We start from the raw sequence: 57,479 nt of genomic DNA, 5'->3' as shown, positions 1-57,479 counted from the left end.
ATAAAGAGCTCTTGATATGGTTGTACCTGCGACTTTTGGAACATGAACAAAGACAACTGACGACTGATATATTTCTCTGGGCACAAGATTAATTAGATATTTATTGATAACTTTCAAAACAGGACTGGGAAGAATTCGCACAAGCCATCGTTTCATATCAGCAGATCGACGATATCCAATATACTTCGCTACTAGTTTTTTCAATATCATTAAATTCTATCTCCTTGTGGCACCAATGGTCCAACCAAAAGGCATAAAAACCGGACTGAATATGTGCGTATTTTTTTTCTATTAAATTTGACAATTCCAATACTAATGTAAACTAGACAACGTATTAATTCATAACAATAGATACGATAATAACCATTCTTGACTAAAGCTAATGCATTTCCCATAGAATAGAAAAACACTCTGTGAAGCAATGCTTTTTGATCAGTATCGGCTTTTATTGGAGGATGGTTTAATTTGAAGTCATGAGTAACCTGGCCCTTATAGCCTAGTTTAATTAATCTCGCTCCAAGATCGAACCCTTCGCTAGAGCCATGAATACAACCAATTCCCAATCCTTCATCAAATTTTGTTGCCATAAAACAGTCACGTTTAAAAAGTAAACCGGGTTCCGAGAAAGCCCCACGTAGAACCTTTGGTGTTATTTCAAAATCATGATCATGGGATTGAAGTGCTTTCAGCTCGCCTTCACATATCACATTAGCAACAATATAATCCAGAGATTTTTCTGAAATTACAGACAATCCGTATTCTAATCGTCGATTATCCGCAATTGTTGTATCATCATCAACAAACCAAACATAATCTCCCTTAGCTTGTTTTGCTCCCTCATTTCGGCAACGGCAAACATTACGAACAGGAAATAAAATAAATTTCACATTAGGGTATTCTTCAAAAAAATCTTCTTCTGCTTGTCCTTGCCACACTACGAGAACTTCAATATTTTTATGAGTTTGGCTTTGAAGGCTTTGCAGTACATCGATAAAACGTTGCCGCCGCTCCTCAGAGCCTGCAGTAGAGATAATGATAGATACTTTAGCTGTATTCATAAGAATTTCTTTCCTGGCATCGTTTCAGAATGATTCCGGTAAAAAAAGCATATGCAGCAGCCGCCTTAATAGATAAGATCAACACACCAAAGAGAGTGGCTACAACAAAAAATAAAGAAAACATCAGTGTGTATATTTTATTAACTTTTAAACCACTCGCCAATCCTAATACCAGGTAATAGAAAAAGGCGGCTCCTAAAATACCAGCACTATTAATAATTAAAACCAGCCCACTATCGCCTCCCGACATCCCTGGAGGCACTACCAGCCGCCCACTAATCAATTCAACCCAGCCCGAGCTAATAATAGGTAAAAAGCTGGTACTGATTCGATATTCCAATTCTCGTGTTAACATATCTCCAAAAACCAAGTAGATTAACAAAAGTGTAATAAATATCAGCATAGGCAAAATAACAATCAACGCGGAAGATATTAAACCAGAGAGTCTAGAAACCACTATAGAAAAAAATATAAAAAATACTGCTATGCGAGTATCAGAAAAAGCTGACAAACATACACACACCAAAAACTCAATATAAATCCCTTTAACTCTATAATTATTTTTAGCATAAAAGAATAAAAAAGCAAAAAAACCAAAATATCCCAACGTTAATGGTTCAATAAAAATAGAACTAACTCTATGAGATATGCCGGTAAAAGTTCCACCTGGTCGATACACTCCACTATATAAATCCCCGGTATCCAAGTCTGTTTGATCCAAGCCTTTTCTATCAACAACTCCTGCCGCCCATTCACGAGTAGATACATAATAATCCAATGGGTTAAAAATTTTCACATAATATTCAGTAAAAAATATTTCAAATAATGCCAACCCAAAAACCACAAAAAGTAAAATTCGAACAAATTGATAATCTTCTGATTTATAATTCAACCCAAGCATTACAAATAAAGGAACGATCAGAAGCCCATACACCCCTTGTATAGATACTCCTAATTTGATAGGTATTACTACAATTATCAGCATCAGTAATACAACAACACGCCCAAAATAGCGCATTGATAATTGATTCATTGTTTTATAGACAACATAAACACTCATTGCTGTCACCAACAACTGAACCAAAATCACTACTTTACTGTTTAAACCAAACATATTTGCATTTATAAATGCTAGAACTGCATTCATAAATATCGCAGCTAGTACACATATAGCTATATTACGATCAGATTTATCAACAGGTAAAAATCCTAACATTTAATGCCTCGAACTACATGAGCAACTTGATTGGCAATAGCAGACCATGAAAAGTTTTCTACTACATGCTCATGTTGTTCTTGTAATTTATCCACCCTCATTTGATCATCTCGCAGGTTTTTAATTTTCGCCCTTAACGAGTCAATATCTCCAGCCTCAAACGTATTCTGCTCTCCTATTACCATAGGAATCCCCCCTACATTTGAGCCAATAGCCGGTGTTCCACAGTATATAGCTTCAGCACATACCCGTCCAAACTGTTCTCGCCAATATGGAGTATTAAGACTTGGTAAAATAAAAATATCTAGACTGGAATAAAAACAATTCAACTCATTTTTCTTCAATTCTCCAATATAAAGTACCCCTGATTTTTTTAACTTATCCAGCAGCCAGTCATCAAGCACCCCACCACAAACGATGACTTTATAATTATTCTCTTGCGCTAAAGGAATTAATATCTCCAGCCCTTTTGGTTGCCAAATACGACCAGCAAAACCAAGTACTAATTTCCCTTCAAAAGAATCTCCAAACATTTTTTTACGGGCTTTAATTTTATCTACAACATCAAATGTTTCTTTGGATACACCATTACCAATAGGGCTATATATTTTATTTTTATCTGCTCCACGAGCAACCAACACCTGCGCTACTTCTTTATTTTTTGGAAGAATAGCATCAATTTTTTTATAAACTATTTTCTCAAGAAAATTAAACCCTTTAAAGTTTCCTTTCATATTAATAACTGATGTCTCTAGCACCCTAACTTTTGCTGGACAAAATATCACTATAAAAAAAGCCAACAAAGAATGAGGTTCTTCATGTATATAAATAATATCAAACCTCTCCTTTCTGACAGATCTAATCATTTTATATGAAAAATAAGTTAGCCAATGCATAACCAAAAAACAGTCAAAAAGAGCTGATGACCATTCTTTCTTTGAGATCTCTTGAAAAGTTTTCCCCATAAACTTTCGTGGTCCATACACTTTCAAATCAAAAAGCTTAGATAGAGCAGAAAACCGATCCTGATACAAATCATTTCCAGCCTCATGCCATATTAGGCACATTTTTTTCTTATTCATTATGCACCTCGGACAAAAGTATAATAAAAAATCATCAGGTTTTTGAAATAACGAGGAATCATACGTCGTGGCTCCACTATCATTCGATAAAACCATTCGATACCTATAGTGGACATCCACTTTGGCGAACGAGACACATTACCTATAGCGAAATTTATAGCATTACCACAACATAGTATTGTACGTTGCTGACAATCCATATTTTCCAACACATCAAATGCTAATATTTCTTGTTGTGGAGACCCAACAGCAAAAAAAGCGACATCCCATTCAATAGAAGAAATCTCGTCAACCAGTGCATTAAATTCATCTGGATCATTAATAAAACCAAAAGAAGGAACCACAAGGTTTACTTCACTTACACCATATATTCTTTTCACCTTTACTGCTTGATTCTCATCCGACCCTACTATCAATACCTTCCTCCCCTTACATTCTTTTAATATATCAATGGTTAAATCTGATCCTCGCACGACATTATTAATGCGCCTTCTCTTTAATATAGAGATATATTGTAGTATTTTACTATCGCACACACACAAATTTGCTTGACGATATAAATCACGAAAAGTATTACTAGAATATATTCGACACATATGATCAACATTTGGAGTAACAATAACTCCATTCAAACGACCATCAATAATACCAGAAGTTACATCTTTAAGAGGTATATCATCGATTTCTACCGGGAAAACTTTATTTTTCATTTATAAACTCTCTCTCCAAAGTCTTCACTGTAGATTCCCAAGTAAAAACCTGGCTTCTTGTAACTGATAAAGAAGAGTATTTCTCATAAACATCTGGGTCATCCAATAGCTTATTGACAGTATCAGTCCATTCTCTTATATCTTTACTTTCAAGCAAAAACCCTGAGTCAGCAACAACCTCCGTTACTGCTGATCCACTACTTGCAACCACTGGTATACCTTTTGCCATTGCCTCAACCAACGGAATGCCAAACCCTTCTTCTAACGAAGAGTATAAAAAAATACTTGCTTGCTTATATTCTTGTGCCAATTCAATATCGCTAATATCAACACGAATTTTAATATTTTTTTGATAAGATTTACTCTTCACATAGGATAACAAATCATCATAACCCCAGCCCTTTCGACCACAGATAACAAGCATCGCCTGTGGCTTATATAATAATATCTCCCCTAACAAATCCACTAGGAATTTATAATTTTTTCGAGGCTCAATAGTACCAACAGACAATAAATTTAATTTTCTATCCCCCTCTGAAAATTCTTGATCCTGAAAAATTGAAGCCACACCATTATAAAGAATATTATCAACTTTAACGCCGAGTATGTTTTTAATCTTTTCAGCGGAATAATGAGAAACCGTAAAAACTTTTTTATATCGCGTCAAACCATACTCTTCCATTGGCTTAAAATAATATTTAGCCTTCCATGGTATTGTCTCGGTCCGTATCCAGGGTACTACATCGTGCAACACCCGATAAACAGAAAAATTCTTCCGAAACAATGCTGCAATCCAAACAAAGGGAGATGCAGGAAATGCTGGCAAATATAATCCATCGGCAGCTATGCCTAGCATATATACAGGATACAAAAAATGACAAACAAATTTATTTGAAAATGGCAAATGGATATTTTCCACATTGCTATTCAAATCATTATAACCAGCAGGTAGTAGGCACACATATTCTATATTTAATCCATTAGACAGACGTTTATAGATTTCTATGGCAAACCGTTCTATACCAGTAATTCTTCCGTCACCGAGAAATGTCAGGTCAACAAGAATCTTCATATGTGTACCAGAACTCCTAAATCAGTTTATGCAAAGTATTGACGAGCAAGAAAATCAACTTTTTTGTTGAATTCTGCCAATCGCTCTTCATAACTCATATCCGCAATCGACTTGGTAGCTCCACCATCAACCAGCTCTCGAACCATGCCAGCTGCAATCGTGATATTGGAAATACGATCAATAATAACCAATGATCCAGTACCGGGAACTTGTCTGTATTGGTCCAGGGCAGCCGGTGCATTCAAAGAGATAGTAACCAAACCAACCTCATTGAGATTCAGTTCAGTTGCATCCAAATGTTCCATCGTATTGACATCAACACGGTGTTGGATACTTTCAACAATACCATAAACGTTTTTAGTACCTACTTTAAACAGGTATTCCTTGCCTGTTTTCATCGGGGTTTCGTGCATCCATACCACTTCAGCCTGGTAGCTATCGCCAAATAACGGGGCTTTACCTGTGTAAATCAAGTCACCACGGGAGATGTCGATTTCATCTTCCAGTGTCAGGGTTATGGCTTCGCTTGCAATGGCCAAATCAAGGTCACCATCCGCAGTAACAATGCGATCTACTTTACTGGTCTTACCCGATGGCAAAGTAGTGATTGTGTCACCTGGATGAATTTCACCTGCTGCAATGGTGCCGCAAAAACCACGAAAATCGAGATTCGGGCGGTTAACGTATTGTACAGGCAAGCGAAAACCTTCAAATTCGTCCGCTTTATTGGTTTCAATGGTTTCTAATAGCTCAACCATGGTTGGGCCAGTATACCAATCGGTGTTAATACTGCGATCGACTACGTTGTCACCTTTTAATGCAGACAATGGGATTGGATGAATATTATTAAAACCCAACGATTGTGCAAATTCGGTGTAGTCTTTACTGATTTGTTCATAAATGGTTTGATCAAAATTGACCAAATCCATTTTATTAATGGCTACAATGACGTTTTTAATACCCAACAAGCTGACGATATAACTATGACGGCGTGTTTGTGTCTGAATACCTTTTCGGGCATCGATCAGAATAACGGCAACATCGCAACTGGAAGCACCGGTTGCCATATTGCGCGTATATTGTTCGTGTCCAGGGCAGTCGGCGATGATGAACTTACGCTTTTCAGTAGAGAAATAACGATAGGCAACATCGATGGTGATGCCTTGTTCTCGCTCAGACTGCAGTCCATCGACCAGCAATGCCAAGTCAAATTCTTCATCAGTGGTGTTAAATTTCTGTGAATCATTTTTGATAGCAGCAAGTTGATCTTCAAAAATCAGCTTGGAATCATGCAGCATCCGTCCGATCAGAGTGGATTTGCCATCATCAACGTTCCCACAAGTCAGGAAGCGTAGAATATCTTTTTCTTCATGTTGCTTCAGGTAGCCGAGGATGTCATCGGCGATCATATCGGATGCGTGAGCCATTTTATTACCTTTTTACATTCCAGCATTGCTGGAGTATCCATATATTAAATTTATTTCGATCAGGTCACTCTGTGGCCGAATCGTTAATTTATTTTTCTGCTGGCCTGTTGTGTGACGTGTCAGTATAAAAGGCCTGCGTTTTACCGTTCAGGTAAATTCTTATAACGTCGGGAAAGTGACTACCCTACGTTTTACTTACAACTCTCCCTCTTCCCTCTTGCAACCCTCACCACTCACTTTCCGACTGGTGTTGTTGTAGTGGTCAATACCCTGCCTGCAAGTAGGAAGAAGTAGGTTCTTTCATCTGAACAGTATGGAGAGTCAGAAATATCCTTCCATTTTTTTCTTTTCCATCGAGCCGGATGAATCGTGGTCGATAGCACGACCCTGACGCTCGGACGTAGTAGTCAGTAGCATTTCCTGAATAATTTCTGGCAGAGTGGCAGCCTCAGATTCAACGGCTCCTGTCAACGGATAACAACCCAAGGTCCGGAAGCGCACCATTTTTTCTTGGACTTCTTCGTCATCCTGGATCGGCATACGCTCGTCATCGACCATAATCAGCATGCCATCACGTTCCACAACCGGACGCATAGCAGCGTAGTACAAAGGTACAATCTCGATACTTTCAAGATAGATATATTGCCAGATGTCCAACTCAGTCCAATTAGAGAGCGGAAAGACACGAATGCTTTCGCCTTTGTTGATACGGCCGTTGTAGATATTCCACAGCTCAGGACGCTGGTTTTTCGGATCCCAGCGATGGTTTTTATCCCGGAAGGAATACACTCGTTCTTTGGCACGTGACTTTTCTTCATCTCGACGCGCACCACCAAAGGCGGCATCAAAGCCGTATTTATCCAAGGCCTGTTTCAGCCCTTGGGTTTTCATTACATCGGTATGTACCGAGGAACCATGAGTAAACGGGCCAATACCTTGATCTACGCCATCTTGGTTAACGTGCACAATCAGATCCATACCGACTTTGGCAGCCATGGTGTCGCGGAAGCTGATCATTTCTTTGAACTTCCAGGTGGTATCCACATGCATCAAAGGGAATGGTGGTTTGCCAGGGAAAAAGGCCTTGGTGGCCAAATGCAGCATCACAGCGGAATCTTTACCAACGGAATATAGCATCACCGGGTTATCGAACTCGGCCGCGACTTCTCGGATGATATGGATACTTTCAGCCTCAAGTTGCTTGAGGTGGGTAAGGCGTTTTTTACTGATAGTCATAATCGTCACTTTTTCGAATGTGGGCTGACACTAGGCTTATGCTTATGCTTGTTCAGGTTGAGCCAGTTCGGTAAACACTGCGCTCCAGCGCTCACCGGCCTCAGCACAAACAATAAAATACGGGTTAAGTAAGTCTTCTTTTTGACCGTACTGTAATTTTTTCAATGTCGGAGTTAAGACCTGCCCCCCAGCATGTTCCACAATAGCTTGCGCGGCGGCGGTATCCCACTCGCACGTTGGAGCCAGTCGCGGATAAAGATGTGCAGCACCTTCAGCCACCAGGCACAACTTCAGAGAGCTACCCATCGATACCAAATTAACTTCTCCCAGTTGCTGAGAAAAGGCGGCCAATGCTTCAGCGCCGTGGCTACGGGAACCAACTACATTCCAAGATTGGCCAGCATCTGGTTCAGATGCCACACTCAGCTTAACAGCTTCTGCTGTACCATCCTGACGATAAGCGCCTAACTCGTCAGCAGCGAAGTACATCCGATCCAGAGGTGGGCAATACACCACCCCCAGAACAGCTCGCCCACCTTGGATCAAGGCAATATTGACGGTAAATTCATCATTTTTCTTGATAAATTCTTTGGTGCCGTCCAGCGGGTCGACCAGCCAATACGTGTTCCATTGACTGCGTTTTTCCCAAGTAATATCTTCTTTATTGGACTCTTCTGATAGCACAGGATAGTCACTAATACTGGCCAAGCGATCGCAAATAATATGGTGCGCGGCAAGGTCGGCCTCTGTGAGCGGGCTGGAATCACTCTTTTCGTACTGTGCAAAATCAGTATTGTAAATTTCCAGAATTGCCGCTCCAGCGGTGCGGGCAATATCGATAATCTGATTAACCAATAATGGCATCGGAACCTTCCTTAACGGGTTTGAGATAACCGTGCTGATCCAAATAGTCAATTACTTGTTGCGCGGCGTCTTGAATACTGATGTTGTCATTCTTGATACAAATTTCTGCAGCATCCGGAGCTTCATAAGGAGAATCGATACCTGTAAAATCCTTGATCTCTCCGGCACGGGCTTTTTTGTACAAGCCTTTGGGATCACGGGTTTCACATACATCAATGGGAGTATCGATATGCACCTCGATAAATTCACCACCTGACAACATCTGACGGACCATTTCCCGGTTACTTTTAAACGGAGAAATAAATGCCGTCAGCACAATAAGCCCGGCATCAACCATAAGGTGCGCAACTTCTCCAACCCGTCGGATATTCTCGATACGGTCTTCTTCGCTAAAACCCAAATCACCACATAAACGGTGGCGGACGTTATCACCATCCATCAGATACGTGTGCTGCAAACGTTCGGCCAGCATGCTTTCTACGGCCCCTGCAATCGTCGACTTACCCGACCCACTCAGGCCAGTAAACCAGAGTAGGCAAGGTCGTTGCTTTTTCATATAGGCACGAATGGATTTATCCACCGCATGGTTATGCCACACTATATTTTCGTTTTTCACCCTGGCTCCTTGTAAAAACAGCTCATCTCTAAAATGACCAGACTACCGGTATAACACTGATAGACGTAACCGCAACAATAATGCTGAGCGGTGTTCCGAATTTAACATAATCCATAAAACGATAGCCTCCTGGCCCCATCACCATCAAGTTGGTCTGGTAACCAGTGGGTGTCATAAAGCTGGCAGAAGCTGCAACCATCACGGCAATTGCAAATGGCTCATAATTGACACCCAACACTTCGGCAGTCTTTAAACATATTGGCAGCATAATGATGGCGGCTGCGTTGTTGGTCATCATTTCGGTAAGTAATACCGTTGCCAGATACACGGCAATCAAGGCACTGAGTGGCGAGTCGGCAACAGCCAACAAACCATTGGCTATGTCTTTGGCCAAACCAACTTTCTCAACCGCAGCACCCAACCCGAAAGCACATGCAACGACCAACAAGATTGAGTAGTCAATTGACTTGCCAGCATCTTCATAGGCTATACATTTCATCGCCAACATAGCGCCTGCTGCCGCTATCGAGCTAACAAGAATACTCGTCATTCCAGTTCCAGAAGCGACCAGCATGACTGTAAAGATCGCCAATGCGGGCAAAGCCTTGGTTTCATCGGCCAAAGGAGGTGTGCCTAACTTGCTGACCAACAAAAAATCCCGGCTATTACGATGTCTCATCAGGAAGCCTTTCTGTGCTTCTAACAGTAAAGTATCCCCTTCGCACAGGACAAGTTCGCCCAACTTACCACGTAACCGCTGACCATGACGCGATACACTTAGCACAACAGCGCTGTATCGATGACGGAAACGCGCTTCGCGGATAGTTTGGCCAATCATGGGATTGGAAGGCGATAACACGGCTTCAAACAGGCGCCGGTCCGAGCTGGCGCCATTCAATTTGAAGCGCTGATCATTAGCGAGGACCAAACCGTGAATATTGCGTAATTCAAGTACGGATTCCGGGCTACCGGCAAACACCAACCGGTCTCCGGCTTCGAGCACAGTGCGTGGCCGAACAGCCGATATAATTTGTTCTTCTCTTTCTATTTCGACCAAAAAAAGCCCCGGCAAGTTACGCAAACCCGCTTCCTGAATGTTTTTACGCACCAACTCACTGCCCGGTTGAATCATCATTTCAACCAGATATTCACGCACCTGATCAAATTGCTCGACGGAGCTTTCTCTGTCTGGTAACAGGTAACGACCAGCCAGAAAGATATAAATCAACCCCAAAATAGCAATTGGAACCCCCACCCAGGCAATTTCAAATAAGCCAAAGCCTGTATATCCCCCTTGTTGCAGCATGCCATCAACCACCAGGTTCGTGCTGGTACCGATCAGAGTACAGGTTCCTCCCAGAATCGAAGCGTAACTAACCGGAATAAGGATACTGGATAACTGGATGGAAAAACGTTTACTTTGACTTTGCAGCAACGTAGTGAACATGGCAACCACTGGGGTGTTATTAACCACCGCGCTCAACAGTGTTGTCACAGGCAGGACACGAAAGCTCGCAGATGCCTGGTTCTTGGGACTGCCAACCAGGTAACGCCGCAACACCTGGGTTGCACCGGATTCCTTTAACCCACCCACTACCACATATAATGCAGCGATGGTAAAAATGCCGGTATTGGAAAAACCGACAAATGCTTCTGCTGGCGCCAACACTCCAGCCAACAGCAAAAGCATCAGTGCGGCGGTAAACAGCTTTTCCGCTGAAGCGACATTCAGTGCAAGGCCAACCAGCACGACAACCAACAAACCGGCCACAAAGACAGTATCCACCAGACTGTTGCTGTTCCCCAGATCCATAGTAATTCCAGTCCGTTAATTCAGGGCTTTAAAGCCTTTTGCCTCATCCAGCACGGAGTACAAGTGCTGTAGGGAATAACCTTACCGAGCGAAGGCGCATTCTGCACGATCACAGAATAAATCGCCATGCCTTGTAAAAATTTGTAACCACGATAGCTCGAACAAACTTCACCACTGTTACCTTTTCATGACTTGCTCTATTTGTAAGGTGAGACAATGAGTAAGGTCACTGCGTGGGATGCAACACTGAGTGATAACCAGTCCACCAGTTCGCTTTCAGTACTCTCTATATAAAACATGTGACCCAATTATCCCAAACGCAAAATCAACAAAATAAAAGGGACGATGCCTCAAAATAAGCCAAATTTAGTAGGCCGTGTCATTGCGGCAACGGCAGCAACGAGAGACTCTCTTTACGCACAACTCCAACAACCACTGAACAATTCCCAACAACCACGACGCAAAGCGTTGATTGTGTAAAATATAACCATTTTTGGCCAACCAGGCTTTGCAGCCACTTTGCCCTCGGGGTACAATTAATCAGATTTTCTAAATTCACAGGGATTACGACCATGCGCAAAATTTTACTGGGTGCCATTATCGGCCTGAGCAGCATGTCTGCTTCTGCCGCTATCACCGACTACCTGTCTGTCATGTCTTTGGGAGATGCCTACTTGCAGGCCTCTGCAGATTGTGGTGGATCTTGCGATGCCCAGCTGGCTGCCGACTTGGCCGCTGCTGGTTACAGTGCCAGCGATATCATTGCTGCCGTTATCGCTTCTGGTGTTTCTCCAGTGTCTGTTATCCAGTCAGCAGCCTCTGCAGCACTTGAAGCTGGCATCAGTGTTAAAGATATTATGGCAGCAGTGATACAAATTGACGGCGTTAGCGCCATCGATGCGATTGCTGGTGTTACCCAGGCTGCTGTTGCCAACAACGTACCGGTGTCCTCCGTAATGCAGGCAGGCATTGCTGCAGGTATTCCTGCAGAAGTGATCGTTGCCGGAGTGGTCAGCAGTGGCCAGTCCAGCACGGTAGTAACAGCAGCAGCGGCTTCTGTTGGTTTTTCTTCAGCCGATATTGCCAAAGGCATCGCACTGGCATCAGGTACGACGACATCTGTAATCTCAGTGGCACTTGACGAAGACAGCAACACTACGCCTCCAGCGACAAGTCCATTCTAATCCTGTAGATTAGAAACCGGCTAGATATGGCGGGTTTATACTGATCAGTTAAAAAGCCCGGTTTTCCGGGCTTTTTTTGTTTGTTGTTCCCACCGGTGATTTCTATTTCAAGGACTGGCAGTACCATGACTCGTTGGCGTGCTTATCTGCTTTTGCTATTTGTATTACCTTTGCCATTTGGTGGCTATACCGATTGGGCCTGGCCGTTATACACAGCCATTACCAGCAGTCTGCTATTGCTGGAACTTCGGTTACATACTCAGAATCTCACAACACTCCCGGTTGCATTTGTACGCAGTCGTTGGCTCTGGGTCGGTTTATTGCTTATCCAGCTTTGGGTTGCCGCTCAAGCGCTATGGATCAGCTCTGCTCATTATGATACCTGGATGTACCTGTTCAAAGGCTTCGGTTATGCCGGCTTCTTTATGCTGACCTTGCTGCTTGTTCATTCGCAAAATCGTATCCAGCAAGCAATCTGGACGATTGTATTGGCCGCTGCTTTCCAGGCTTCGTACGGTTCACTCATGGTACTGACAGGTTGGGAGTACGGCTTTTTTGAAGCCAAATGGGCATACACAGGCACCGCAACCGGTACTTTTGTCAATCGTAACCATATCGCCGGATACCTTGAAATGGCACTGGCACTGGGAATCGGCTTTTTACTGGCACAGTCAACGGTTTATCGGGGATCGCTAAGACAACGACTGCGGCAGGCCATACAGGTATTACTGAGCAGCAAGGTTATCTTGCGACTGTTGCTGGCCATTATGGTAATTGCCCTGGTGATGACTCGCTCGCGCATGGGTAATACGGCGTTTTTTGCCAGTATGATGATTGCCGGTGCCTTGGCTCTGGTGCTGATGCGCCATAAATCAAAATCGACCACAATCCTGTTAGCCAGCCTGCTGGTTATTGATATCGCTATTGTGGGTACATTTTTTGGCGTCGACAAGGTTGCCGAACGCTTGCAAAACTCATCCGTTGATACGGAAAGCCGCGATGAAGTAACTCGGGACAGCTTCCTTATGTGGCAGCAACAACCATTTAGAGGTATTGGTGCCGGCAGCTTTCAGACCACCTTTCCCAAGTACAAGTCCCCTGACGTTGTAGACTCCAACGTCTATAACCATACCCACAACGACTATGTTCAGTTCCTGGCGGAATTTGGTGCTCCAGCGTTTATTGTCATGCTGGGCGTAGTGTTGGTCTCTTTATGGCGAGCAATCCGCGCGATGAGTGTCCGGCGTAATGAATTACTTAAAGGTGCCGGGTTTGGCGCTACCATGGGAATCATTGCCATAGGGATACATTCTGCGGTCGACTTCAACCTGCAAATACCCGCCAATGTCTATATGTTTATGTTTTTACTGGCACTGGCTAATATTGCGCGCTGGGCAGAGCATGGCCCTCGAGCGCACTCCAGCGCTCAAAGAACACCCAAACGCGCCAAACACCATGTCACACACGCCACAACAGAGACGCCCAATCCATGAAAGTACAAGCCAGACTCTTGCGCCTTGAGACCAACCAGCAAGGACGTGATTTTGTTGTTGGTGATATCCATGGTCATGTCTCAAAACTGATGGGCCAACTTGATCAGTTGCAGTTCAACCCGGACTCAGATCGGGTGATCTGTGTTGGCGACCTGATTGATCGTGGCCCGGAATCACCTCAGGCACTGGCTTTGCTGGATCAACCCTGGTTTTATTCTGTATTGGGCAACCATGAATACCTGATGGTCTGTGCGATGAAATACAAGCACAGCGAACACCGCATGACCTGGCTGACTCACGGTGGCGACTGGATCGCCCAGACCTCCCCAAATGACTGGCCAGCCTGGTTTGAGACGATCGAACAGCTGCCTCTGGCAATCGAGGTCTCAGGAAAGTCTGGCACTCGTTACGGCATTATTCATGCTGAATATCCCTTCACCCACTGGGATGATCTGGAACAGCTGGATGACGATGAAGCATTACGGACTATCTGGTCACGCACACAATTCCAGCAGCGTTCTGAGCATGTCATTGACGGCATTGATGTGGTTATTCATGGCCATAACATCAGTGATGGCGAGCTGCACCTGGGCAACCGGATATACATTGAACCAGGGGTTTATCAAGGTAAGGATTTTATTATCAAGGAGCTGTAAGTCCGAAGCGCCCGAAGCCACAGACCCACAAACCCTGTACCCAGCACTCAGCCTGGAAGTGATTTGTTACGCGCTTCCGGCTGCTGTTTCATCAATACCAGCACCAGCAAAACCGCAGGAATCCCCAATGCAGCGGCGATAATAAAAAAGTCACTGTAACCCCAGCCATCAACAACCCAACCCGAAAAGCCACTGATAAACTTGCCCGGCAAGGTCATCAGCGAACTGAACAAGGCATATTGCGTTGCGGTATAACTCTTGTTTGCCAGGCTGGAGAGGTAAGCCACGAAGGCGGTGCTGGCAATCCCTCCGCTGAGATTATCAGCACTGATGACTACTGCCAGCCAACTGAGTGGCGGGCGACTGCCATCCCAGGTCATGGCCATCACAGCAAACAACAGGTTAGTACTCGCTACCAGGATTGCACCTAGCAGCAAAGGCCGGTACATGCCCCATTTGACAACCATAACACCACAGACACCCGACCCGACCACCGTCATCACAAAACCAAAAATTTTGGCGATGCGGGCAATGTCTGATTTGCTGTACCCCATATCCAGATAAAACGGATTGGCCATCACCCCCATGGTGATATCACTCAAACGAAAAACGGCGATAAACGACAGAATCAGCAACGCAAACCAGCCATTACGCTGGAAGAACTCCAGCAACGGGCAAATCACCGCCCCCAGCAGCCAACGCTGCCAGGCCGGACGTTGCATCAGATGCATAGGACGCCCGATCAAACGATCGATCAACTCAGCGTCCATGCGGCCACGTTGCTCTGCATCCAGGTGGTTGGGTTCGTCGCACCAGAACGTGGCGGCAATCCCCACCAGCATCAACGCTGCCATACCGATATAAGACCAGCTCCAGCTGTACCAGTCCGCCAAATACAAGGCTCCGGCTCCGGAAAACAGCAAGGCCACCCGATAACCAAAAATATAACTGGCCGACATGGCACCCTGATACTCATCGTCAACCGCTTCAATCCGGTACGCATCCAGCGCCACATCCTGGGTCGAAGAGGCAAACGCCACCAGGAAAGCAGAGGCCGCAATCCACCATAAATCCGTATGCGGGTCGAGCAGGCTCATCCACAACAAACCGCTGGCAATCCCTGCCTGCCCAACCAGAATCCAGCTGCGTCGCTGCCCAAGCCAACGGCTCAGCAAGGGGATACTGACTCGATCCACGACCGGTGCCCAGAATACCTTGATCGAGTAGGTCATACCGATCCAGGCAAAAAAGCCGATGGTCGTGCGCTCCACTTCCGCATCCCGCAACCAGGCTGTCAGGGTCGAAAACACCAACAAAAATGGCAGCCCGGCACCAAAACCCAACAAGGCAATCGCCAGTACCGGCTTACGGGTGTAAATTTTCCGGGCATCACGCCACCAGCCGAAAAAAGACGTCGAAGTCGTGGCAGAATCCAGGCTGGATTGAACAGAAGAGCGATCCGTTACCTTACGGTCAGACATCAGTCTTTGAAATTCTTGAACGCCAGCGGCATCTCGATGGAATCGTCATTACGAAACAGCGCCATCACCGCTTGCAAATCATCTCGCGCCTTACCTTGTACCCGCACCATCTCTCCCTGAATCGATGCCTGCACTTTTAATTTGCTGTCTTTGACAATCTTGACCATTTTACGAGCCAGGTCCTTGTCGATACCCTGACGCAAGGTCGCGATCATTTTGACCTGCTTGCCTGCACCGGCCAGATCGCCATATTCCAGACAGCTGACCTTGATCTTGCGCTTGATCAAAGAGCTTTCCAGCATGGGTTTCATCTGCTCGATCTGGAATTCCTCATTAGCCGTCAAGGTGACAGCAAAATCTTTTAACTCAAAGCTGGCATTAACCCCTTTAAAATCAAACCGAGTGGACAATTCCCGATTGGCCTGATCAACGGCATTCTGGGCTTCGTGTTTATCCACTTCGGAAACGACATCAAACGATGGCATTGGGCTTCTCCTGTCAATAACCTGTCAATAAATATATACAGTCATAAGCATGGCAATAAGCCGGACTGTATACCTCTGTCAGCACTGAAAAGCAAAAGTCATCCTCCCGCTCTGGCTCCAGCTCATCAAGCGACTTATAATCCTGCCATGACATTATCCATCGGCCTGCTTGGCCTGGGTGCCATTGGCACCGTCATGGCCAGCTACTGGCGTCAGCACCGTCTTTATGTGCTTGGCCGCTCACCACAATCCCCGACAATGGCCACCCCGCCGTTGGAACGTACCCTGCAATACGGGCCAGATATTCGTGCGAGTCATCCTGAATGGCCAGAGACCCTGACTCTGTCACTGCCACCATGGAACCATCAGCGGCTGGACTGGCTGGTGATCACCACCAAAGCCAGTGACACCCTGAATGCCCTGTTACCTTATGCCAGCAAACTGCATCAGGTTGACCGCATTTTGCTGCTACAAAACGGTATGGGCCAGCATGAACAAGTCGCTCACTGGCTCAAAGAACAAGGGCAGAGCTGCGAGCTCTGGCACGGCATCTCCACCGACGGCGCTTACCGCCTGGAAAACAACAGCGTCATATATGCCGGACTGGGTGATGTCTGGATTGGTCTGCCTTCGGCACAGGCAAATGGATTACCGCGACAGATCACCAGCCACTTGCCTCATACCCAGGTTGTCTCGGATATTCTTACACGGCAACGACAAAAGCTGGCAATTAACGCAGTGATCAATCCCCTGACCGCCTGCTACCGCTGCCTCAATGGCGCATTAATCAGCAACCCTGAATACCGTGCGCCGTTACACTCGTTGGCCATCGAAATAGAACAGCTGTATCAACATCAAGGCTGGCCATTACCAGATCAACTGCCAGAGCGGGTAACACAGATTGCCCTGTCGACGGCGGATAACCGCTCATCCAGCCTGCAAGACGTACTGGCCAACCGCCCAACCGAGCTGGATCATATTTGTGGCTATCTCTTGACCCAGGCCAGCGCGGCAAAAATCGATTTGCCCTTAACCCGGGCATTAATGGATCAGCTTAATATCCGCAGCGGCCTCCCCACCTAGGGACGCCCTTCCCTGCTTACAGGCAAACCACAGCCACAGACGGCGCCGGACTCGACGATTTTACTTTGCAATTCTTGACGCCTGCTATTACCACCGCTACTCTGCGCCCAGAATCAGGTGCCCATGGGCTGAATCATTCAGCCTCGGGTTAAACGGGAAGACCGGTGATGTAAAAACATAAACCGGCGCTGCCCCCGCAACGGTGATCGACCCATTCAATAACAGGTTCCTGCCCATACAGGACACTAGCCACTGCCGAGCCAGCCAACAGGCACCGGTGGGAAGGCGTTATGAACGAGCAGCATCTGCTCAGGTCGTCAGCCCGGATACCGGCCTGTTTTTATCAACCGACGTTGCGGAGGGCAGCGGGAGGGATTTGTGCCAATCGCCAATCGCCGCCCCGGCGATGTCTTCCGCCATCTTCGGAAGCAATGATTGCTTGCCTGGTCTGCTCCCCCTGCTCTTGCCGTTATATTCTGACCCGGTACTCAGGACTTCCATGACATTACGTTTGCCCTTCTGGTGTTATGCCTTTCGCAAGCCGTTGTCTTGCCACCTCCAACAGGCAAGGACACCATCGTTGTTGTCGAGCCTGATGTTGAGCCTGTTATTGTCTGCGCCTGCCAGTTTTGCCGATTCGGTAACCCCGACACACAACGATGATACAGACGATACGCCGGTCGCCGATGATGAGCTGGTTGTCTATGGCCATCAAGAACCCGCCGCAGACACCAGCTACCGACTCTACGATCAGCAAGCCCTGGCGGCTGGTTATCAGAACCTGGGGGAATTTCTAAGCCGTATCAACGGCCTGCAGGTGCAATCCCTGGGGGGGCTGGGCGACCCGGTACTGATTTCCATGCAAGGGGCTGATGCCAAACAAACCCGCCTACTGATCGATGGCGTTGACGTAACCACAGGTCAATACGGCCAGTACGATCTTAATGCCATCCCGCTGGCTTCCATTGAGCGAGTCGATGTCCTGACCAGCGGCAGCGATGCCGACGACAATGGCCTGATCAGTGATGAAGCGATCGGCGGTACCATCAACATCGTGACCCGTCGCAGCCCATCCAATACCAGCAGCAGGCCCACCCAACTATCCGCCGCGGCTGGCAGCTACGGTACGGCGACCCTGAATCTGCAACAACCGTTACGGACTCAGCCTCACAGCACTACAGATTTATTGATCGACCACCAACAAAGCGACAACAATTACCGCTACCCGGTGAGCAGCCCGGAAGACACCAGCCAACCAGCCGGACAACAACAAGCACTCAACAATGCCGCCTATCGTCGCGACCGCCTGACACTGAAACATCAGCAACCCGGCCTGTTTGCCAGCCTGTACTGGCAAGATGAATCCAAACAACTGCCACAGTATTATCGCAACTCCTCGAGTAACCGCTCCCGGCTGGACAGCAAGCAACTGGGCGTACAACTGTCGGGCAACTGGGGACAAGATTTTCGTCAGCACTGGCAACTCTGGCACTCGCTGAACCGCCAGGCATTTTACGATCCAACCGCAGTATTCGGTTATGTCGACAGCAACAACCGTTATCGCTACCAACACAGCGAAGCCAAACTTGGCAGCCAGGTACAATGGCACGCCTGGGATTTGGGCAGCAGTATCAAGATAAGCCAGCAGAGCTATCGCAGCCGCTACCTGATTGACAGCGACAGCGGTGATTGTGACTCCCTCAGCAGCCGCTGCGACCAATATTCCTGGCTGCGGCAAGTACAACTGAGTGGTCGGGCACAATGGCAAAACAGCGACAGTACACGCCAGTTCAGTATCAGTAGCAGCCACCACCAGCAAAACAGCCTGTTGCAAACCAGCGCTACCGATAGCAGCGACAGCGACAACACCCATCAGCAGCAGTCCTGGACCTCCGGGTTGGTCAGCCTGAAACAATACTGGCTCAGCGATACCGGCAACGGCCAGCTGCAACTAAGCTGGAAACAGGCACTCAGAATACCCAGTTTGTATGAACGCTTCGGCAACCGCGGCCTGACCCGGGGCAACGACGACCTTCAACCAGAGCAAAGCCAAACACTGTCGTTAAACATCAGCTGGAGCGGAGACTGGCAACAACGCCCCCAGCAGCTCAGCCTCAACCTGTTCCACCGCCAACTGGAAAACGCCATCGTCGCCGTGTATGACCCCTCAACCGGGGCTGGTCGCTATGAAAATACCAGTGATGCCACCATGGCCGGGCTGGAATGGCAGCTGCACAGTCAGCTCAACCGCCCTGTGACCGCAGCACCCGCAACAGAGAGCCTGGGGATGTGGCAATTGCAGCTGGCAGGCAGCCATTACCAAAGCCAGAGCAGCAGCGATATCGTTGGCTTTGATAACAAATACTTGCCCGGCATCTATCACCTGCGGCTGATTGCCGGATTACTCTGGCAATCCTCCATGACCACCCGGCACCACAGTATCGATCTCCATGCCGAGCTGGCTGACGACCTCTACCTCGACCGCTACAACAGCGTACCCGGGGATCAACGTCGCCTCTGGAACATCCATTACGGCTACCAATGGCCAGTGCCATCCAGACCGTCACTACTGCCGACCCACGCCGGTTTGCGGATTAACAACCTGTTTAATCACAGTTTTAACGACTTCAGTGGGCGCCCGGCTCGTGGCCGGGAATGGACACTGTACCTGAGCTACTCGCTTTGAATATTCATATCACCAGCAACCAACAAGTTTGCCAAACGACACCCAAGGAATTTTGTTATGCCTAACCGTCTGCCTGATCACCCAACAACATTATCCCGCACCTGTTTGTCCCCGTTCAGCACCGCCGGACTGCTTCTCTCTGCGACCCTGATGCTGAGTGGCTGTGCCGGTGACGACGACGACGCCCAACCCATTGCAGAAGGAGCCTATGCGGTACAAACCACCGCTGCCGACTACAGCAGTGGCCATGTTGCCATCGGCAATATCACCGGCGACCGCAGCGTCCAGCAACAATTATTCAGCGACACCAACACCAACTACACCATCACCAGCGAAGCCAACTGGCTATACCGGATTGGCCAATATTACGTCGATACCATCAGCCGCTACGACGCCACCGCCAGCCTCAGCAGCCCGGAATGGACCTACACCACCAACGATGATGGCGACAGCAGCGCCAACGTCTATACCCTGGTACATCAGGACGACCAATACGGCTGGCTGATGCGTTACGGCGCGGAAACAGCCTGGAAAGTCGACACCACCGCCAGCAGCGAAGACGACTTCAAGGTCGATACCATCGACTTGTCCGATTACAGCGTCAGCGGTTACAGCACCACACCGGGGATGGTCGATGCCGCCATCGACAACAACCAACTGTTTGTTCTGACCCAGCGTTACGGCTATGACGGCAACAACACCGCCTACGTCGTGGTGTACGACCTCGACACCCTTATTGAAATTGATACCGACACCAGCACCGATGGCCTGAAAGGCATTCCTCTGACCGTGACCAATCCCACCAGCATGGAACTGCTTAATGGCCAGCTGTATATCGCTGCCCGTGGTGACTACGACGACAATAGCGGCGGCGTCGATGTCATCGATACCACCACCTATGCGATCAGCAATATCATCGATGGCACCACCTTCGCCGATTTGAACGACACCAGCGTCTCACCGGCACAGTACTACCATGTCAAAGACATCACTGTTGTCAGCGAAGACAAGGCCTACGTCAATATCAATGTTGAAGCCGGATGGAGCACTGTTGCCAGCTACCTGTATGAAATCAGCCCCAACAGCAGCAGCGACCCGGTTGCCATTGATATCAACAGCCTGATGGCCAGCAACGTCAGCGACCCGGAAGACAGCTATACCCTCGGCGATATCACCCTGGATGAAAACCAGCGCCTGTGGGTCGGTATCACCAACGCTACCCAGCCTGGCCTGCTGGTGCTGGATACCGACACCAACAGTGTCAACGGTGACTTTATCAACCTCGATCTGGTGCCTGCCTCAATCACTTTCCTGACGGATGAAGTGTCCGAGTAATACCTTTTGTCTGAGCCGTGGGGGCCGGCGCTGCCCGTACCCCACATCCCTCACTCTCCAAAACCCCCAAAACCCCAGCCATATCCATCCGTGCCCGCTACCTGCACCCTTTTCTCCCTGGTGACCTGCCCCGTCCGTGCCCAAACCGGCCCTGTCCGTATCCTTTGACGGTATCCATCAGGCCCACACATCAAGACCACAAAAGTCACTACCGCCAATATGGCCAGATATATCTGACAACCACATACCCGAGTGACAATATTTGTCACATTGTACTCAACTGGATACCCCGTTTTTCTGCAAGGCAGGCGATTCAATCAACGCCCACCGATGGTTTAGCGAACCAGGTCACATAAACCTGTTTATTTCAGCCAAAATATACTTGGCACGATATTAGCTTGATATTCTATGTATGCGTATCCAGTGATAGACGCACAGAAGCCAGTGGCTTGAGTCCGGGAAGACCCCCTCTTCAATTTCCCGAACTCACCAAGTGCTTCGACAACGAAGTGTTGGGATGTTTTGGGATGTTTCCCATGGCAAAACCCCTCATAATAGTCATCGCATAACACGTGTAATATTGCACAACCCTAAAATTTTGAGAGTGGAGACTTCCATGAAAACGATGCAAAAAGGTTTTACCCTGATTGAATTGATGATCGTAATTGCGATCATCGGTATTTTGGCCGCTGTGGCGATTCCTCAGTATCAGGATTATATCCTGCGTACTGAAGCCACCAACTCCCTGTCGGCTGCACGCCCACTGCAGTTGTCAGTTAGTGAATACGCCGCACGTTACTCTGCACTGCCTACTGACTGCGCTGCACTGACTGCTTACACTGGTGTGTCTTGTACTGCTACCGAGCACGCAGCTGGTAATGTTGCCTCAATTGCAGTGGGTAGCAAAGGCGTACTGACCATTACTTTTGGCGCAACAACTGCCGGTGTTCCAGCCGATATCGCTGGGGACGCCTATACTCTGACACCTACCCGTGCTTCTGCTAACGGTTCTGTTACCTGGGCTTCTGCTGTTGACTCTCTCGACGCCAAATACCTGCCACGTGTGAACTAAAACACCTGAGCAGTCAAAGGCCCGCTTCGGCGGGCTTTTTTATAGGCTACGCTTGAGTTTATGAGACTTTCATCACACGTAAACCCTCTATCAACGTCAGGAATTTATATGAAAACAATCGCCGCTGGTTTTACCCTGATTGAGTTGATGATTGTTATCGCGATTATTGGCATTCTCGCCGCAGTCGCCATCCCCCAATACAACGAATATATCCTGCGCACCGAAGCCACTCGCTCCCTGCATGTGCTGCGGCCATTACAATTACAAGTCACCGAATACGCCTCCCGTTTTTCGGCCCTGCCCACCACCGCCGCGGCGCTCACCACGCACTTTGGTATCTCCGATGTGCCAGAAGACCACGGTGCCAGCAATGTGGAATCCGTTACAATCGGTGCCAACGGTCTGCTCACCGCCCAATTTGGTTCGGTTGCCGATGGTGTTCCCGTTGATATTGCGGGCAAGACCTATTCCATCAAGCCAGACCGGAGTTCTGCAGGCCAAATCAGCTGGTCAGCCATTGCCGGTACGCTGGAATATAAATATCTGCCACGAATGAATTAAAACTGTTTACCAGTCGTTGTCTTTCATATCCTGATACTGGTACAGAACGTATGGCTTTGATATGTTGCAACAAGGTTTTTTAAAGAGTATCAATGACATGGCCGTTCTGACTGGCATTTCGAAACGACTGGTTGAACACAACCTGCTCTCACGAGAACAAGCAGAAGAATTGCTGCTTGATGCTCGCGAGAAGAAGACCGGTTTTATCGCCACCGTCGCGGATTCGGGCAAGCTCTCTACCTCAATACTGGCCACGGTGACCGCAGAAGAGTTTGGCTTGCCGGTTATGTCTCTGGATGCTTACGACCTGGAAGTGATGCCACAGGAACTGCTGAGCGGCGAACTGATAGCCAAATACCGTGTTATCCCGTTAATGGTCAGAGGCACGCGCCTGTTTGTTGCCCAGAGTGACCCCTCTCAAATCCAGGCCATCGATGAGATCAAGTTCAGCACCGGCATGACGGTTGAACCTGTGATTGTTGAGCATGATGTATTACACCGCTTGATTGAAAAAATCGCCGCAGCCAATGACTCCAGTATGGGCGATCTTGATGCTGAACTGGATGACGTCGATCTGGAAGACCCGGACGCTGCCGACAAGGCCCAGGAAACGGCGACATCCTCTGGAGAAGACGACGCCCCGATCGTGCGTTTTGTAAACAAAATGCTGCTCGATGCTATCAAGATGGGCTCGTCCGATATTCACTTTGAACCCTATGAAAAACGTTATCGGGTACGTTACCGCACCGATGGCATATTACACGAAGTCGCCAGTCCACCAGTCACGCTGACCGGCAAGATTGCTGCCCGGCTCAAGGTGATGTCACAGATGGATATTTCCGAGCGACGGGTTCCCCAGGATGGCCGTATCAAGATGCGGCTTTCCAAAAGCAAGGCCATTGATTTCCGCGTTAATACGCTGCCGACCCTGTTTGGCGAAAAAATCGTGTTACGGATTCTCGACCCCTCGTCAGCCCAGCTGGGTATCGATATGTTGGGTTATGAGCCGTTACAGAAAGAGCTGTATATGCACGCCCTGTCGAAACCCCAGGGGATGATTCTGGTGACAGGCCCTACCGGCTCTGGCAAAACCGTATCACTGTATACCGGCCTGAATATCCTTAACGTTGAAGGCACCAATATTTCAACCGCGGAAGACCCTGCCGAAATCAACCTGGAAGGGGTTAACCAGTGTAACGTCAGTGCCAAGGTCGGCCTCGACTTTGCTGCCGCGTTACGCTCTTTCTTGCGTCAGGACCCGGATGTCATCATGGTAGGGGAAATCCGGGACCTGGAAACTGCCCAGATCGCCATCAAGGCAGCACAGACTGGTCACCTGGTGTTATCAACCCTGCACACCAACAATGCCCCGGAAACCATCACCCGTCTGGCCAATATGGGGGTGCCATCATTCAATATTGCCACCTCGGTCTCCCTGATTATTGCCCAGCGGTTGGCACGACGGCTATGCAAGTCCTGTAAGATACCAGCCGATATCCCCAGGGAAGCCCTGCTTGAAACCGGCTTTACCGAAGAAATGCTCGAAAACGCAGAAATTTATCAGCCCGTTGGCTGTGATCAATGCAAGCACGGCTATAAAGGTCGTGTCGGAATTTACGAAGTGGTTAAAATAACCGATGCCTTGTCTCGTATTATCATGGAGGGAGGCAACTCGATTGAAATTGCTGATGTTGCCCGCCAGGAAGGCTTTAACGACTTACGCACATCTGCCCTACAAAAGGTCGCCCAAGGTGTTACCAGCCTTGAAGAAGCCAATCGAGTGACAACAGACTAACCAGCGGCTGCTATCTTTGGTAGCCAAATGATTTTGCAGAGGCGTTCCAGCAGTTATGGCCAAGCAAGCAAAGAGTATTGATTTTGTCTGGGAAGGCGTCAACAAACGCGGCCAGAAAATAAATGGTTCCCTGTCCGGCCAGAATCTGGCCGTGGTCAAGGCCCAGCTGCGCAAGCAGGGTATTCAGCCCGGCAAGGTCAAGCGCGCACCCCAACCGTTATTTGGCCTCGGTGGCGGTGCTGCCAAAGGCAAAAAAATCAAAACAGCTGACATCAGCTTTTTTACCCGCCAAATGGCCACCATGATCAAGGCCGGGGTACCACTGGTACAGTCGTTCGAGATTGTCTCCGATGGGGTCGATAACCCCAATATGAAAGACCTGATCCTGAAGCTGCGTGATACCGTATCCGCCGGTAATGATTTTGCCTCGGCACTGAAAGAGCATCCCCAGTATTTTGATGAGCTGACCTGCAACCTGGTGGAATCCGGTGAGCAATCCGGTGCGCTGGAAACCATGCTCGACAAGGTGGCTATCTACAAAGAGAAATCCGAAGCACTGAAGTCCAAAATCAAAAAAGCCATGGGGTATCCCATTACTGTGGTAGTGATCGCGGCTATTGTTACCGCGATTCTGCTGATCAAGGTAGTGCCAACCTTTGATGCCATGTTTAAAAACTTCGGCGCTGAGTTACCGGCTCCCACCCAGTTTGTCGTCTTTTTGTCTGAGGTTATGCAAGCCTATTGGCTGTACACCCTGGGAGTAATTGTGGCTCTGGTTACCGCATTCAAGCATATGATGAGAACCTCCCAGACGTTCCGCGACCAGATGGATTATCTGACTCTGAAACTACCTGTCTTTGGCGATATCATGCACAAGGCCGCAGTGGCTCGTTTTGCCCGGGTATTATCAACCACCTTTGCCGCCGGTGTACCACTGGTTGAGGCACTGGAATCCGTTGCCGGTGCCGTGGGTAACAAACTCTACCGGGATGCGGTACTGGAAGTGCGTCAGGAAGTGGCTACCGGCCAGCAAATGCACTTTGCCATGCGTTCTACCGGTGTATTCCCGAATATGGTGGTACAGATGACCAGTATCGGTGAAGAATCCGGTGCCCTGGATGCCATGCTGGATAAAGCTGCCGAATATTATGAAACCGAGGTGGATGAGTCGGTCGATGGCCTGACCGCCATGATGGAGCCGATGATTATGGCATTCCTCGGGGTGGTTATTGGTGGTTTGATTATCGCCATGTACTTGCCGATTTTCCAAATGGGATCGGTCATGTAACCATGGAAAATCTATCACAACTGTTTGCCCTGATCGGCAGTCACTGGCTGCTGCAGGTTCTGTTTATTGGTGTGCTGGGGTTATTACTCGGCAGTTTTATGAATGTGGTTATTCTGCGCTTGCCAATCATGATGTTCCGGGCCTGGAAGCTGGAATGCCAGGATATCGACCAGCTGCCAGCTCACCCGGCACTGGATGATCTGGACAAACCGTATAACCTGGTAACGCCTCATTCCCATTGCCCCAAGTGCCAAACGCCCGTCAAGGCCTGGCAGAATATTCCGCTCCTCAGCTTTTTCCTGTTAAAGGGCCGCTGCGCTGGCTGTGCCAACCCGATTGGCTGGCGCTACCCCATCGTTGAACTGGTCACTGCGCTATTCAGCCTGACGCTGATCATCGCCTTTCCCTGGGGCTGGCAGCTGGCCGCCATGCTGGTGTTTACCTGGCTGCTGATTACCATGTCGGTAATTGATATTGACCATCAGATCCTGCCCGATACGCTGACACTGGGATTACTCTGGCTGGGCTTGCTGGTGAATACCCAGGGGCTGTTTACCGATCTGAACTCTGCTGTATGGGGAGCTGCCATTGGTTATCTCAGCCTCTGGTCGGTGTTCTGGCTGTTCAAGCTGGTCACCGGCAAAGAAGGCATGGGTTTTGGTGATTTCAAACTACTGGCAGCACTGGGAGCTTGGTTGGGCTACCAAAGTATCCTGCTGATTATTTTACTGTCGTCCGCCGTGGGCGCAGTGGTTGGCATTGCCGGGGTGATTATTCTTGGCCGCGACAAAAACCTGCCTATCCCGTTTGGCCCCTATCTGGCCATGGCTGGCTGGATTGCGGCCTTGTGGGGGAATGACCTGATTCATTGGTACCTGGGCGGTATGCACTGATTCCCGATGAAACGACAGACAGGAGCCATGCCATTGAACTGGGTATTGGGCATTACGGGTGGTATCGGTTGTGGCAAAACCGCCGCTTCGGACTATCTTGCCAATAAAGGCATCCATGTGGTTGATTCTGACCAGGTCGCCCGCCAGGTTGTTGAACCCGGCCAACCGGCTTGGCAGGCGATTGTGGCGCACTTTGGTGACGAAGTACTGCAGCCCGACCAGCAACTGAATCGCGCCTGGTTACGCAGCCGGATCTTCGAACATCCACAAGAGCGCCACTGGCTGGAGCAACAGACTCACCCCGTCATACGCCAGCACACGCTGCAACAACTGGCGCAGGCGGCGGGGCCGTATGCCGTTCTGGCATCACCCTTGTTATTCGAGAGTGGCCAGCAGGCGCTGGTGCATCGTACCTTGGTGATTGACCTGCCAGAATCCCTGCAGCTGCAACGCGCCAGCCAGCGTGATGACAATTCCGAAGAACAGATCCGCCGTATCATCAAAGCGCAGATCAGCCGGAATGAGCGATTACAACGGGCGGATGACATTATCGATAATTCTGGCCCGCTGACAGACCTGCAGCAGCAACTCGACCAGCTGCATCAAGGCTATCTGTCGTTGGCGTCTTCGGTACGACCCTCTTAAACATCACAGGACAACGACCATTGATTCGCCAGACGAGGCATCCAGCATGAGCAATTCCCCCACCGCCACACCGACCACCAGCCATTCTGCCGCCAACGATGCCGTGCTGGCGGTTGAATGTCCGACCTGCCAGAAATCCGTTCCCTGGACAGCCGCCAGCCGATTCCGGCCATTTTGTTGTGAGCGGTGCCAGCTGATTGACCTGGGGGAGTGGGCCAGTGAATCCCATCGGATTCCCGGCAGTCAGGATGAGAATGATTTGATGTCGGACGACTTGTATTAATACACCGCAGTGAATCACGGCCTGCAGACGAAGCGCTGGCCAGGCAGAACCCAGCCAGCAGCGACATTGGTCTGGCGCTGTTATTGACGCATATCCACCAACTTGGCGCTGATGTTTTGGCAACCTGTATGCTCAAAACACAGCGTCAACGGTAACGACCCTCCAATAGCGGCAGGCAAGGGTTGTTTCAGCCCAAACAACATCAGATGCAAACCACCGGGTTTCAGGGTAACCACACGTCCAGCAGGAATATCCAACCCATTAATCTGACGCATTTTCATCACCCCGTCTTCATGGATGTGTGTGTGTATTTCGATATGGTCAGTCCAGCTGGATTTGGCACTCACCAAACGATCCGGTTTGGCACTCTTGTTGGTCAACGTCATGAACGCGGCGCTCATGGTTCGTCCTGGAATGGGTGCGCGTACCGTGGCATGACTGATGTCCAGCTTGCCACCGGCGCTATGCTCCACGCTTTCCATACCCTTCATATGACTCATATCATGGCCCTTGTCGTCGTGCTTGCCATCCGCCTGTACAGTCAGACTGGTGGCAGCCAATACCAGTGCCAGACTGGCCCAGCGCAGCGAATTGACGCCGCGTTGGGCGATAGAAAGAGGCTGGCTGTGAGTCGATAACGGGCGCACCTGGCGGCAACGAATCATAACGGTATCCTTGGTTGTCTTTATTAATAGTATTTATTGATAAGCTGGCGAGTATAACAAGCAAACCAAGGGATGCTGGTGACCGCCATCACGGCATACAGCGACAAAATGTCACAGGCTGAAGTCAGCCTCACCGGTACAGCGTGATGCCGCCCCGGCCTTGCCGCTCCACTGGACGCTTGTGGATATTTTCGGCACACTCCGCGCTTTGCCGTGAGTCCGGGTTAACGTATTTCCTGATGACTCCCCGGCCCAGCATCGGAGACAGATCATGAGTCAATGGGTTCAACTGCGCATTCAAGCCAAGGCAGCACAAGTAGAAGCCTGTGAAAACGCCCTGCTGGCTCTGGGAGCCTTGTCAGTGACTCTGCAAGACAATGCCGACCAACCGATTCTGGAGCCTGAACTGGGCACGACGCCGATATGGGACGACACCCAGATTATCGGTCTGTTTGATGCCGAGACCCATACCGATGCTGTAGTGGAACAATTTCCGCTGATGTTTGCTGCCGAAGGCGGCAGTGGCCCGGTTGACTTGTTGTGGGAGCAGGTCGAAGACAAGGACTGGGTCCGAGCCTGGATGGATACCTATAAACCCATGCAATTTGGCCCACGACTGTGGGTCTGTCCAAGCTGGTGCAAGCCACCCCAGCCAGATGCCGTTAATCTGATGCTCGACCCCGGCCTTGCCTTCGGCACCGGCACCCACCCAACCACCGCCCTGTGCTTGCGCTATCTGGATGAACAGATCCAGGGGAATGAACTGGTGGTCGACTTTGGTTGTGGCAGCGGCATTCTGGGTATGGCGGCACTCCTGCTGGGAGCCAGTTCGATGGTGGGTATCGATATCGACCCCCAGGCACTGACCGCTACCCGCGACAACGCCCAACGTAATGATATAGCGCCAGAGCGCTTTGAGGTGTACTTGCCACCGCAAGCACCTGCGATTCAGGCAGATGTCACCGTGGCCAATATTCTGGCCGGGCCATTAAACGAACTGGCACCGGTTCTGGCCCAATTAACACGCGCCGGTGGTAAATTAGCGCTGTCCGGCCTGCTCTCACAGCAGGCAGACGAGGTTATTCAGCGTTATAACGAGTGGTTTGTGATGGATACACCAAAGCAACAAGAAGATTGGGTTATTATCTCTGGCACCCGTCGCCAGGGATAGGCCGCCGCTTGCTGAGTCCGTTTGGCAGTGCCGACCAGGAGCACGGAGCTCACGCGCCCATCCGATCGCCTGCCTTGTAGCAGCCACTTGATACACACCATAGGGTATCAAGTGGCCAAAGCATCCCGGCATTCGCCATTGGCGCATTTACTGTTTTGAACAACCGGAATAACCCTGAGGATTCATCATGGCCACGCATGTGACTCGCTGCCCACATTGCCAAACCAGTTTTCGCGTCCGCGACGAACACCTCACGATCGCCAAAGGCAATGTCCGCTGTGGCTCTTGCCTGCAGATTTTCAATGCCCTGAACCATCTGGTCAGCCCGACCGATGAAGACGCTCTCAAATCAACCAAACCCAACACCGGCACACCCAACGTATCAGCCCCCAAAGCAGCAGCAACCAACACCGCCAGACCACGGACTGACCAGACCATCGCCGGAGCGGCAGCGGCTGCCGCGATGGCAGCGGCCGCCGCCAAACCCGGTAAAGACAGACCGAACACATCCAAAGCGACAGTCACTCCTTCTGGTGACACCTCATCCACCCCTGCGGCTACTCCGACACCCGCAGCCAGTGACACCGATGCATTGGGTTCCATCAACCTCGAGTCCCAGCAAGAAGTCTCCACCGACGAATTGCTCGACAGCCTGTTTGGCAGCGCCAGTAATGACCAGGAAAACCAGGACGACGGTCTGGAATTTCTTGATACCGATAAGCTCGACGGTTTCGACAACTCAATCACTCTGGAAAGTCAAAGCCATGCACAACCCAGCCATCAACCGGATGAGCAACACAACAGCCAGCCTGAGAACGAACAGCCAGACGACGACGATGACGATGACCTGCTGATCCACGACGACATGGATCAACCGGATGATAACGACGCTATTGCCGATGACCCCTTTGCTGATCTTGGTCTGCGGGAACCCGAATACCTCGACCGTCCGGCACCCAGCTCCAGTCTTGATATTGACGACTCGCTGATCGATCTCGATATCATGGGCACCTCCCCGCTGAGCTACGATGTCAGCCTGCAAGAAGAAATCGAAGAAGAAGACGATACTGATGAGGACGATGACGAAGCCTGGGCCAGAGCGTTACTGAATGACGACGACGATAACGAACCACCAGCAGAAATTACTCGCGAACTGGGTTTGTCTGACACCAGCAAGGCAGCGCCACGTCAACGCCCCCCTGCCCCCAACGTGGCAGCGGCTGCCACTACAACCACTGCCAGCAGCACGCTCAACCAGAGCAAACCGGCCATCAGTTTTGAACTGGCCCCGGTACAGCCCGCGGACTCAAACGACCATGACACGCCCGAAAACAGCTTGCCACCCGGTTTCGGACAACCGTCACGCCATCAGGAATTGGCTGGCAATATCCATGCAACACCCTTACAGCTCGATACCGACAAGCAAAAACGGGCAGAAACCGGCTGGCTGATTGCCGCCATGGTGTTACTGGTACTGCTGGCTGGGCAAGTGCTGTATTTCAACTTTGACCAGTGGTCAAGAAGCCCTGGCACACGCCCTCTGTATCAAACCATCTGTTCCGTACTTGGCTGTCAGTTACCCCATGTTCAGGATGTCCGCACCATGTCGACCCGCAACCTGGTGGTACGTACTCACCCGACCATTGCCAACGCCCTGATTGTCGATACTCTGCTGCTGAACAACTCGGAATTTGAGCAGCCGTTCCCGGATCTGGTACTGATTTTCCGCGACCTGAATGAAAACGTTATTGCCAGTCGCCAATTCACCCCCGCCGAATATCTGGCCGGAGAGGTAGCAGGGCAACACAGCATGCCCGGCAGAACACCAGTACATATTGCCCTGGAGATTCTTGACCCTGGTCAAAATGCCGTCAGCTACGCGGTACAACTGGTAGACAATCAGTAATTCCGGAATAACCACAGGCTGTAAGAAAAATGCCATATTTGTTGGCAAAGTGGCCTTTATTCAACGGATTCATCCGAGTATGATAGCGCCACTTTTTTCCGCACACTTTTTGATCAGTCCATAGCTATCCATGCCCACAATTGGTAAATACACGCTAACCAGCCCCGCCGTGCTGGCACCGATGGCGGGGGTCACTGACCTTCCGTTTCGACGCCTGTGTCGACGTCTCGGAGCTGGCCTGGTAGTTGGTGAAATGATCGCCGCCAACCCCGACCTGCGCGCGACCCGCAAGTCGCGACAGCGGCTCGATCACAGTGGCGAACCCGAGCCGATTGCTATCCAGATTGCCGGGGGAGACCCCGAATCGCTGGCAGAAGGTGCGCGTTATGCTGTGGCCCAAGGGGCTCATATTGTCGATATCAATATGGGCTGCCCGGCCAAAAAGGTGTGTAACAAGGCCGCCGGTTCAGCGCTGATGAAAGACGAAGGTCTGGTGCGTGAAATTCTACAAGCCGTTGTTGCTGCCGTCGACGTACCCGTCACGCTGAAAATGCGGACGGGCTGGGCACCCGAACACCGTAATGCCGACGTCATTGCCAGCATGGCAGAAGCACTCGGCATTCAGTCTCTGGCCGTTCATGGCCGCACCCGGGCCTGCGGCTACAAGAATACCGTTGAGTACGACACCATACGGGCAGTCAAGCAATCAGTATCGATTCCGGTATTTGCCAATGGTGATATCACCACACCGCAAAAAGCGGTTGAGGTCATGCATTATACCGGTGCCGACGGTGTGTTGATTGGTCGCGCCGCCCAGGGAAACCCCTGGATCTTTCAGCAGATCAATCAGTTTCTGGCCACCGGAGCCGAACCGGAAGCACCACCGCCAAACGAAATTTATCAAACCTTGCAAGCCCACCTGCAAGCCCTGTACGCCTTTTATGGCGATTATCTCGGGCTGCGTATCGCTCGCAAGCATGTTGGCTGGTATATCGCCAGACAACCCGGTAGCGAAGACTTTCGCCGCCAGTTCAACCAATTGGATTCCATTGACGAACAAGGACACGCCGTTCGTCAGTTTTTCCTGGGGATCAGGAACTCGAGGGAGATTGCCGCATGAATACCCAAGCCTATATCAAGAAGGTTGATACAGTGACCGAACCAGCAGAACAGCACATCCGACTGGAAACGCCAATGGCGTCCAACCAGACCCTGCGCGACAGTGTCGAACAGGCGTTACAGAACTATTTCGATCAACTGGATGGCCAGGATGTTGCCGGGATTTACGACATGGTCTTGTCAGAAGTAGAAGTTCCATTACTCGAAACGGTAATGAAATATACCCGCGACAACCAAACCAAGGCATCCGTTGTGCTCGGTCTGAACCGTGGCACACTGCGTAAAAAACTCAAGCAGTACGGCATGCTTTAACCGGCATACAAACAGATCATAGCGGCTGCAAGGCCGCTTTTTGTTTTTCAGATATCGAATAATGTTAGCCAACTTGTTGCCAGGAATACTATGAGCCACAGCACTCCGACCGCTCCGTCACAGTCAGGCAGTACGCCTGTTCGCCGCGCCCTGATCAGCGTTTCCGATAAAACCGGTATTGTTGAATTTGCCCAGTCTCTGGTTGAGCTGGGAGTAGAGATTCTCTCCACCGGTGGTACCTACAAACTGCTGTGTGATAACCAGGTAGCCGCAGTAGAAGTCTCCGATTACACCGGTTTCCCTGAAATGATGGACGGTCGCGTCAAGACCCTGCACCCCAAGGTACACGGCGGTATTCTCGGCCGTCGGGGACAGGACGATGCGGTAATGGCAGAGCATGGCATCAACACCATCGATATGGTGGTTGTCAATCTGTACCCGTTTGCCGCAACCGTCGCCCGCCCGGATTGCGACTTGCCACTGGCCATTGAAAACATCGATATCGGTGGCCCGACCATGGTGCGCTCTGCCGCCAAGAACCACGCTCACGTCGCGATTCTGGTGAATAGCAGCGATTACAGCAGTGTCCTCGACGAACTCAAGTCCGGTGGTCTGAGCTACAAGACCCGCTTCAGCCTGGCATTAAAAGCCTTCGAACATACCGCGGATTACGACGGCATGATCGCCAACTACCTCGGCACCATCGACCAGTCGGCAGATGAACTCAGCGTCGATACACGGCTGGACTTCCCGCAAACGTTCAACAGCCAGTTTATCAAGGCGCAAGACATGCGCTATGGCGAGAACCCGCATCAGCAAGCCGCTTTTTATGTGGAAGCCGATCCCCAGGAAGCCTCTATCGCCACCGCCAAACAGATACAGGGCAAAGCGCTGTCGTACAACAATGTGGCCGATACCGATGCCGCTCTGGAATGCGTCAAGTCGTTCACCAAGCCGGCCTGTGTCATCGTCAAGCACGCCAACCCTTGTGGTGTCGCCGTGGTACCGGAAGCCGATGGTGGCATCCGCAAAGCCTACGATCTGGCCTTTGCCACGGACACCGAGTCCGCGTTTGGCGGCATTATCGCCTTTAACCGTGAACTGGATGCCGACACCGCAACCGCTATTGTCGAGCGTCAGTTTGTTGAGGTGATTATTGCTCCTGCGGTCACTGATGCTGCCGCAGCCGTCATCGAAGCCAAGAAAAACGTACGCTTGCTGGTTTGTGGCCAATGGCCTGCCGAACGTGCCCCGGCACTCGATTTCAAACGGGTGAACGGTGGTTTGTTGGTACAGGAACGCGACCACGGCATGATCCGCTCTGACGACCTGCAAGTCGTTACCCAGCGGGCACCGACCGAAGCAGAAATCAACGATCTGGTATTTGCCTGGAAAGTGGCCAAGTTTGTTAAATCCAACGCCATTGTTTACGCCAAACAGCGTCAAACCGTTGGGGTCGGTGCCGGTCAGATGAGCCGTGTGAACTCTGCCCGGATTGCTGCGATCAAGGCAGAACATGCCGGTCTGGCTGTCGAAGGTGCCGTAATGGCATCGGATGCCTTCTTCCCGTTCCGTGATGGCATCGATAACGCCGCGGCCAATGGCATCAAGGCCATTATCCAGCCCGGCGGTTCGATCCGCGACGATGAAGTCATTGCGGCGGCCGACGAAGCCGGTATTGCCATGGTCTTTACCGGAATGCGTCACTTCCGCCACTAAACAGTCTGATCAGGCGCCTGCAGCAGGCGTCTGACGGTTCGGAGAATAATCATGAAAGTACTAATCATAGGTTCCGGTGGCCGCGAACACGCACTGGCCTGGAAAGCCCTGCAATCTCCGCAGGTCGACACGGTATTTGTCGCTCCCGGTAACGCAGGCACCGCCCGCGAAGCCAATATGGTCAACGTCGCCATCGATGTGATGGATTTTGATGGTCTGCAACAGTTTGCCGAAACCAACGCCATTGGCCTGACCATTGTTGGCCCGGAAGCGCCCCTGGTTGGCGGTATTGTGAACCGGTTTCAGGCCGCCGGTCTGAAAATCTTTGGCCCGTCGGCCGGAGCTGCCCAGCTGGAAGGCTCCAAGGCGTTTACCAAGGATTTTCTGGCTCGCCAGCAGATTCCTACCGCGGAATACCAGAATTTCACCGAGCTTGAGCCAGCACTGGCTTATCTGCGTGAAAAAGGCGCACCGATTGTAGTCAAGGCCGATGGCCTGGCGGCAGGTAAAGGCGTGATTGTGGCAGAAACCCTGGCCCAGGCCGAAGAGGCCGTGCAAGACATGCTGTCTGGCAATGCCTTTGGTGATGCCGGTTGCCGCGTGGTTATCGAAGAATTCCTCAGCGGTGAAGAAGCCTCCTTTATCGTTATGGTGGATGGCAAAAACGTGTTGACCATGGCCACCAGCCAGGATCACAAACGCGTTGGTAATGGCGATACCGGCCCCAACACCGGCGGCATGGGCGCTTACTCTCCTGCTCCTGTGGTAACACCGGCCATTCATGATCGCATTATGTCCGAGGTGATTTACCCGACCGTGCAAGGCATGGCCGCTGAAGGCAATGATTACACCGGTTTTCTCTACGCTGGTTTGATGATCGATGCCGACGGAACGCCCAAGGTTATTGAATACAACTGCCGCTTTGGTGATCCGGAAACCCAGCCAATCATGCTGCGGATGAAATCCGATATCGTTGCCCATTGTCTGGCAGCGCTGGAAGGTACGCTGGACACGGAAATTGCCGACTGGGATGAACGCCCGGCCCTGGGTGTTGTACTGGCGGCTGGCGGCTATCCGGCGGACTACCGCAAAGGCGATGTCATCTCCTTGCCTGCCGACAACAGTCACACCAGCAAGGTGTTCCATGCCGGTACCAAAACAGCGGATAATGGCGATGTATTGACCGCTGGTGGCCGCGTACTTTGCGCCACGGCGTTGGGCAATACCGTGAGTGAGGCCCAGCAGGCCGCTTATCAGCTGGCGCAGCAAGTCAGCTGGCAAGATATGTTTTACCGTACCGATATTGGCTATCGTGCCATTGCCCGCGAGCAGCAATAAAATTCCGGCAAACTCCCCCGAACGTAATAATCAATGGTGATACGGCCGTGGTAATATCAACCGCCACACCGTTATCACCGTCTGGCAGGGCATTGCTTGCACTGCCAGACTCCAAGGTACCCCCATGACTGATATGGCAACAAGGCGACTTGATTTATCCTGGTTGGTACAGCTGCTTTGTCTGCTGCTGCTCAGCTACAATCACAGCAGCTGGGCCAGCAGTCCGGTATTGATCCCTGAGGGGGATTTTAATCACTCCATCAGCAGTTACGCTTCTATTCTGGAAGACCCGGATTCCTTGCTGGGTATTCACGATGTCCTCAGTCAATCGGTGCAACTGCGCTTTACGCCCAGTCATGCCGAGCATCTGCACTTTGGTACCAGCCGCTCTACATTCTGGCTACGTATCAGTCTGTACAACCCGTTTCCGTCTGAAAAGCAGGCCATCCTGGCACTCTCCAATAATCACATTCCCACAGTGTCGATGTTTGATATCAGTGATCGCGATAATATCCAGTTTATCCGTGGTTTTACCGAGTCGTCCGGCAGTTATCAGCAAGCACACCCGTTTTTGTTGACACTGCCCGCCATGTCGACCAGCAGCTATTTATTATCCATCTCCGGTAACAGCCTGCTGAACACCGATATCCGTCTACTGACGCCACAATATTTTTTGCAGAACGAGCAGTCACAATCGATCTCCATCGGCCTGGTCGCTGGCTGGCTGCTGGCAACAGCGGCTTATTTTATCAATATGGCATTAACCCGAAACTCCTGGCTGGCCTGGTGCATGTCGGGCTACTGCCTGGCCTCTACCATTTTTATTGCCAGCTGGCTCGGTCAGCTCGGCTTGCTGTTTGATCTTGAACTTGAACAATCCAATATCATCACCGATCTGATGACCGGAACGGCCATCAGCTGTCAGGTGCTCACGGCCTACTTCCTTGGCTGGAAAGGCCCTCATGCCCAATTGGTGCGACAGCTGTTGAGAGCCATGGCCATTGGCTCGATAGCGAGTGCCATCCTGCTGGTTTTCTTGCCATACAGCTACACTGAAATCCTGGCACCACTGCTGCAGCTGCTGCTGGCAATCTTGCTGGGTACCGGCTGCAGCCATCACAAGCCGGCACAACGCTGGCTGCTGGCCGGCACCCTGATAACCCTGATCGGTATCTCACTGGGCCTGCTGATCAATCACAATCTGCTCGAACTCGATTCGGTCAGCCAATGGATAGCGCTGTGGCTGCCATCCATCATGACCGCCTGCATGGTGATGGCGGTACTGTGCATCACCCGCCAGAGTGATCAATTTCTCGAGTATCCCAATCGTGGTGGTGTTATTCACCCAGAGATTCTGTCGCAGATTGCACACAAACTGCGCACTCCCATCAACGGCGTGCTCGGTATGAATGAACTGCTATCCGACTCCCCGCTGACAGACGTCCAGCGGGATTTCACCGAAACCATTACTCAAGCTGGCCAGGAAATGCTGCATATCACCAATGAAATTTCCGTACTGGCCAAGATTCAGGATGAATATCTGGAGCTGGATCAGCGCCCGTTTGATCTGGTAGCACTCACCAACAAGATTCTGGAACACCTCCAGCTGGGAGCCAATCGCAAACAGATTGAGCTGATGGTAGACCAGGCCGATGATCTACCAGCCCGGTTGATAGGTGACCGTAATCATCTGCATACCTTGCTGCACAACCTCTATTCCCAGTTGCTGGCGTACACAGAGCTGGGGGAAATCCGTACCCACTTGAGTCCACAGCTGAATAACCGCAGCCAGATCTATGGCGTATCAATCCAGATCCAGATCCAGGGCACCATCACTCACCGTGATGATTTGCGCATTATTCTGGAGCGGCTTAGCAATGCCAACCAAGCCAGCAGTCACACACCCTGGGATCAGGGTGTCTGCTGGCATCTGATTCGTTTTATGAAAGCCTCACTGGAGATGGAAAGCCTGTCCAACCACTCCGCTTCCCTCACCCTGTATCTGCCGATGGAACCGGAAGATACCGCGACTCAGATAAAGCGGGATCATGACGACAACCTGATTGGCATGAGCGTTCTGATTGTTGATGACAATGCCTCCCTGCGGAATGTGATTGAAAAACAGGTGCGGCGCTGGGGTATTCGAGTGGAAAGCACCTACAGTGGCAAGGAAGCACTGGCGATGCTGCGCAACCAGGCCGCCACAGGGCAGGCTTTTGATGCTGCCATTATCGACCAGGATATGCCGGTCATGAATGGTCTTGAGCTGATGCAACGTATTCAGGATGACTCGGCCATTACCCGCAAACCCAGGGTATTGATGCTGACGGGTCTCAGTATCAGCTCCGTCAGAAAGCAGGCACATGCGGTTGGTATTTATCACTTGCTGGCCAAACCAGCCAGTGGCGAACGCTTGAAACGGGCGTTACTGGAGCTGAAATACCACCCGCAACAAGACTGAACAGACTTACTGGATAGACTTAATCTTAATGTGCCAGCACAGAGCGCCCGGTTGCCCACCGGCGCAAATGCTGTAATTGCTCCGCCATCGTCACCGACAGTGGCTGGGTAGCATTGGCGGCATCGATCAATTGCGCAGTGGTCAGCGGTTGATGTCGGGAGCTGGCACCGTCGGCCACTCCGGATTCCGAACTGGCATACCAGGCTGCCACCACCACCTGCTCAATTTCAGCACCAGAAAAACCTTCTGTTGCTGCTGCCAGCAACCCCAGATCAACGGCATCGGCATCATGGCCCCGCTTGCCCAGGTGAATGCGGAAAATCGCCTCTCGTACACCGGCATCGGGCAAGTCGACAAAAAAGATTTCATCCAGGCGGCCTTTACGCATCAACTCCGGTGGCAAGGCATGAATATTATTGGCGGTTGCAACCACAAACACCGGTTGTTGCCGCTCCGCCATCCAGGTCAGCAAGGTGCCCAGCAAACGCTGGCTGACGCCGTTGTCCTGGCCACCTTCACCCGCCAATGCTTTTTCGATTTCATCAATCCAGACCACACATGGTGACATCAGCTCCGCCAGCTGCAGGGCCTCTCGCAAATTACGTTCGGTTTCACCAAAAAACTTGTTGTACAAGGCACCCATATCAAGCCGTAACAAGGGCACTCCCCAGCTCCCCGCCACGGCTTTTGCCGCCAGGCTTTTACCACTGCCCTGTACCCCGAACAGCAGCATTCCCTTGGGCCGCATATTGGCATCAGCTTGCAAGAACGCCTGCTGCCGTCGTTGCAGCCATTGTTTCATGGTATCCAGTCCGGCCACATCGCCAAAGCGGGCGGTGTCGTACTCAAACCCCATCACGCCATCCATATCCATTAACTGGAGTTTGGCCCGGCTGACTTCGGGCACATCGTCTGCCGTAATCGCACCGTCATCCACAATTGCCCCGCGAATCAAGCGCCGCGCATCGGAATAGGTCAAGCCCCGGAGGTTGGCAACCAACCGCTTCAGCGTCGCTTCATCGGTTTTGACCCGCATCCCGCTTTGAGCGGTATAACGACGCGCTTCTTCCTGCACCAGGGTCATCAGTTGCTGCTCATTCGGCAATTGCAGCTGGAAGCGTGCGCTCAGTCGCATCAACTCATCCGGTACAGTGAGGCGGTGACTGAGCAAGACCAGTGTCTTGCCGCCATTGGCATGCTGCAAGGCAATATCTTTCAGCAAGCGGACCGTTGCCGGTTCAGAGAGAAACGGGTGCAAATCACAAAAAACAAAAATCCCCCCCTGCTGCTGCTGCTTGATATGCATCAGCGCCCGGTCCGGTACTTCACTCTGCTCCAGTCCCGGGTCTTCACCAAACCCCAGTCGCCGCAAGCCATCGGTCAGGGTCCACTGTTGCAGTGCCATACCCCGTTTGATCGCCAACCGGGTCAGTAAATCCAGCGCCCGAGGTTCTTCGTGGGTTTCTATCACCAGAATGGGCGTATGGCGCTCCAGCATCAGGGCCAGGTCGTGTACATCCTGCATACTTTGATTCTCTCTGTCAGGCTGTCAGTAAGGGGAGGAATATCGATGATACGAATCATGCATCAGAACGCAGAAAAACGTAAACTGTCAGCAGATTCAGTTTTCCGGGGATGGCCTGCCATACCCGCATTGCGGAGAGACTTTTTATGAGCCAGCCAACCACTCGCCAATATTCCTTGCCTGACCGTTTGCTTGCCAGTGCCGACCAGGCCCTGCGTACTCTGGTACCGGGAGCCGCGGCCGCGTCACGTCCATCGCCGGCCCAGCAGCGTGAGCAGCATGAGATGACCGACGCCGAACGACAGCATGCCGCCGCCTTGATGCGTATTAATCATACCGGTGAAGTTTGCGCCCAGGCCTTGTATCAGGGGCAGGCATTAACTGCCAAGCTGGCTGATGTGCGCGAGGCAATGGAAACAGCCGCGGCAGAAGAAATCGATCACCTGGCCTGGTGTGAAGCCCGAATCAGGGAACTGGACGGCCATACCAGCCTGCTCAACCCACTGTTTTATGGTTTGTCCCTCGGTATTGGTGCCGCAGCAGGAAAGATCGGTGACAAGGTCAGTCTGGGATTTGTTGCCGCAACAGAGCAGCAGGTATGCAAACACCTGACGTCTCACCTCAGCGCCTTGCCAGTGCAGGATGAACGCAGCAAGGCGGTGTTGTTACAGATGCTGGAAGACGAAGCCAGACACGCAACCACGGCTCTGGAAGCCGGTGGTCACAAATTCCCCTTACCTATCAAGATGGCCATGAGCGCCGTGTCCAGGGTTATGACCGGGGCGACGTACCGGATCTGATCCTTGTTGTTTGTTATCGACCGTCTATGGGGTATCCGGTGTTTGCCCATACCCCTGGCCATAACTGCTGTCATCATAACAACCAGGGTTATTCGGTCGGTCGTTAGCGCAACAGGTTATGACGGCGTGCAATCCAGTAATCCATACTCAGATAGCGGCCACCACCGGTAAAAAACAGGCTCAGTAGCATAATAAAATAGGTCGCAACGAATTCGATGCCATTATTCAATATGGCAAAGGCACCGCGACCTGTCAGCCAGTCGTAATGACCGTGTTCCTGCAGAATCGTACGAGCGGCTTCCAGCCGTTCTGCCGATGCCATAATCCGCTCATTGGCCAACCAGCTGGAAGCATCGGCAATGGCCAGCCAACCGTACTGCCAATGTACTGACAGCGCTGCCATTATCATGATTAACATCAGCGGAATCGATATCCAGCGAACGGCCAGGCCGACAATCAATAGCCAGGCTCCAAAAAATTCAAAGCCCGATACCAGTGCGACCAGCACTTCCGGCATGGGCAGGCCCAGCCCCCAGCCTGTATTGCCAAACCAGCTGACTGTCTTATCAAATGTCATCATTTTGTCCCAGCCGGACTGCATCAGGACCGGAGCGAGATAGAGGCGCATCAACAGAGGGGCAAGGCCATCCAGTGGTTGCGCCGATCGCAAGACCCGGTCGGCTGGACGATAGAGTATATCGATAAGACTCATGAAAATTCCTGTCTGATAAATAGAGGATCAGCGCGTACCAATCCTCATGGGGTTATCAAGCTGTCGACACCATTTGGCCTCTGACAAGAAGTGCTGGAACGGCGTTATTCGTTGTCTTTGTTGTGGCCCTGCCAACCCGGTGGCTTGTCTTCCGGGTCATCACCCTGCGCGAAAGAACGCATCATGCCGCGTAATGATTGCATTTGCTGGCCAAAATTTTTACAGCCAGCGCAGATCATCGTATGAATTTTTAGCTCTGCCGTTTCTCCCAACGATAACTTGCGTTCTTGTGCTTCCGACATCAGCCGTGTTGCTTCACGACAATTCATCATGATTATGCCTCCTGTGCCCCTGAGAACCAGTTATTTTCCAGGCATTCCCGTAACTGCAGCCGCGCCCGATACAGCAAGACGTGCAAATTGCTGACACTGACCGACTGGGCAGAACAGATTTCGTTGCTGCTCAGTTCGAGAAATTCCCGCATCATAAAGACACGAGCCTGCTGTGCGGGCAAATGATTCAGGCAAGCATCAAAAACTTGCCAGAACTGCCGCTCATAAACCAGTCGCTGCGGGGCACCCCAATGCTGTGGGCGTTCGTCAGCTTGCCAATGCCCCCGATGGTCAAACAATTGGTCGTCCAACTCCTCACCATTCTTACAGCCATCGTCATCATCTGGCAGCATATGTTCCTGCAAACGATACTTCTGCCGCAAGATATCGGTGATTTTGTTCTTGAGAATGGCAAAGACCCAGGTTTTTAAAGCCGCCTGGCGTTTGAATGCATCGGCATTTTTCAGGGCACCAGCCAGCGCTTCCTGTACGGCATCTTCAGCGAGATGGTCGTCATTCAACTGCAGACGGGCGAACGACAACATCTGGTGACGTAATTGTTCCAGGAAATGGCGATCAGCGAGCGTATTGCTAGGAGTGTCAGTCAATGTATTCATCCATCTGGGAACATTTATTGGTTCTGTTCATAAAAACGGAAAGACAAAAACACGCTCCCTGTTGTCTCACCGCCCAATCAGAGCGGTGTTGGTGCCTCAACCATTGCATCAGTTGCCAATCGGGCATACAAGTTCAGATCCCGCCATTGCTCGTCAAATTCCAGCTGCGCTGGCAAGCAACCTTCATACTGATAACCCAGCTGATCCAGAAAGGCTTCATGCCGGGTCGAGCCAGGTAACAGCGCCACTTCCAGTCGATGTAATCCCAGCTCATTAAAACAAAAAGCCTCTATCGCGCCGATAATGGTTTCCAGCTCGTCAGCCTCAACGGATGGGCTGACGTCCCACTGCAGCCGAGCGCTATTCAGCATCCAGTTGATACTGTCCAGTGTGACACGCGCCAGCAGTTCTGCCAGGGCATCGACATCGCCGCTGTGACACTCCACCAGCCAGCAGGCCCCTTCACGGCTTTTGAATTTCATCGAGGCACGACGTAATTCATCCAGTGACTGTACCGATGCATACATCGGTGGTTTGGGAATATGGGCACTGGCATCAGGGTCTTTGAGCAAGCCATACAAGGCATCGCCATCCTGATCAATAACCGGTAACCGGATTACAAAAGGCCCCGCTTGCAGATTCCAGTTCATAGCCGTACCTCCACCGTTGTTGCTGGCAAAATATGGTGATAAAGCGTCTGGTCACAGTAGTCATCCTGCCCCAGACGCCAACCATCCCGCATCACCACGGAGCGCTGGAAACCGATGCTTTCCAGCATTGCCGGAATGGCGTCGCTTTGCCCCTGAATCCAGGCATACGCAACGCTGCGCAGGTGATATTTTTCCGCCATAAAGTTTATACAGGCAGTCAATGCCGCCGCCCGGTCAGCCATGGTTAAACGGGGTAAACCGTCGATTCGTAATGCCACTTTCAACAGGGATGGCTGCCAGTCATAGGCACTGGCCATCCCCAGCAACTGATAACCACTGTTGTCATCACCCAGTTCGATTGCCCACATCATGCCGCGTTGGGTGGCGGCCATTTGCACACTGAGTTCGATCATGCGATCCAGCTGCTCAGGTTGCTCCAGCGGGCGCTGGCCCGGTAATTCCGGCTGTTGATAAACCACAAACAGTGCGTCTCGGTCTGTCGCTTCCAGTGGCCGCAGGCGGCCGCCGTTAAATTTCAGCGTCGGGGTAAATTTCATTCAATATTCCTGAGTGACGTGTCACAGGCGCTGTTGCTGCCGGGCTGTGACGGGTATTAATATCTGCAGTCAATCACCGCTTTATTCATCCCCATAGTCATCATAACCATGGGCCAGATTTTCAAACCGCGTGTACTTGCCAATAAAGGCCAGGCGGTCGGTACCAATAGGGCCGTTACGGTGTTTGCCGGTAATAATTTCAGCCACGCCTTTTTCCGGCGTGTCTTCGTTATAGACTTCGTCGCGGTAGATAAACTGAATAATATCAGCATCCTGCTCGATCGCACCGGATTCCCTCAGATCTGACATCACCGGGCGCTTGTTCGGCCGTTGTTCCAGCGAGCGGTTCAACTGCGACAAGGCAATCACCGGGCATTCAAATTCCTTGGCAATGGCTTTGAGTGAGCGTGAGATTTCGGAAATTTCCTGGGTACGGCCTTCCGATTTTCCTGATACCTGCATCAGCTGCAGATAATCCACCATGATCAGGGCCAGATCGCCGCTTTCACGGTAAATCTTGCGAGCGCGGGCACGCATCTCCTGCGGTGTCAGGGCGGCGGTGTCATCGATATAGAGTGGCAAGTCTTTCAACATGGTGACAGCGGCGGAGAGCTTGGGCCAGTCTTCTTCAATCAGCTTGCCGCTACGAATCCGGCTCTGATCAATCTTGCCAATCGACGACAACATCCGCATCACAATCGATTCTGATGGCATTTCCATCGAGAACACCAGGCAAGGGCGCTTGCTGGCCAGCAAGGCATTTTCGACCAGATTCATTGCAAAGGTGGTTTTCCCCATCGATGGCCGCGCGGCCACAATCACCAGATCGGCTTTCTGGAAACCGGAGGTGCGCTGGTCAATGTGATCAAACCCGGTGGTCAGCCCGGTCAGGCCATCGGGCTGGTTGAACATCTGATCGAGTTGATCGAGGGTGTTTTTCAGAATCGGGGCAATTTTTTCAGGGCCACCGTCTTTGCGATTGCCTTCGGCGATTTCGGCAATGGCTTTTTCAGCATCCGAGATCAGGGTCAGGGTTTCATCCCCACCTGGCTCGTAGGCTTTTTGCATGATGTCGCTGGCGGCTTCGATCAGGCGGCGCTGCTGCGAGCGCTCTCGAACAATTTCGGCATAGGCATCGCAGTTCTCGATCGACGGTGTCATATCGACCAAACGGGCCAGATAAGAACCACCCTTGATGCTTTCCAGCTGGCCACGCTCTTCCAGTTCTTCTGCTACCGTCACCACATCAATGGCTTGTTCAACCGAAGACAAATGCTGGATAGCACGAAAAATCAAGCGATGATCATGGCGATAGAAGTCGTTGTCCCGCAGTGTTTCACTGACCGACTCCCAGGCGCGCTCATCCAGCATCAAGGCCCCCAGTACCGATTGCTCCGCCTCTACCGAATGCGGAGGGGTACGCTGGCTGGTGGTTGCCGTGTCATCGTTGTGATAGTCGTCAGTCATACCATCCTTCCTGAATACTGTCTGATCAATACACGCTGTGCTCGTCGCGGGCATGCTGAAACGCAACCTGGCGCCCAGGCATCAGGCATAAAAAAAGGCCCTATAGAGTCTTTCCCTATAGTGCCTTTTTCCTCGCAGCCGGTGAACCGGTATAACCCGTATCCACAGACTGACAGCAGTTACTTATTCAGCCACAACGTGCAGTTTCAGTACCGCTTCTACTTCTGGGTGCAGGTGAATCGCCACATCAAATTCACCAACTGCGCGGATTGGACCCGTTGGCAGACGAACTTCTGCCTTGGCCAATTCAACGCCGGCTTGAGAAGCCAGGTCGGCAATATCGCGATTACCCAGAGAACCGAACAGTTTGCCTTCATCACCGGCTTTAACGGCAACAGACAGTTCGATTTCTTCGATTTTCTCTTTACGGGATTCAGCTTCAGCCAATTTGGCTGCTGCAGTCGCTTCCAGTTCAGCGCGACGCGCCTGGAAGTGTTCAACGTTTGCTTTGGTTGCAGGAACTGCCTTGCCTTTAGGGATCAGGAAGTTACGTGCATAACCAGGCTTAACGTTAACCTGATCACCCAGTTCACCCAGGTTAGCGACTTTTTCTAACAGAATAATTTGCATCTTGGATTCCTCATTACAGGGAGTCGGTGCTATTTGTCACCAGACGCCGTGTCTTTTAGTCGCATGCGGATATCTAGTACGCTATCCAGCACCGCTACGAAAATTAGTAATGTGTACATGTAAGGCCCAAACACGACCAGACCGATATAAATCGGCAACAGCCAGTTCGAGCTGGCGTTAGTGCCATGCACCACGCCATGGAACACTGCCAGGCCTGCCAACATCATGGCCACGGTTAACACCGGTACCATGCCAGACAATCCCGGCAACAACTGGCCTGCGGTAAGCACAACCAGTACGGCAGGCAGTGTGAATGCCAACGGCAAACGCAACTGTCGAAATTCAATGCCAAACCCTTTCGGGTTATACAAGGCACTCTGCCAATAGCGTCCCAATAACAGACACAAGATAATAACCAGTGTGTGCAAAGCGGCCAGTACCCCATGAATCATGGGGGCAACCAGAGGTTGCAAGCGCGCTTGTAAATCCGGACTGGATTTTAACGCTTCACTGACGGCAACCTCGCTACTGGACACTACCAACGGCAGTACATCGGCCAGCAACAAGGGCAAACACCAATAAATCAATTCTCCCAGTACCACCGCCGTCAGAATCGCCCAATCAAGACGAATCGAATAACGAAGTACCTGAGCAGCCAGGATTGTTCCTGCTGCTACCAGAACAGGGGTCGGATCACCTGCTGCCATCCATGCCAATGCTGGCAAGGAAGACCACAGGACCATCGGCAGACTGTCCCTGGAGGGCTGACGCAACAGCACCAGCGCCTGGAACGCTGCTCCCAGCCAAAACAGCATGGGGACAGCGTAAGCAATGGCCGCAACCAGAGTTACCCTCTGGCGGCTTTGCATGGCCCATTGAGCCAGATTTTTCATGCTTGATGCTCATGTTGATTAAGGTAAACGGGCTTGTGGCTCAGTTTATCCAACCAACAAGACCAATCAATTATCGTGCGCGTCTGAATACGGCAGCAGTGCAATATAACGTGCACGCTTGATAGCAGTAGACAGCTGACGCTGATACTTGGCGCGCGTACCAGTGATACGGCTTGGAACAATCTTGCCGGTTTCAGTGACATAGCCTTTCAGGGTATCCAGATCTTTATAATCGATCTCTGTGACACCTTCAGCAGTGAAACGGCAGAACTTGCGACGACGGAAAAAACGTGCCATGAGTAACTCCTCTCTTAATCTTCGTCTTTGGCGGAATCGGCAGAATCTTCAGTAGCAGATTCTTCAGTCTCAACCGCTTTTTCACGGTTGTCTTCGCGCGGCTCAGGACGACGACGATCTTCGCGGCTTTCAGCAGCTTTGATCGGAGAAACATCAGTCACCGCTTCATTACGACGGATCACCAGGTTACGCAGAATGGCATCGTTGTAACGGAAGTTGGTGGTCAGTTCGTCCAGGGCTTCCTGGGTACACTCTACGTTCATCAGAATATAGTGTGCTTTATGAACATCGTTGATCGGGTAAGCCAGGTGACGACGGCCCCAATCTTCGAAACGGTGGATAGATCCTGCAGTGCCTTCGATAGTCGCGGTGTAACGCTCAACCATCGCTGGAACTTGTTCGCTTTGATCTGGGTGAACCAGAAAAACGATTTCGTAGTGACGCATTGTCAGCTCCTTATGGGTAAAAAGCCTTCCGGCCAATCCGGTAAGACAAGGAGTCCGTTTTTATTATCAGCCGCTGTGGCGCTGTAAACAGCACCGCGGATTTAACAATAGTGTACGGATAAAAAGGAGCGCGGAATTTACCAGAATAACGGTGAAAAAACAAACAGGAAACGTATTCCTTGCGAGTGCTGTGATCGCGGCGGGATGCACGGCCCCTTATTCCGGATTTTTGTGTTTGGTATGGCTGGCCAACCCAGCACAGGTACCGCACAGGCCTTGCTGCGGCATCCAGTCACATTGCTGCTACATAACCCGGGAGTTATTCTGCTTGCGGGCTATGAGGGTAGCTCGATTCCCATCTGCTGGGGCGCTGATCTGATTCCGTCAGCGCTTTCAGCCTTTGCGCTAAGCAACGCCCGTAACCAACAACAATGGCACTGTTATTGGCTACGGGCGATTTTCTTGACGCTTTCTCACCGTTTTACCTTTTTCTTTCTTGTTCTTTCCGCTCGCCACACGCTGCGTTTCATGCCAGCACCGTCACATTCCGGATAACGCCAAACGGCGCAATCTGCACAGCCTTGGGGTATATTGCGCAAATAGATCCCGACTCTTCAGAGGCACAGCTACAACGATGACTTCCACTCTCCCTGATATCGAAATTTACCTGTTAAAAGCCGAACCGGAGCAAGTACGTGCCTGGCTCGAATCCAGTATTGGCCCCGTCACCGACACAACCCTCAAGGGTAACAGCCACTTCTGGCGTTGTGAAAATATGGACATGGTGTTTACCGTCCGGGCAGAAGGTAATTTCGACAGTCTATGGATCAAGCAGAACCATACGCCATGGGCAGATGATCTCGAATGTGCCCGTTCGGCCCATCATGTGCTGGAAACCGAGATTCGCTGTGCTGCCCGCGTTTGGAAAGAATCTGAAACCGAAGACCAGCCAGGCTGGGTCAAGCTGACCCATGGACAGGAAAAGCCATTCGAATGGAAATAATCATTCTCTATTGCAAATAAGAATAATTATCATTAGAGTGGTCTTGACCTGATCAGAAAGAGACCACGCTTATGTCCGCCACGCTACTCGCCTTTCCGACGCAACCTGCCCAGATCAATGCCATCCCTGACTCCGGCAGCCGCAGCAATAACCCCTGGCCACAACTGACTTCCGGGTCCAGCAACAGCCGGCGACTGGAACAACTGGAGCAGTTGATTCCGCAGCAACACAGCGATGTGTTACTGACGCTCTGGGTGAATGAATATCTGGATATCGGCTTGGAACTGGCAGAAGAGGCCGGCAGCCGTCACCTGCCAGCCTTGCAGGAAAGCTGGCTGCGTCGCCTTTACAGCCACCTGCGTAACACAGCTTTTGCCGATGACTGCAGCCCTCAATGTCGGCAACTGTGCCTTGAAAGCCTGTATCAGCCCTTTTTTGCCCTGCGCTACTTATATCGGCAGCAGCCACAAGGGCGTCTCTGTATCCGCCGCCTGAGTCAGGATTTATCAGCCTCTACCCGCTACCTGATTTAACTGGAGCCACATCAATGACAGATATCGCTATTCTGTACGACAGCAGCTGTCGTTGTTCGACGGCGACCGCCTGCGCACTGGAGCACCATATTCATTGGGCTCCGGTCGCGCTGTGCAATTTGCTTAGCTGTATTCCGGAAGATATCCAGCCCTACCACACCCTGGTGATGGCGCTGCCAATCCATGCTTTTGGCACTCCGGAAACCCCTTGGGCAGACGCCTGGCCTATTCTGGAAGAGTTGAGTTATCACGGTAAACAAGTAGTGCTGTGCGGCACGGGCAACGAATTCTGCTATGACGATGACCGCCTGCACGCCCTAGCGCAGCTCAGTACTCAACTACAACAGCTAGGGGCTGAATTGCTCGAAGGGCTGACCGATATGCCCATGACGCTGCTGAACCAATGGCTGACACAACAGCACCCATGCCGCAGGCAACCGCAAACCCGGTTGATCTACTCCGATGGCCAGTCAACCCGACAACAACCACTGTACGACAAAGAGCTGGAAGCACTGGTCGAACGTATTCGGCTGCGCTACCAATCCAGTGGCACCATGCCCATGGCACGACCTCACCCCAACAGGCTGGACTGACACCCGATTCCCTTATTGACCACTGCTGCCGACCCGTAATCCAATCACTACCGGGTCATGATCGGATGAACGATAGCTATCGGCCTGACCATAGTGATCAACTGACGCATAGCTCTGACCATTGGCGTCGGTTTCATAACCCATCAGTGCATCTTCCACCGAGTTGATATGCCAGGCGCCCGCACTGACCACGTGATCCGCAAAGGTGGCCGTTGCCAAGGCATGGTCCAGACTGCCGAGCAAGCCGTTGTAACTGTAGGTATAAGGTTTCGCTTCGGTTGCCACATCCGAGCGCTTGAGGTCGTGGTATCCCCCTGCCAGCAATACCTGCAGCGGGTCTTCCTGGCTGTAAGCATTCAAATCCCCCATCACCAGGACAGCGGTGGATGTCACCCCCGTTGGCTGTGTTTGCAAATACTGCAACAAGCCAGTAGCCGCCCGGGTACGCATAAGATTGCAGTTACCCTGGCCATCGGCACCTTCGTGTTGCTCATGACAAGCCGAGCCTTTTGATTTGAAATGATTGATCGACAGCGTAAACACAAAGTCATGAAACTCGAACGACTGGATCAGGGATGGCCGGTGTTTGCGGTCGTTGAATAACACGCCCTGCCGGTCACGTGGCGAATTGGCCGATGACAGCACCTGGGTCGTGCCCCGTAACCGAAGACGTCCAGGCCGATACAGCAATCCGACCGTAATGGCATCCGTACCAATACGCAGCGTGCCCGGGTCCACAAACGCATACTCATCGCCGGGAGACTGCAAGGCATTCATGGCATCCAGCAATTGCTGAATGGCACTGTGCTTGTCGTAGCCGTCGTTTTCGATTTCCATCAAACCAATGATATCCGCATCCATGGCAGCCATCGCCGCGACCACCTTGCTGCTTTGTAACTGGAAGGCGGCGTAGGTACTGGCACCACGGGAGGCAGGAAAGCCGCCACCCTGGCCATCACCGTTAAAATAGTTCAGCACGTTCATGGAAGCGATACGCAAATTGGCATCCGCACTCACCGTTGGTGTCGAGGTACGGGCATGACTGGCAGCCATACGGTATCGTTCGGGAATCAGCATAAAATCGTTTTTGAAATGATGGATCACGCCGCTCAAGGTGGTAAATGAATCACCGATCCGTACCGGGTTATCGGCGCGGTAGCCGGTTGTCGCATCAGGAAAAGGAATAAATGTGGGGTAACGGCCACTCATGCCGTCATCCACCAACAACCGGTCCAGCGCATAACGTTCAAGCAATGCATCCGCGGCCTCTGACCCTGGTGGTACGACATCGGTCGGCTGAAAATGCAAAGAGGAAGACACCACCAGCTGACCATAATTGCCTAACCCATAACCGGCACCATACAAGTCGGCAACCAGCAGCCGGGTGTGACTGTGCACTCTCATGCCTTCGAGGGCTTCCCAGTCGGCCAGATCCCTCACCGGCAAGACCAGCGGCTGCGCCCGAGGTAACGCTGTATCCCGGCGACACACCGTCAGGTCACGGATATTACCCAGCCGCGTCACTCCTGACGTTTCCCCCACGGTTCCCTCCAGCCGTACGGTATCACCGACACGAATATCCGCCCCTTTGCTTTTAACAAACACCCCTTCTGAACTGCGGGCATCGTTATCGGCATCGGCGTCTTCTTCCTGTATCCAGAAGCCCCCATAGCCCACCCGGGCATCCAGTGTGACCACGGCTTCCACCAGCACCCGTCGATTATTCAATGGGCTGGTATCGTCACTGACATGGCGAATACGGCCCTGGATAGCACTGATCCGGGTAACGCCCGTTGGATCACCACACTGCCCGGACCGGGATTGTTCCGGCTGATCGTGGCACGAATTCCGCGCACCGGGAGTCGCTTCGGCAACCTGAAAGGCGGCACCGGAGCGAGCGGAGGTGGCACAGCGCTGGGAAGAATGCCTGTCTTTGTCGCCCGCTGAATCTTCATCGACCTGCACCGGGTCAGCCAGCATCAGGACGCTTAATAGTCCGCGATCGTCCGCATCACGGGTACCGTACACCAGAGCATCCACCAGATTGCTGGCGGTGACAGCCGTACCTTTGGGGAAATCAGCCACCGAACCATGGTACAGGGCAACGGCATCGGCACCGTTTTGCAGAATATTGTTCCCTATTTCCAGGCCGCAACCAGCGATCGTGGCAGCGCTACCACAGACCACAAAATACCCTTCCGCATTTGTGCGCCTGGCCGACAAATCCAGCGCCAGATAGGCGCGGTCGTTGCTGCCGTTATACAGCACCAGTACGTAGCCGGTTAATGACGTCGCGCCACGACCACCGTTGTACAGCTCGATAAATTCGGCGCTGTCATTGCCTTCGGTGTCGGCATCTACCTCATTGATCAGTAGTGTTGCCTGACAGCTCAGTGCCAGCAGCAAAAGGCCAACCGCCGCCAGTACCGAATAAAACGTGCGCATCATCGCGACCTGCTTATTATCAGAAGATGAAGAGAATGGGATACCGCGACATGGCACACCAGGCTACGGCATGCCAAACGAGCGATGGTAACGATGGCAGTCCTGTGCCATCGGGATAAACAGACAATGGATAACGTCAGCCCGATGCCGCTACGCTAGGATGCCATCCCGCTTAACGCGCAGGCCTGCCAACCAGCTTCCAGCGCCGCTTGTGGCAACACGTTCAGATCGATCAATTCCAGCCGGTTTTCAAAAGCAATGACACTGGCGTCTCCCAGCATCTGCTCCGTCAGAGTGCCTTCGCGCAGATTGAATGCCACTACCCCGGCGTCGGTTGCCAGTACCGCCTTGGCTCGTTCAATCTCCAGGCTATACAACCAGTTCCGCAATGCCGCCAACGAAAACAGCCATGGCTGCGCAATCAACCAGCCTAACGCATGATAGCCATCACCCTGATGTGGCAAAGCCCGAAAAGATTCACCAGCTTCCAACTGCAACGGCTGAGTCAGATCCAGCACCGGCGGGAGCCTGAGTGTTGTATTACTTGCCGTTACGCTTGCTTCTGATGCTCCAGTCTCAGCACCGGCTGCGATCAGCAAGTCGGGAGACAGCTGCCCCTGGGTAATCCGGACAGCCTGGAGTTGCGGATTCTCTAACTGTCGTTCGGCCACCAAGGCATCAAACAGCCGCAGATCTTCCGGCTGACAGACATCGATTTTATTGGCCACCAGCACATCCGCTACCGCAATCTGATCGGCGTAAATCTCATGCTGGCGATATTTCGGCTGACTCAGATGGCGCGGGTCGACCAGCGTCACCGTGTTTGCCACTTTCAGCACATCCTGATAACCCGACTGGGAGAGTATTTTCAGAATCTGGCGCGGATGACCCAGCCCGGTTGGCTCAATCAGCAAGACATCCGGCTTTTCCCGACTGATCAGACTGTTCATGCCAATCTGGAACGGCAGCCCCGAGACACAGCACAGACAGCCGCCAGGGACTTCCCGTACCACCACCCCGTCTCCCAGTGTTTTCAATATGGTGCCATCCACCCCGACTTCGCCAAACTCATTCACCAGTACCGCCCATTTTTCTCCGGCTGGACGATGCTGTAACAAATTCAAGATCGTGGTGGTTTTGCCTGTCCCCAGAAAACCGGTAATAACAGACACCCGCACCTGGGGAAGTGGCGGTCTTGATGCTGTTCCAGCACGAGAGACCGAACCCGTGGTACCGGAATCTCCCTTGTCGGAAGCAGAGCAAGATTGATCAGTGGCTGGTGTGTCAGGAAGGGCCATAGCAAAATCCGCAGCAGGTCAAAACGTTGCAGATTAACATAGACGCTGTATTTTGACTTGTTGCGCCTCGCCCTGGCCGCTTGCACAGCTTAGGCCGGGCAGCTTATCAAGCCATTGAGCAACACCTTTTGGCAGCGCCAGATCAACGAATGATCTGGCATATGCCGATCATGCACTGCAAGTCAGCTCAACTCGCGCATCACAATCAAGGGCGCAACACGAATGGTTTTGCGCAAGAGCAGCGTCGCCAGCCCGGAGAGTACCAAAGCCGACAGCAAGGGTAACCACAACCAGATCCAGCCCAGACCACTGTACGGAATAGCCAGTACCTGGGTGTACAAGGCCCAGCACAAGGCTTCGGCGGCCAGCAACGCCAGCAACGCGGCAATCAGTCCCATCAGAGAAAACTCACAAAGCTGGGCCTTGCGTATCATCCCACTGCTGGCTCCCAGGGTTCTTAGCAGGGCACCTTCCTGCAAGCGTTCCCTCAGGCTCGCCACCAGTGCCGAGACCATTACCAGCATCGCGGCGATCAACACCACCGCCAGGATCAGCTCCACCGCCAGGCTGACCTGATACAACAACGATTGCAACTGCCCCAGCAACGCCTGCATATCAAGGATATTGATCGCTGGAAATTCCCGGATCAGGCTGGTCAATTCGGCCTGGGATTGCTCCGGGACGTTAAAGCTGGTGATGTAGCTGGGCGGCAATTGTTCCATCAGGTCAGAGGAAAACATCATAAAAAAGTTAGGACTGAGTGAAGTCCAGTCGACTTCCCGCAAACTGCTGACACTGGCTTCAAACTCAACACCGGCGGCTCGGAAAGCCAGGGTATCCCCCAGTCGTACACCTAACCGCTCCGCCAGTTCAACTTCTATCGACAGTTGGCCGGAACCACTCATCGCTTGCCAGTCCCCAGCCACAATACGATTGGAGGACGGCAACTGATGATCAGCCGTCAGCGCCAGATCGCGATCAATCGCACCTATATTCTCCAGCCCCAGCTCCTGGATACTGCGACCATTAATGGTCAGTAATCGTCCCGGCACCATGGGATAAATGGTCTGGGCATCAAAGCCGCGTTCTACCAGCCCGCTTTGAAAGCCTTCCTTGTCGTAACTCTGGATATTCATGGCAAATACATTCGGGGCATTGGCTGGCAAGCTGTTTTGCCAGTCAGCCAACAGGTCATTACGCAGCATCGCAATCACGATCATGACTTGCAGTGTCAGTGAAAAAGCCAGTATTTGCCCGGCAGTCTGGCGGCTGTTACGGCTCAGGTGCTGCCAGGCAAAACGCCAGTGTAGCGCCAGGCTGGTATTTTCCAGTCGCTTGCGTAAGCCGGAGATACCCAGCTGCAATACTCCGAGCAAGACCAAGACCAGAAGCGATCCGCCCCCCATCACTAACAAGGTGAGTAACAAATCACGGGTAAACACCCACAGCAACAAGGTCAATGACAACAACGCCAAACCGGTCATCAGCCAACCGGCCAATGGCACCGGTGTCAGATCCCGCCGCAACACCCGCAAGGGTGACACGGTTGCCAGCGGCAGCAGATGCGGCAAGCCAAATCCCAACAGCGTCACCAACCCGGAGCTGAGGCCCAGCAACCAGGCCAGCGCCGGAGCGGCGGGCATCTCGGCAGGCAAAACATCCGCCAGTAACTGGATAATCCCCGCTTGCAACAGCAGCGCCAGTAACGCCCCGGCCGCTGCCGCCGCCACGCCCAATATCACCAGTTGCCAAAGGTAGAGCCGCAGCACATCAGCCCGGTGCAAACCAAAGGTACGCATCAGGGCGCTGATATCAAAATGCCGGAGGGCGTAACGCTGCGCTGAAATCGCTACCGCAATGCTGGCCAGCACCACCGCCAACAGAGAGGCCAACGCCAGATACTGACGGGCTTTTGCCAGCGAACGAGCCATACGCTGATTGCCATCTTTCAGGGTTTCAAATTTTTCCTTGTCGCTGAGCGGCCACTGGTCTTGCAGCTGTGCCAGAGCATCCGGCTCCCCCTGCATCAGCAAGCGATAGCGCAAACGACTGCCCGGCCCCAGCAAGGCACTGCCCTGAACATCGTCCCAGTGCACCATCATCCGTGGCGACAAGCTGTACAGGCCACCACCACGATCAGACTCTTCCATGATTTCCCCAGTGACCCGGTAGCTTTTGTCCCCCAGTTCCAGCTCATCCCCCAGAGAGGCACCCAGCAACGCCAGCAAGCGCGGTTCAACCCAGGCTTCTCCCGCTGCCGGGCCATGATTCTGTAACACCGGTTCCGGATGACTGGCGGTGATCACCTTTAATCGCGCCTGCATCGGATAGCCGTTATCCACCGCCTTGATTGCTGCCAGCGTCATATTGTCGCCGTGTAACACCACACTGGGAAAAGTCATTAACTGAGCGGCTTCCAGACCCAGACCGACTGCCAGTTGCCGTTGTTCATCGGTAAAGGGGGCGGTGGATCGAACCCGCAAATCAGCCCCGAGCCAGGCACTGGAGTTATCATCCAGCGACAGCTCGAGGCGGGCACTGAACAGCGCAATGGCAGTGGTGGATGTCACCGCAATCAGCAGCGCCAGTAAAATCAGCGTTAATTCACCACTGCGGGCCTCACGCCATAGCAGCCGTAATGCCAGCCGCCACTGCGCCAGTAAGGGTAATCGGGTCATGGGTAATGTTGTCATGCCGAAGCCTCGGCGACAGTCACATCCTGCAGTTGGCCATCGGTCATACGTACCTGACGCTGGCAACGCTGTGCCAGTTGTGGGTCGTGAGTCACCAGCACCAGCGTGGTGCCGTAGTCAGCGTTCATCTGGAATAACAAATCTTCAATCTGTTTGCCGGTGGCGCGATCCAGATTACCGGTGGGCTCATCAGCAAACAGAATATCCGGCTGACCCGCAAAGGCCCGCGCCAGCGCCACCCGTTGTTGCTCCCCCCCCGACAACTGGCTGGGGTAATGACTGATACGATGACCCAGACCAACGCTGTCCAGTAACGATTTTGCTTCACGCTGTGGTTTTGTTTGCTGGCGAATTTCCAGCGGCAACATGACATTTTCCAGTGCCGTCAACCCTGGCAATAACTGGAAGTTCTGAAACACAAAGCTGACCCCTTGCGCCCGTACTGCCGCCCGCTGGTCTTCATCCAGCTGGTCGAGCCTGTGTCCGAGCAGTGACAGCTCACCAGCAGAGGGTAAATCCAGCCCGGCCATAATCCCCAGCAAGGTGGATTTACCACTGCCGGAGGTACCGACGATGGCCAGACTGGTACCTGCTTCCACCTGCAGGGAAACCGCCTTCAATAACGTCAGCGGTTGTCCTCCCGCTTGTACTGTTTTACCAACACGGGTTAACTCAAGAGCTAGGCTGTGGTGACCGTCTGTCGCAGAGGACGAGGCCGGTTTTTCAAGGGGATCAAGCGAGATGTCGCGGTTATTACGCATGGCTAATATCAAAATCCTGTTAGTGGCACTGGTCGTATTGACCGGCTTGCCGTCACTGGCAGAACCGGCGGATACCGGGCGTCACGCTGCCCCGATGATTCTCGTCGTTGGAGACAGTATTAGTGCCGGATTCGGCGTGCCGATTCAACAGGGACAGGTCACTCTGCTTCAGCAGCAGCTGCAACAGCGTGTTCCACTGGTCACGGTAGTCAATGCCAGTATCAGTGGCGACACCAGCCAGACCTGCTGATAATCGAACTCGCGGCAACGATGGCCTGCGCGGCACACCACCCAGCGTTATCCGCAGCAGATGATTGCCATGGCCGAACACAGAGGCATCATGCTGCTGGGTATGCAAAATTCCCCCAATTATGGCACTCGCTACACCGACGGCTTTGCCAATATTTATAACGAAGTTGCCTATCAGGGGACATCTATTTAATCCGGTGCTCACTCTGGGCTACCGGATGGTTTCGAATCACGAAGCCGACTTGCAGGCCTG

At 51.7% G+C, this 57,479-nt stretch carries 56 protein-coding genes and 1 riboswitch (1 of these 57 running past the window's edge); of the genes, 27 read left to right on the top strand and 29 right to left on the bottom strand.

What is annotated here, in order from left to right; genetic code table 11:
• From Q8W32_RS04935 to Q8W32_RS04885, 11 genes are all read right to left on the bottom strand, one after another.
• Window positions 1-210 carry the 5' end (the start) of a sulfotransferase family 2 domain-containing protein gene (locus tag Q8W32_RS04935; protein ID WP_303431808.1) on the bottom strand. It extends 567 nt beyond the left edge of the window, so the window shows 210 of its 777 coding nt (coding positions 1-210); it begins with the start codon at window positions 208-210; the stop codon falls past the left edge of the window.
• Window positions 210-1,058, bottom strand: coding sequence for a glycosyltransferase family 2 protein (locus Q8W32_RS04930; RefSeq protein WP_305413951.1), 849 nt, complete (start codon window positions 1,056-1,058; stop codon window positions 210-212). Before Q8W32_RS04930 ends, Q8W32_RS04935 begins: the two co-directional genes overlap by 1 nt.
• Entirely contained in the window at window positions 1,045-2,274 is a 1,230-nt protein-coding gene (locus Q8W32_RS04925) for a hypothetical protein (RefSeq protein ID WP_303431806.1), read from the bottom strand. Before Q8W32_RS04925 ends, Q8W32_RS04930 begins: the two co-directional genes overlap by 14 nt.
• The gene (locus Q8W32_RS04920; protein WP_303431805.1) at window positions 2,268-3,356 is read right to left on the bottom strand and encodes a glycosyltransferase family 4 protein; all 1,089 of its coding nucleotides are present in this window, start codon (window positions 3,354-3,356) and stop codon (window positions 2,268-2,270) included. The genes Q8W32_RS04925 and Q8W32_RS04920 overlap by 7 nt, the downstream gene beginning before the upstream one ends.
• Window positions 3,356-4,066 carry a WecB/TagA/CpsF family glycosyltransferase gene (locus Q8W32_RS04915; RefSeq protein ID WP_305413949.1) on the bottom strand — a complete coding sequence of 237 codons (711 nt, stop codon included), beginning with the start codon at window positions 4,064-4,066 and terminating at the stop codon, window positions 3,356-3,358. The genes Q8W32_RS04920 and Q8W32_RS04915 overlap by 1 nt, the downstream gene beginning before the upstream one ends.
• Window positions 4,056-5,138, bottom strand: a complete 1,083-nt coding sequence (locus Q8W32_RS04910) for a glycosyltransferase family 1 protein (protein WP_305413947.1) — start codon at window positions 5,136-5,138, stop codon at window positions 4,056-4,058. Before Q8W32_RS04910 ends, Q8W32_RS04915 begins: the two co-directional genes overlap by 11 nt.
• A gap of 26 nt (window positions 5,139-5,164) precedes the next feature.
• Window positions 5,165-6,565, bottom strand: coding sequence for a sulfate adenylyltransferase subunit CysN (cysN, locus tag Q8W32_RS04905; RefSeq protein WP_303431802.1), 1,401 nt, complete (start codon window positions 6,563-6,565; stop codon window positions 5,165-5,167).
• Window positions 6,566-6,886: 321 nt separating this feature from the next.
• Window positions 6,887-7,801, bottom strand: coding sequence for a sulfate adenylyltransferase subunit CysD (cysD, locus tag Q8W32_RS04900; RefSeq protein WP_370693669.1), 915 nt, complete (start codon window positions 7,799-7,801; stop codon window positions 6,887-6,889).
• Window positions 7,802-7,843: 42 nt separating this feature from the next.
• Complete coding sequence (gene cysQ, locus Q8W32_RS04895) at window positions 7,844-8,665, bottom strand: 3'(2'),5'-bisphosphate nucleotidase CysQ (protein WP_305413946.1); 822 nt, start codon at window positions 8,663-8,665, stop codon at window positions 7,844-7,846.
• On the bottom strand, window positions 8,649-9,281 hold the full coding sequence (gene cysC, locus Q8W32_RS04890; protein WP_305413944.1) for an adenylyl-sulfate kinase: 633 nt from the start codon (window positions 9,279-9,281) through the stop codon (window positions 8,649-8,651). The genes cysQ and cysC overlap by 17 nt, the downstream gene beginning before the upstream one ends.
• A gap of 28 nt (window positions 9,282-9,309) precedes the next feature.
• Window positions 9,310-11,094, bottom strand: a complete 1,785-nt coding sequence (locus Q8W32_RS04885; protein ID WP_305413942.1) for an SLC13 family permease — start codon at window positions 11,092-11,094, stop codon at window positions 9,310-9,312.
• Between the two features lie 572 nt (window positions 11,095-11,666).
• Here Q8W32_RS04885 and Q8W32_RS04880 point away from each other — a divergent pair.
• The 3 genes from Q8W32_RS04880 (at window position 11,667) to Q8W32_RS04870 (ending at window position 14,427) form a co-directional block, all read left to right on the top strand.
• Complete coding sequence (locus Q8W32_RS04880; RefSeq protein WP_305413941.1) at window positions 11,667-12,278, top strand: hypothetical protein; 612 nt, start codon at window positions 11,667-11,669, stop codon at window positions 12,276-12,278.
• A 125-nt stretch (window positions 12,279-12,403) separates the two neighbouring features.
• Entirely contained in the window at window positions 12,404-13,771 is a 1,368-nt protein-coding gene (locus Q8W32_RS04875; protein ID WP_305413940.1) for an O-antigen ligase, read from the top strand.
• A complete protein-coding gene (locus Q8W32_RS04870; protein ID WP_305413939.1) occupies window positions 13,768-14,427 on the top strand; it encodes a metallophosphoesterase in 660 nt (219 codons plus the stop codon). Before Q8W32_RS04875 ends, Q8W32_RS04870 begins: the two co-directional genes overlap by 4 nt.
• 47 nt (window positions 14,428-14,474) lie before the next feature.
• On the opposite strand, the gene Q8W32_RS04865 is transcribed toward Q8W32_RS04870, so the two are convergent.
• Complete coding sequence (locus Q8W32_RS04865) at window positions 14,475-15,908, bottom strand: AmpG family muropeptide MFS transporter (RefSeq protein WP_305413938.1); 1,434 nt, start codon at window positions 15,906-15,908, stop codon at window positions 14,475-14,477.
• Window positions 15,908-16,393, bottom strand: a complete 486-nt coding sequence (locus Q8W32_RS04860) for a YajQ family cyclic di-GMP-binding protein (protein WP_303431794.1) — start codon at window positions 16,391-16,393, stop codon at window positions 15,908-15,910. The genes Q8W32_RS04865 and Q8W32_RS04860 overlap by 1 nt, the downstream gene beginning before the upstream one ends.
• A 147-nt stretch (window positions 16,394-16,540) precedes the next feature.
• Between Q8W32_RS04860 and Q8W32_RS04855 the strand changes: the two genes are divergently transcribed.
• The 10 genes from Q8W32_RS04855 to yacG all read left to right on the top strand — a co-directional run bounded on the left by Q8W32_RS04855 (window position 16,541) and on the right by yacG (window position 28,034).
• Entirely contained in the window at window positions 16,541-17,476 is a 936-nt protein-coding gene (locus Q8W32_RS04855) for a ketopantoate reductase family protein (protein WP_305413936.1), read from the top strand.
• Between the two features lie 98 nt (window positions 17,477-17,574).
• Window positions 17,575-17,829: riboswitch (cobalamin riboswitch) on the top strand.
• Between the two features lie 146 nt (window positions 17,830-17,975).
• A complete protein-coding gene (locus Q8W32_RS04850; RefSeq protein ID WP_305413934.1) occupies window positions 17,976-20,162 on the top strand; it encodes a TonB-dependent receptor in 2,187 nt (728 codons plus the stop codon).
• 57 nt (window positions 20,163-20,219) lie between these two features.
• Complete coding sequence (locus Q8W32_RS04845; RefSeq protein ID WP_305413933.1) at window positions 20,220-21,497, top strand: hypothetical protein; 1,278 nt, start codon at window positions 20,220-20,222, stop codon at window positions 21,495-21,497.
• A gap of 616 nt (window positions 21,498-22,113) precedes the next feature.
• On the top strand, window positions 22,114-22,569 hold the full coding sequence (locus tag Q8W32_RS04840) for a pilin (RefSeq protein WP_305413932.1): 456 nt from the start codon (window positions 22,114-22,116) through the stop codon (window positions 22,567-22,569).
• Window positions 22,570-22,677: 108 nt separating this feature from the next.
• Window positions 22,678-23,130 (top strand): pilin, encoded by a 453-nt coding sequence (locus Q8W32_RS04835; RefSeq protein ID WP_303431789.1) that lies wholly within the window; start codon window positions 22,678-22,680, stop codon window positions 23,128-23,130.
• Window positions 23,131-23,227: 97 nt separating this feature from the next.
• Window positions 23,228-24,925, top strand: coding sequence for a type IV-A pilus assembly ATPase PilB (gene pilB / locus Q8W32_RS04830; RefSeq protein ID WP_303431788.1), 1,698 nt, complete (start codon window positions 23,228-23,230; stop codon window positions 24,923-24,925).
• A 55-nt stretch (window positions 24,926-24,980) separates the two neighbouring features.
• Window positions 24,981-26,213: a type II secretion system F family protein gene (locus Q8W32_RS04825; protein ID WP_305413931.1), complete on the top strand. Its 1,233-nt coding sequence runs from the start codon at window positions 24,981-24,983 to the stop codon at window positions 26,211-26,213.
• A gap of 2 nt (window positions 26,214-26,215) precedes the next feature.
• Window positions 26,216-27,106 carry an A24 family peptidase gene (locus Q8W32_RS04820; protein ID WP_303431786.1) on the top strand — a complete coding sequence of 297 codons (891 nt, stop codon included), beginning with the start codon at window positions 26,216-26,218 and terminating at the stop codon, window positions 27,104-27,106.
• Window positions 27,107-27,112: 6 nt separating this feature from the next.
• Entirely contained in the window at window positions 27,113-27,751 is a 639-nt protein-coding gene (gene coaE, locus Q8W32_RS04815) for a dephospho-CoA kinase (protein ID WP_370693668.1), read from the top strand.
• A gap of 106 nt (window positions 27,752-27,857) precedes the next feature.
• Window positions 27,858-28,034, top strand: coding sequence for a DNA gyrase inhibitor YacG (yacG, locus tag Q8W32_RS04810; protein ID WP_370693331.1), 177 nt, complete (start codon window positions 27,858-27,860; stop codon window positions 28,032-28,034).
• An 80-nt stretch (window positions 28,035-28,114) separates the two neighbouring features.
• Here yacG and Q8W32_RS04805 read toward each other — a convergent pair whose 3' ends face one another.
• On the bottom strand, window positions 28,115-28,699 hold the full coding sequence (locus Q8W32_RS04805) for a copper chaperone PCu(A)C (protein ID WP_305413929.1): 585 nt from the start codon (window positions 28,697-28,699) through the stop codon (window positions 28,115-28,117).
• Between the two features lie 271 nt (window positions 28,700-28,970).
• Between Q8W32_RS04805 and prmA the strand changes: the two genes are divergently transcribed.
• From prmA to Q8W32_RS04770, 7 genes are all read left to right on the top strand, one after another.
• Window positions 28,971-29,870: a 50S ribosomal protein L11 methyltransferase gene (gene prmA, locus Q8W32_RS04800; protein ID WP_303431783.1), complete on the top strand. Its 900-nt coding sequence runs from the start codon at window positions 28,971-28,973 to the stop codon at window positions 29,868-29,870.
• A gap of 187 nt (window positions 29,871-30,057) precedes the next feature.
• Window positions 30,058-31,776 (top strand): DUF3426 domain-containing protein, encoded by a 1,719-nt coding sequence (locus Q8W32_RS04795; protein ID WP_305413926.1) that lies wholly within the window; start codon window positions 30,058-30,060, stop codon window positions 31,774-31,776.
• 130 nt (window positions 31,777-31,906) lie between these two features.
• The gene (gene dusB / locus Q8W32_RS04790; RefSeq protein WP_305413923.1) at window positions 31,907-32,896 is read left to right on the top strand and encodes a tRNA dihydrouridine synthase DusB; all 990 of its coding nucleotides are present in this window, start codon (window positions 31,907-31,909) and stop codon (window positions 32,894-32,896) included.
• Complete coding sequence (gene fis, locus Q8W32_RS04785; RefSeq protein ID WP_370693329.1) at window positions 32,893-33,207, top strand: DNA-binding transcriptional regulator Fis; 315 nt, start codon at window positions 32,893-32,895, stop codon at window positions 33,205-33,207. The genes dusB and fis overlap by 4 nt, the downstream gene beginning before the upstream one ends.
• A 90-nt stretch (window positions 33,208-33,297) precedes the next feature.
• Window positions 33,298-34,926 carry a bifunctional phosphoribosylaminoimidazolecarboxamide formyltransferase/IMP cyclohydrolase gene (purH, locus tag Q8W32_RS04780; RefSeq protein WP_305413922.1) on the top strand — a complete coding sequence of 543 codons (1,629 nt, stop codon included), beginning with the start codon at window positions 33,298-33,300 and terminating at the stop codon, window positions 34,924-34,926.
• Window positions 34,927-34,977: 51 nt separating this feature from the next.
• Entirely contained in the window at window positions 34,978-36,264 is a 1,287-nt protein-coding gene (gene purD, locus Q8W32_RS04775; RefSeq protein ID WP_303431779.1) for a phosphoribosylamine--glycine ligase, read from the top strand.
• A 124-nt stretch (window positions 36,265-36,388) separates the two neighbouring features.
• Window positions 36,389-38,725, top strand: coding sequence for a response regulator (locus tag Q8W32_RS04770; RefSeq protein WP_305413921.1), 2,337 nt, complete (start codon window positions 36,389-36,391; stop codon window positions 38,723-38,725).
• A 25-nt stretch (window positions 38,726-38,750) separates the two neighbouring features.
• On the opposite strand, the gene Q8W32_RS04765 is transcribed toward Q8W32_RS04770, so the two are convergent.
• Complete coding sequence (locus Q8W32_RS04765) at window positions 38,751-40,250, bottom strand: AAA family ATPase (RefSeq protein ID WP_303431777.1); 1,500 nt, start codon at window positions 40,248-40,250, stop codon at window positions 38,751-38,753.
• Between the two features lie 146 nt (window positions 40,251-40,396).
• Between Q8W32_RS04765 and coq7 the strand changes: the two genes are divergently transcribed.
• Complete coding sequence (gene coq7, locus Q8W32_RS04760; RefSeq protein ID WP_305413920.1) at window positions 40,397-41,050, top strand: 2-polyprenyl-3-methyl-6-methoxy-1,4-benzoquinone monooxygenase; 654 nt, start codon at window positions 40,397-40,399, stop codon at window positions 41,048-41,050.
• Between the two features lie 103 nt (window positions 41,051-41,153).
• On the opposite strand, the gene Q8W32_RS04755 is transcribed toward coq7, so the two are convergent.
• From Q8W32_RS04755 to rpsF, 10 genes are all read right to left on the bottom strand, one after another.
• Window positions 41,154-41,762, bottom strand: coding sequence for a DoxX family protein (locus Q8W32_RS04755; RefSeq protein WP_305413919.1), 609 nt, complete (start codon window positions 41,760-41,762; stop codon window positions 41,154-41,156).
• Between the two features lie 104 nt (window positions 41,763-41,866).
• Window positions 41,867-42,094, bottom strand: coding sequence for a zf-HC2 domain-containing protein (locus tag Q8W32_RS04750; protein ID WP_303431774.1), 228 nt, complete (start codon window positions 42,092-42,094; stop codon window positions 41,867-41,869).
• Window positions 42,095-42,096: 2 nt separating this feature from the next.
• Window positions 42,097-42,711: an RNA polymerase factor sigma-70 gene (locus tag Q8W32_RS04745; protein ID WP_370693330.1), complete on the bottom strand. Its 615-nt coding sequence runs from the start codon at window positions 42,709-42,711 to the stop codon at window positions 42,097-42,099.
• A 77-nt stretch (window positions 42,712-42,788) separates the two neighbouring features.
• A complete protein-coding gene (locus Q8W32_RS04740) occupies window positions 42,789-43,361 on the bottom strand; it encodes a GNAT family N-acetyltransferase (protein WP_305413916.1) in 573 nt (190 codons plus the stop codon).
• Window positions 43,358-43,918, bottom strand: coding sequence for a GNAT family N-acetyltransferase (locus tag Q8W32_RS04735; protein WP_305413914.1), 561 nt, complete (start codon window positions 43,916-43,918; stop codon window positions 43,358-43,360). The genes Q8W32_RS04740 and Q8W32_RS04735 overlap by 4 nt, the downstream gene beginning before the upstream one ends.
• Window positions 43,919-43,999: 81 nt before the next feature.
• Entirely contained in the window at window positions 44,000-45,385 is a 1,386-nt protein-coding gene (dnaB, locus tag Q8W32_RS04730) for a replicative DNA helicase (RefSeq protein ID WP_303431770.1), read from the bottom strand.
• Between the two features lie 183 nt (window positions 45,386-45,568).
• Entirely contained in the window at window positions 45,569-46,015 is a 447-nt protein-coding gene (gene rplI, locus Q8W32_RS04725) for a 50S ribosomal protein L9 (RefSeq protein WP_303431769.1), read from the bottom strand.
• Between the two features lie 29 nt (window positions 46,016-46,044).
• Entirely contained in the window at window positions 46,045-46,908 is an 864-nt protein-coding gene (locus Q8W32_RS04720) for a hypothetical protein (RefSeq protein ID WP_305413912.1), read from the bottom strand.
• A gap of 66 nt (window positions 46,909-46,974) precedes the next feature.
• Window positions 46,975-47,205 (bottom strand): 30S ribosomal protein S18, encoded by a 231-nt coding sequence (rpsR, locus tag Q8W32_RS04715; protein WP_303431767.1) that lies wholly within the window; start codon window positions 47,203-47,205, stop codon window positions 46,975-46,977.
• A 14-nt stretch (window positions 47,206-47,219) separates the two neighbouring features.
• The gene (gene rpsF, locus Q8W32_RS04710; protein ID WP_303431766.1) at window positions 47,220-47,651 is read right to left on the bottom strand and encodes a 30S ribosomal protein S6; all 432 of its coding nucleotides are present in this window, start codon (window positions 47,649-47,651) and stop codon (window positions 47,220-47,222) included.
• Window positions 47,652-47,891: 240 nt separating this feature from the next.
• Here rpsF and Q8W32_RS04705 point away from each other — a divergent pair, with 240 nt between their 5' ends.
• The 4 genes from Q8W32_RS04705 (at window position 47,892) to Q8W32_RS04690 (ending at window position 49,780) form a co-directional block, all read left to right on the top strand.
• Window positions 47,892-48,206, top strand: coding sequence for a hypothetical protein (locus tag Q8W32_RS04705; RefSeq protein ID WP_305413911.1), 315 nt, complete (start codon window positions 47,892-47,894; stop codon window positions 48,204-48,206).
• A gap of 79 nt (window positions 48,207-48,285) precedes the next feature.
• Window positions 48,286-48,654: a hypothetical protein gene (locus Q8W32_RS04700; protein WP_303431765.1), complete on the top strand. Its 369-nt coding sequence runs from the start codon at window positions 48,286-48,288 to the stop codon at window positions 48,652-48,654.
• 71 nt (window positions 48,655-48,725) lie between these two features.
• A complete protein-coding gene (locus tag Q8W32_RS04695; RefSeq protein WP_303431764.1) occupies window positions 48,726-49,187 on the top strand; it encodes a hypothetical protein in 462 nt (153 codons plus the stop codon).
• 14 nt (window positions 49,188-49,201) lie between these two features.
• Window positions 49,202-49,780, top strand: a complete 579-nt coding sequence (locus Q8W32_RS04690; RefSeq protein ID WP_305413910.1) for a hypothetical protein — start codon at window positions 49,202-49,204, stop codon at window positions 49,778-49,780.
• Between the two features lie 12 nt (window positions 49,781-49,792).
• Here the strand turns inward: Q8W32_RS04690 and Q8W32_RS04685 are convergent, their stop codons facing one another.
• The 4 genes from Q8W32_RS04685 to Q8W32_RS04670 form a co-directional block, all read right to left on the bottom strand.
• The gene (locus Q8W32_RS04685) at window positions 49,793-52,228 is read right to left on the bottom strand and encodes an ExeM/NucH family extracellular endonuclease (protein WP_305413909.1); all 2,436 of its coding nucleotides are present in this window, start codon (window positions 52,226-52,228) and stop codon (window positions 49,793-49,795) included.
• Window positions 52,229-52,380: 152 nt separating this feature from the next.
• On the bottom strand, window positions 52,381-53,523 hold the full coding sequence (locus Q8W32_RS04680; protein WP_305413907.1) for a GTP-binding protein: 1,143 nt from the start codon (window positions 53,521-53,523) through the stop codon (window positions 52,381-52,383).
• Window positions 53,524-53,705: 182 nt separating this feature from the next.
• The gene (locus Q8W32_RS04675) at window positions 53,706-56,216 is read right to left on the bottom strand and encodes an ABC transporter permease (RefSeq protein WP_305413906.1); all 2,511 of its coding nucleotides are present in this window, start codon (window positions 56,214-56,216) and stop codon (window positions 53,706-53,708) included.
• Complete coding sequence (locus Q8W32_RS04670) at window positions 56,213-56,977, bottom strand: ABC transporter ATP-binding protein (protein WP_303431759.1); 765 nt, start codon at window positions 56,975-56,977, stop codon at window positions 56,213-56,215. The genes Q8W32_RS04675 and Q8W32_RS04670 overlap by 4 nt, the downstream gene beginning before the upstream one ends.
• Here Q8W32_RS04670 and Q8W32_RS04665 point away from each other — a divergent pair.
• Together Q8W32_RS04665 and Q8W32_RS04660 are read left to right on the top strand one after the other, a co-directional pair.
• On the top strand, window positions 56,976-57,227 hold the full coding sequence (locus Q8W32_RS04665) for a hypothetical protein (protein ID WP_305413905.1): 252 nt from the start codon (window positions 56,976-56,978) through the stop codon (window positions 57,225-57,227). The genes Q8W32_RS04670 and Q8W32_RS04665 overlap by 2 nt on opposite strands.
• A gap of 69 nt (window positions 57,228-57,296) precedes the next feature.
• On the top strand, window positions 57,297-57,419 hold the full coding sequence (locus tag Q8W32_RS04660; protein ID WP_305413904.1) for a hypothetical protein: 123 nt from the start codon (window positions 57,297-57,299) through the stop codon (window positions 57,417-57,419).
• Window positions 57,420-57,479 lie beyond the last annotated feature (60 nt).

The organism is Oceanobacter sp. 3_MG-2023, assembly GCF_030688925.1.
Lineage (GTDB): Bacteria > Pseudomonadota > Gammaproteobacteria > Pseudomonadales > Oceanobacteraceae > Oceanobacter.
The sequence above is the reverse complement of the archived record's forward strand: the minus strand, read 5'-3'. Positions and strand labels throughout refer to the sequence as shown.

What these genes read in the sequence shown, in the direction of transcription:
- Q8W32_RS04930 (WP_305413951.1), bottom strand. Translation starts at nt 1,058, where the DNA reads ATGAATACAGCTAAAGTATCTATCATTATCTCTACTGCAGGCTCTGAG.
- Q8W32_RS04925 (WP_303431806.1), bottom strand. Translation starts at nt 2,274, where the DNA reads ATGTTAGGATTTTTACCTGTTGATAAATCTGATCGTAATATAGCTATA.
- Q8W32_RS04920 (WP_303431805.1), bottom strand. Translation starts at nt 3,356, where the DNA reads ATGAATAAGAAAAAAATGTGCCTAATATGGCATGAGGCTGGAAATGAT.
- Q8W32_RS04915 (WP_305413949.1), bottom strand. Translation starts at nt 4,066, where the DNA reads ATGAAAAATAAAGTTTTCCCGGTAGAAATCGATGATATACCTCTTAAA.
- Q8W32_RS04910 (WP_305413947.1), bottom strand. Translation starts at nt 5,138, where the DNA reads ATGAAGATTCTTGTTGACCTGACATTTCTCGGTGACGGAAGAATTACT.
- cysN (WP_303431802.1), bottom strand. Translation starts at nt 6,565, where the DNA reads ATGGCTCACGCATCCGATATGATCGCCGATGACATCCTCGGCTACCTG.
- cysD (WP_370693669.1), bottom strand. Translation starts at nt 7,801, where the DNA reads ATGACTATCAGTAAAAAACGCCTTACCCACCTCAAGCAACTTGAGGCT.
- cysQ (WP_305413946.1), bottom strand. Translation starts at nt 8,665, where the DNA reads ATGCCATTATTGGTTAATCAGATTATCGATATTGCCCGCACCGCTGGA.
- Q8W32_RS04885 (WP_305413942.1), bottom strand. Translation starts at nt 11,094, where the DNA reads ATGGATCTGGGGAACAGCAACAGTCTGGTGGATACTGTCTTTGTGGCC.
- Q8W32_RS04880 (WP_305413941.1), top strand. Translation starts at nt 11,667, where the DNA reads ATGCGCAAAATTTTACTGGGTGCCATTATCGGCCTGAGCAGCATGTCT.
- Q8W32_RS04875 (WP_305413940.1), top strand. Translation starts at nt 12,404, where the DNA reads ATGACTCGTTGGCGTGCTTATCTGCTTTTGCTATTTGTATTACCTTTG.
- Q8W32_RS04870 (WP_305413939.1), top strand. Translation starts at nt 13,768, where the DNA reads ATGAAAGTACAAGCCAGACTCTTGCGCCTTGAGACCAACCAGCAAGGA.
- Q8W32_RS04865 (WP_305413938.1), bottom strand. Translation starts at nt 15,908, where the DNA reads ATGTCTGACCGTAAGGTAACGGATCGCTCTTCTGTTCAATCCAGCCTG.
- Q8W32_RS04860 (WP_303431794.1), bottom strand. Translation starts at nt 16,393, where the DNA reads ATGCCATCGTTTGATGTCGTTTCCGAAGTGGATAAACACGAAGCCCAG.
- Q8W32_RS04855 (WP_305413936.1), top strand. Translation starts at nt 16,541, where the DNA reads ATGACATTATCCATCGGCCTGCTTGGCCTGGGTGCCATTGGCACCGTC.
- Q8W32_RS04850 (WP_305413934.1), top strand. Translation starts at nt 17,976, where the DNA reads ATGACATTACGTTTGCCCTTCTGGTGTTATGCCTTTCGCAAGCCGTTG.
- Q8W32_RS04845 (WP_305413933.1), top strand. Translation starts at nt 20,220, where the DNA reads ATGCCTAACCGTCTGCCTGATCACCCAACAACATTATCCCGCACCTGT.
- Q8W32_RS04840 (WP_305413932.1), top strand. Translation starts at nt 22,114, where the DNA reads ATGAAAACGATGCAAAAAGGTTTTACCCTGATTGAATTGATGATCGTA.
- Q8W32_RS04835 (WP_303431789.1), top strand. Translation starts at nt 22,678, where the DNA reads ATGAAAACAATCGCCGCTGGTTTTACCCTGATTGAGTTGATGATTGTT.
- pilB (WP_303431788.1), top strand. Translation starts at nt 23,228, where the DNA reads ATGGCCGTTCTGACTGGCATTTCGAAACGACTGGTTGAACACAACCTG.
- Q8W32_RS04825 (WP_305413931.1), top strand. Translation starts at nt 24,981, where the DNA reads ATGGCCAAGCAAGCAAAGAGTATTGATTTTGTCTGGGAAGGCGTCAAC.
- Q8W32_RS04820 (WP_303431786.1), top strand. Translation starts at nt 26,216, where the DNA reads ATGGAAAATCTATCACAACTGTTTGCCCTGATCGGCAGTCACTGGCTG.
- coaE (WP_370693668.1), top strand. Translation starts at nt 27,113, where the DNA reads ATGAAACGACAGACAGGAGCCATGCCATTGAACTGGGTATTGGGCATT.
- Q8W32_RS04805 (WP_305413929.1), bottom strand. Translation starts at nt 28,699, where the DNA reads ATGATTCGTTGCCGCCAGGTGCGCCCGTTATCGACTCACAGCCAGCCT.
- prmA (WP_303431783.1), top strand. Translation starts at nt 28,971, where the DNA reads ATGAGTCAATGGGTTCAACTGCGCATTCAAGCCAAGGCAGCACAAGTA.
- Q8W32_RS04795 (WP_305413926.1), top strand. Translation starts at nt 30,058, where the DNA reads ATGGCCACGCATGTGACTCGCTGCCCACATTGCCAAACCAGTTTTCGC.
- dusB (WP_305413923.1), top strand. Translation starts at nt 31,907, where the DNA reads ATGCCCACAATTGGTAAATACACGCTAACCAGCCCCGCCGTGCTGGCA.
- fis (WP_370693329.1), top strand. Translation starts at nt 32,893, where the DNA reads ATGAATACCCAAGCCTATATCAAGAAGGTTGATACAGTGACCGAACCA.
- purH (WP_305413922.1), top strand. Translation starts at nt 33,298, where the DNA reads ATGAGCCACAGCACTCCGACCGCTCCGTCACAGTCAGGCAGTACGCCT.
- purD (WP_303431779.1), top strand. Translation starts at nt 34,978, where the DNA reads ATGAAAGTACTAATCATAGGTTCCGGTGGCCGCGAACACGCACTGGCC.
- Q8W32_RS04770 (WP_305413921.1), top strand. Translation starts at nt 36,389, where the DNA reads ATGACTGATATGGCAACAAGGCGACTTGATTTATCCTGGTTGGTACAG.
- Q8W32_RS04765 (WP_303431777.1), bottom strand. Translation starts at nt 40,250, where the DNA reads ATGCAGGATGTACACGACCTGGCCCTGATGCTGGAGCGCCATACGCCC.
- coq7 (WP_305413920.1), top strand. Translation starts at nt 40,397, where the DNA reads ATGAGCCAGCCAACCACTCGCCAATATTCCTTGCCTGACCGTTTGCTT.
- Q8W32_RS04755 (WP_305413919.1), bottom strand. Translation starts at nt 41,762, where the DNA reads ATGAGTCTTATCGATATACTCTATCGTCCAGCCGACCGGGTCTTGCGA.
- Q8W32_RS04750 (WP_303431774.1), bottom strand. Translation starts at nt 42,094, where the DNA reads ATGATGAATTGTCGTGAAGCAACACGGCTGATGTCGGAAGCACAAGAA.
- Q8W32_RS04745 (WP_370693330.1), bottom strand. Translation starts at nt 42,711, where the DNA reads ATGAATACATTGACTGACACTCCTAGCAATACGCTCGCTGATCGCCAT.
- Q8W32_RS04740 (WP_305413916.1), bottom strand. Translation starts at nt 43,361, where the DNA reads ATGAACTGGAATCTGCAAGCGGGGCCTTTTGTAATCCGGTTACCGGTT.
- Q8W32_RS04735 (WP_305413914.1), bottom strand. Translation starts at nt 43,918, where the DNA reads ATGAAATTTACCCCGACGCTGAAATTTAACGGCGGCCGCCTGCGGCCA.
- dnaB (WP_303431770.1), bottom strand. Translation starts at nt 45,385, where the DNA reads ATGACTGACGACTATCACAACGATGACACGGCAACCACCAGCCAGCGT.
- rplI (WP_303431769.1), bottom strand. Translation starts at nt 46,015, where the DNA reads ATGCAAATTATTCTGTTAGAAAAAGTCGCTAACCTGGGTGAACTGGGT.
- Q8W32_RS04720 (WP_305413912.1), bottom strand. Translation starts at nt 46,908, where the DNA reads ATGAAAAATCTGGCTCAATGGGCCATGCAAAGCCGCCAGAGGGTAACT.
- rpsR (WP_303431767.1), bottom strand. Translation starts at nt 47,205, where the DNA reads ATGGCACGTTTTTTCCGTCGTCGCAAGTTCTGCCGTTTCACTGCTGAA.
- rpsF (WP_303431766.1), bottom strand. Translation starts at nt 47,651, where the DNA reads ATGCGTCACTACGAAATCGTTTTTCTGGTTCACCCAGATCAAAGCGAA.
- Q8W32_RS04705 (WP_305413911.1), top strand. Translation starts at nt 47,892, where the DNA reads ATGGCTGGCCAACCCAGCACAGGTACCGCACAGGCCTTGCTGCGGCAT.
- Q8W32_RS04700 (WP_303431765.1), top strand. Translation starts at nt 48,286, where the DNA reads ATGACTTCCACTCTCCCTGATATCGAAATTTACCTGTTAAAAGCCGAA.
- Q8W32_RS04695 (WP_303431764.1), top strand. Translation starts at nt 48,726, where the DNA reads ATGTCCGCCACGCTACTCGCCTTTCCGACGCAACCTGCCCAGATCAAT.
- Q8W32_RS04690 (WP_305413910.1), top strand. Translation starts at nt 49,202, where the DNA reads ATGACAGATATCGCTATTCTGTACGACAGCAGCTGTCGTTGTTCGACG.
- Q8W32_RS04685 (WP_305413909.1), bottom strand. Translation starts at nt 52,228, where the DNA reads ATGATGCGCACGTTTTATTCGGTACTGGCGGCGGTTGGCCTTTTGCTG.
- Q8W32_RS04680 (WP_305413907.1), bottom strand. Translation starts at nt 53,523, where the DNA reads ATGGCCCTTCCTGACACACCAGCCACTGATCAATCTTGCTCTGCTTCC.
- Q8W32_RS04675 (WP_305413906.1), bottom strand. Translation starts at nt 56,216, where the DNA reads ATGACAACATTACCCATGACCCGATTACCCTTACTGGCGCAGTGGCGG.
- Q8W32_RS04665 (WP_305413905.1), top strand. Translation starts at nt 56,976, where the DNA reads ATGGCTAATATCAAAATCCTGTTAGTGGCACTGGTCGTATTGACCGGC.
- Q8W32_RS04670 (WP_303431759.1), bottom strand. Translation starts at nt 56,977, where the DNA reads ATGCGTAATAACCGCGACATCTCGCTTGATCCCCTTGAAAAACCGGCC.
- Q8W32_RS04660 (WP_305413904.1), top strand. Translation starts at nt 57,297, where the DNA reads ATGGCCGAACACAGAGGCATCATGCTGCTGGGTATGCAAAATTCCCCC.